Raw genomic sequence first — 55938 nt, 5'->3', positions numbered from 1 at the left:
GCCAGGACGTCGGCGAGATGTCGGGCCGTAGCGCCGTGTCGGCCGTGATGGACGGCGCCGGCCCGGTCAGCGAGCTGGCGGCGGAGATGGCCGAGCTCGAGGCGGCCATGGCCGATCCCGACCGGATGGACGAGATGGACGATATCGTTGCCCGCTACGGCGACGTCCAGGGCCGCTTCGAGGAACTGGACGGCTACGCGCTCGAAGGGCGCGCGCGGGAAGTGCTTGCCGGCTTGAGCTTCAGCGAGGAGCGGATGGACGGCGACGTCGGCTCGCTGTCGGGCGGCTGGAAGATGCGCGTGGCGCTCGCCCGCATCCTGCTGATGCGCCCCGACGGCATGCTGCTCGACGAGCCGAGCAACCATCTCGATCTCGAAAGCCTGATCTGGCTGGAGGATTTCCTGAAGGGCTATGACGGCGTGCTGCTGATGACGTCGCACGACCGCGAGTTCATGAACCGCATCGTCGGCAAGGTCGTCGAGATCGACGGCGGCTCGCTCACCACCTATTCCGGCAACTATGATTTCTACGAGCAGCAGCGCGCGCTCGGCGAGAAGCAGCGCCAGGCGCAGTTCGAGCGCCAGCAGGCGATGCTCGCCAAGGAGATCAAGTTCATCGAGCGCTTCAAGGCGCGCGCCTCGCATGCCTCGCAGGTGCAGAGCCGGGTGAAGAAGCTCGAGAAGATCGACCGGGTCGAGCCGCCGCGCCGCCGTCAGTCGGTGCAGTTCGAGTTCCGCCAGGCGCCGCGCTCCGGCGACGACGTCGTCAGCCTGAAGAATGTCCACAAGGGCTTCGGCAGCCAGTCGATCTACGAGGCGCTGAATTTCCAGGTTCAGCGCAGGGAGCGCTGGTGCATCCTCGGTGTCAACGGCGCCGGAAAATCCACGCTGCTGAAGATGGTGGCGGGCACGGCCGACCCGGACCAGGGCAGCGTGACGCTCGGTGGCAGCGTGAAGATGGGCTATTTCGCCCAGCACTCGATGGAACTGCTCGACGGCGACGAGACGGTGTTCGAGTCGCTCGAGGGCTCGTTCCCACAGGCGGGACAGGGTTCGCTCCGGGCGCTCGCCGGCTGCTTCGGCTTCTCCGGCGACGACATCGACAAGCGCTGCCGGGTGCTGTCGGGCGGCGAGAAGGCGCGTCTCGTCATGGCCAAGATGCTGTTCGACCCGCCGAACTTCCTGGTTCTCGACGAACCGACCAACCATCTCGACATGGCGACCAAGGAGATGCTGATCCAGGCGCTTCAGGATTTCGAGGGCACGATGATCTTCGTCTCGCACGACCGCCATTTCCTGGCGGCGCTTTCCAATCGCGTGCTGGAACTGACGCCGGACGGCGTCCGCCAGTATGGCGGCGGCTATACCGAATATGTCGCGAGCACCGGCAGCGAAGCGCCCGGCCTGCATCCGGCCGGGTAGGGCATTACGGCGTCGGCGCGGCCGGATCGAGCAGGCCTTCCGACTTCAGGTCGGCCCAGAGCGCTCTCGGCGCCGGTTCGTCCAGCGCCGCGAGGTTGCGGGCGATCTCGGCGGGATTGACCGCGCCGAGCAGCAGCGACGAGACCGCCGGATGCCCGAGGCAGAACTGGACGGCGGCGCGCGCCAGCGGCACTCCGTGCGACCGGCAGACGAGATCGATCCGCGCGACGCGCTTCAGGATCTCCGGCGGCGCGGCCTCGTAGTTGTAGCGCGCGCCCTCGATGGCGCCGGTGGCGAGGATGCCGGAGTTGAAGATGCCGCCCAGCATGACGCCGACGCCCTTCTTGAGCGCCAGCGGCATTAGCGTCGCCAGAGCCGGCTGCTCCAGCAGCGAATAGCGGCCGGCGAGCAGGATGGTGTCGAAATCGCCGTCGCGCAGGAAGCGCTCGCACCATTCGTGGTCGTCGAGCCCGACGCCGATCGCCTTGACCATGCCCTGGCGCCGGAGATCGCTCAGCGCGCGATAGGCGCCCTTCATGGCCTCGCAATAGCGCGCCTCGACGCCATCTTCGCCATGCGTCCAGCCGTCGATATCGTGGATCAGCAGGATGTCGATGCGGTCCGTGCCGAGCCGCAGCAGCGACTGCTCGAACGAGCGCATCGCGCCGTCATAGGAATAGTCGAAGCGGGCGCGGTGCGGCAGGCTGCCGACAAAGCCGCGCGCCGGCCTGGCGAGGGGCTCGCTGCCATGGCGGGCGGCGTCCATCACCCGGCCGATCTTGGTCGAGAGCACGACGCTGTCGCGCGGCACGGAGCGCAGGGCCGTGCCGATGCGATGCTCGGCCAGGCCGTTGCCGTAGTGCGGCGAGGTATCGATCAGCGTGATGCCGGCGGCGATCGCCGCCTCGACCGTGCCGATGGCGGTCCGCTCGTCGAGTCTCTCGAAGAAATCGCCGAGTGGCGCCGAGCCGAACCCGATGCGCGAGACCTCGAGGCCGGTGCGGCCGAGCGGGACGCGGGCAGGCGGGCCGCTCATGCCTTTCTCCGGAACTGCAGGTAGAAGGCATAGCGCTCCGGCAGCACGAAATCGGGTCTGTCGAGGCCGAGCGCATGGGCGGCGCGCCAGACGAAGGCGGAATCCGCCATCAACTCGCGCCCGAGCGCCACGAGGTCCGCCTTGCCGGAGGCGACGATCCCCTCCGCCTGTTCCGGATCGGTGATGGCGCCGACCGCCATGGTCGCGATGTCGGCCACGGCGCGGATCCGCTCTGCGAAGCCGATCTGGAAGCCGGGGCCTTCCTTGATGTGGCCGGGATTGGTGCGAACCAGGATGCCGCCGGCGGAGCAGTCGATCACGTCGACGCCGGCCGGCTTCAGCGCCTTCGCGAGTTCTACGGCGTCGTCGAGCGTCAGGCCCTCGCCGGGAACGCGGTCGATGCAGGAGGCGCGGTAGAACAGCGGCATGTCGGCCGGGATCGCGACGCGGACCGCTTCGGCCACCTCGACCGCGAGGCGCATGCGGTTTTCCGGCGAGCCGCCATAGGCGTCGGTCCGCTGGTTGGAAATCGGCGAGACGAAGCTATGGATCAGGTAGCCATGCGCGCCGTGGATCTCGACGAAGTCGAAGCCGGCCGCCACCGCCCGGCGCGCCGCGGCGGCGAAGGCGGCGACGATGCCGGCGATCTCGTCGATTTCGAGCGCGTGCGGGACCGGCCAGTCCTCGTGATAGGCGATCGCCGAGGGCGCGACGGTGGTCCAGCCGCGCGGATCCTCGGCCGGCAGCGCCCAGCCGCCGGACCAGGGCGGCGTCGAGCTGGCCTTGCGCCCGGCGTGGCCGAGCTGGATGCCGACGACGGCGTTCTGGCGATGATAGATGGCGGCGATCTTCGACAGACCGTCGATCTGCGCATCGTCCCAGATGCCGAGGCAATCCGGCGTGATGCGACCCTCCGGCAGAATGCCGGTCGATTCGACCATGGCGCCGCCGACGCCGCCCAGCGCGAAGCGGGCATGGTGGTCCAGATGCCAGTCGCCGACCCGGCCGTCCTCCGCCGCGTACTGGCACATGGGCGAGAGGACGACCCGGTTCTTGAAGGTGACGCCCCTGAGCTTCAGGGGCGTGAAAAGTCCAGCCATTCGGGATTTCCGCCGGTCGATGCTCAGATCTCGGCCAGCAGGCTGTTGTCGAACATGTCCTTGGTGACCTTGATGCCGACCTTTTCCAGCGTGGCGATGTTGTGTTCGATCGCGGCGTCGTCGAGCGCGAACACGCCGTTCGGATGCTGCATCAGCGGGTTCTGCGCCTTGCTGTGGAACTCGGAGGCGCCCGGCGTATAGCCGTTGCCCTTGAACCAGGTGTCCTCGTACTTCTTCAGGTAGGTGGCGCCGTTCTTGAAGTCTTCGTCCCAGCCCTTGCGGCTGGCGCGCAGGAAGCCGACCAGATCCTTGCGGCGGTTCTTCAACGTGTCATCGGTGACGGTGACGAAGTCCTGGCCGAAGGGCAGGCCGGAATCGTAGAAGAGGATGTAGTTGGCCTTCTTGCCGGATGTCTGCTCGACGATGTAGGGCAGCGAGGTCATGAAATCGACGACGGCGTCTACCTGTCCGGTCGCGAGCGGCGTCGGGTCGAAGGCGTAGGGAACGATCTTCACCGTGCTCGGATCGACGCCGTTGAGGCCGAGCAGCACGTTGAAGGTGCCAAGGCTGAGCGGCGGGCAGGCCACGGTCTTGCCGACGAGGTCCTTGATCGACTTGATGCCGCTTGCTTCCAGGCTGATGACGCTGTCCGGGCTTTTCTGGAACTGGCAGCCGATGATCTTGAACGGCGCGCCCTTCTCGGCGACGGCCGAGGCGGTTTCCATCAGTGAGGTGAGCGCGACATCGGCCTTGCCGGTCAGGAGCGAGGCCGGCGGGATCACGTCCGGGCCGCCCGGGATGTAATTCACATCCAGGCCCTCGGCCTTGTAGTAGCCTTCGTCGATCGCGATGAAGTAACCCATGAATTCGGGATCGTTGATCCAGATCGACTGGAAGTTCAGCGGCGTGGTTTCGGCAGCCTGGGCGCGTCCGAGCGGCCCGAGGCCGACGAGGGCGGCGCCGGCGAACAGGGTCTTGGCGAAATCACGGCGCGACTGCACGAATTTCATCTTCTGCGTCCTTCAGTTCGGCAAAGCGGGGCGGCGGGACAGGGCGCATGCGCCTGTTCCGGGCGGGAATGGATGGATGGGAAGAGGATCGGGATGTTCATGGAGCGACTGGCGACAACGATCCGTAGCAGTATTCGTCCTGCAACTGGAAATATTATGCTGTCGGCTCGATCCGAATTTTCGGTCAATCAAACCGTATAAGATGATTTTATCGACGCGATTTGCCAGATCAACATGATTTTGTTTTGTGCGATCCCAAATTTGAAGCAATTGCATTGCCGGATTTGCACAAGATTCAATCAGGCGCGCCGCGTCGATGCGGCGGGTTGCTCTCAGGCCTCCGTGGCAAGAAGAAGGAACTCGATTTCGAAGAAGGCGCCGCCGGGCGCCTCGCAGTAGATTGCGCGTCCGCCGGGGAAATCGATCGCCCGGCCGAGAATGCGCGCTCCTGCGGCCACCGCCGCCGCGACCGTGCCCTCGAAATCATCGACATGGAAGGCGACATGGCCGGCGCCGGGCCGCCAGGGCAGGGCGTCCGGCTCGGGCCGTTCCTCCTGTTCGGAACGGAAGGCGATCAGTTCAAGGATCAACGGATAGGCATCGGCGCGGAGCTGCGCGAAGTCGCAGGCGAGGCCGGGTTTGCCCGTCATGGCGGCGATGTCGTCTGTCATGCCGCGCTCGATGAAGATCGGCGCGAAGCCGAACACCGCGCCGAAGAAGGCGATCGCCGGGTCGATGTCCGAGACCGTCAGCGAGGCATGGTGCCAGCTTATGCCGGCGGGCGTGTTCATCGGCGCACCGTCCGTTCGAGCAGGCCGACCGCTTCATAGGCGGCGACGGAGATCAGGATGCTGACGAGCGCGCCGGCCCAGATCATGTCGTAGTCGAGCCGGCCGCGCGAGATGTTGAGCAGGTTGCCGAGGCCGACGCCGGAGAGCAGCCATTCGGCGAGCAGCACGCCGAGCAGCGCCTGCGGCGCGACCAGCCGCGCGGCGGCGAAGAGATGCCCGGTCGAGAACGGCACGGTGACGAAGACGAGCCGCTTCAGCCGGCTGCCGCCATAGACGCTGACGAGGTCGCCGGCGGCGCGCGGTACCATGGCGAAACCCTGGTTGAGCATCACATAGGCCGGGAAGAACACCACGATCACCGCCATGAAGACGGACGCCATGGTGCCGCGGCCGAACACCAGCACGACGAACGGTACCAGCGCCACCAGCGGCATGTTCTGCGCCACCATGGCGAAGGGCAGCATGGCCCGCGCCAGAGCCGGGGCGAGCACGGAGAGCGCCGCCAGCACGAAGGCGACGGCGAGGCCGGCGACCAGGCCGAGTGCCGCGATCGGCAGCGTCTGCGCCAAGGCATGGCCGATCGCCGCGCGCGCCGCGGCGGCGCCGTGGCCCTGGAAGAGGAACAGCACCGTCTGCACGGGGCCCGGCGCGATGATCGGGTTCAGCTTGCTGAGCCAGAGGCCGAACGACCAGAGCGCGAAGGGAAGCACGAAGGCGGCGGCGATCAGCGCCAGGCGGATCAGCCGCGTGCGCATGCTGGTGGCGGCGAAGGATGGCCGCAGGGCGGCGAGGGTGACGGCGGAGGTCGTACTGGCGAGGCGCCGGGCCGGCAGCAGGAAGATGCCGTAGCCGGTGAGCGCGATGGCGCTGGAGAACAGGCCGATGCCCCAGAGCTTGGCGGGATTGCCCTGCGGCAGCGACGAGAGCAGGAAGGAGCCGAGGCCCCAGCGCGTGCCGGAGCCGAACTCGCCGAGCACCGCGCCCAGCACGGCGATCGGCGCGGCGACGCGGAGCCCCGCGAACAGCGACGGCAACGAGCCGCGCAGGCGGACATGGCGAAACATCGTCCAGCGGCTGCCGCCATAGGTGGTGACGACGTCGGCGAGCCTCGGGTCGGTCTCGCGCAGTCCGAGCAGCGTCGCTGACATGGCCGGGAAATAGACCATCAGCGCGGCGAGGATGGTCTGCGGCCAGTTGCCGGTGAAGAACAGCACCAGCAGCGGGCCGACGACGATCGCCGGCATGGCGAAGAGGGCGATGTTGACGCCGCGAAAGGCAAGCTCCAGCCCTGGCAGCAGGCAGAACAGGCAGGCGGCGAGAATGGCGACGGTGGTGCCGATGGTGAAGCCGATGATCGAGGTCTGGATCGTCGCCAGTCCGTGGAGCCAGTAGAGCTCGCGATCGGCGAAGAACTGCAGGATGATGCGCGACGGCGCCGGCATCATGGCGACGCCCCAGGCGGTCGTCTGGCCGAGAAACTCCCAGACCGCCAGGAAGAGCAACGTCCCGAACAGGATGCGGGCGTTCGACCGGGTCGCGAGATCGGTCATTCGGCGTGGCCCTCGCCGTGCAGGCTCGCCATCAGCCGGTCGCACAGCGCGTGGAAATGCGGATGACTGAACAGCTCCGGTGTGCGCGGGCGGGCAAACGGGATCTTGATGATCTCGGCGATGCGGCCGGGCTTCGCCTGCATCACCACCACCTCGTCGGCGAGGAACACCGCCTCGTCGATGCCGTGGGTGACGAGGATCGTCGTCGTCTGGCGCGCCGCCCAGATCCTCTGCAGCTCGACATTCATCGTGCGGCGCAGGATCTGGTCGAGCGCGCCGAAGGGTTCGTCGAGCAGCAGGACGGACGGGTCGCTGACCAGCGAGCGGGCGATCGCGACGCGCTGGCGCATGCCGCCCGAAAGCTGGCCGGGCAGCGAATCCTCATGGCCCTTGAGGCCGACCAGCTCGATCAGCTCGTGGATCTTGTCGGTGTGCGCCTTGACCGAGCGGCCGAGGATCTGCAGCGGAAAGGCGATGTTCTGGAACACGCTGCGCCAGGGCAGCAGGGCGGCGTCCTGGAAGGCGATGCCGAGTTCGCCCTCCCTGCGGAATTGTTCCGGATGCTTGCCACGGATCAGCACGGCGCCATTGTCCGGCTGCTCCAGACCCGCCGCCATGCGCAGCAGGGTGGACTTGCCGCAGCCGGACGGGCCGATCAGCGCCACGAACGAGCCCTTCGCCACCTTGAGCGAGATCGGCGCCAGCGCCACCATCGGTCCGCGCGCGGTCTCAAAGGTCTTGCCGGCCTGGTCGATGATGAGGTCGACCGGCGGCTGCGGCCGCGTTTCGCGGCTGTCGACCGGTTCCAGGGCTGGATAGTCGCGGGCGGGAAGGGCGTTCATGATGGCTGGGCCGGACCTTTCGATGTTTCTGGTTCAGACCGCTTCGAGGAAGGCGCGGGCGGCCGCGCCATGCTCGTGACGAAGCCGTGCAAGATCCACGCCGACAGGCGCGCCGTCGAGGACACGCCATTTTCCGCCGACCATGACGCGGTTGGCGCGGTGGGCGCCGCAGAGCACGAGGGCGGCGATCGGGTCGCCGGCGCCGGAGAAGCGCAGTTCGTCGAGGGTGAAGAGGGCGAGGTCCGCCTGCCTTCCGGCCTCGATGCGGCCGATGTCCTTGCGGCCGAGGCAGGCGGCGGAGCCCTCCGTCGCCCAGCGGATCGCGTCCTGGTGGGTGACCGCCTCGGCGCCATAGCGCAGCCGGCCTAGCATCAGCGCGTGGCGGATGCTCTCCATCAGGTTCGAATTGTCGTTGGAGGCCGAGCCGTCGACGCCGAGGCCGACGATCGCGCCGGCCGCCTCCAGTTCCTTGGTCCGGCAGATGCCCGAGGCGAGCACCATGTTGGACGTCGGACAGTGACAGACGCCGATCCGGTGCTTGCCGAGGCGGCGAATCTCGTCGTCGTTGAAATGGATGCCATGCGCCAGCCAGACGCGCTCGTTCAGCCAGCCGACTTCCTCGAGATAGTCGAGCGGGCGGCAACCGAAATGGGCAAGGCAGAACTCGTCCTCGTCCCGCGTCTCGCCGAGATGGGTATGCAGCCGGCAATCATATTTCTCGGCCAGGGCCGCGCTGTCGATCATCAGCTGCCTGGTGACGTTGAACGGCGCGCAGGGCGCGACCGCTACGCAGCGGAACGAGCCCTCCGAGGCGTCATGATATTTCGACAGCACACGCTCGCAGTCGGCGATGACGGTGTCGTAGCCCTGCATCAGCCGTTCGTCGGCGATGCCGCCGCTCTTCGAGCCGAAATTGATGGCGCCGCGCGTCAGCGCGATGCGCATGCCGAGCCGCTCGGCTTCCTCGGCCTCGATGTCGACGGCATCCGGCATGTCGGCGCCGAAGACGAACAGATGGTCCGAGGCGGTGGTGCAGCCGGACATCAGCAATTCGGTGAGCGCGAGGCGGACGCCGAGGCGGAAGCGGTCGCGGTTCAGATGCGCCCCCCAGCGCGGATAGAGCGCCTTCAGCCAGGGAAACAGTTCCTTGTTGATCGCGTCGGGATGGGCGCGGGTCAGCGTCTGGAAGAAATGGTGATGCGTGTTGACGAGGCCGGGCAGCACGACGTGACGGCTGGCATCGACGATCTCGTCGCAGGGCGCGGTCGGCCCATCCCTGCCGACCAGCTCGACGATCCTGCCGCCGGCGATCACCAGCCCGCGCTCTGAGCCGTCGGCGAAGACGGCGATCGGGTCGCGCAGCCAGACGCGCTTTGGTGACGTGTCAGCGGCCATGGTCTGTCCCTTCATCGCGCATAGCCGAGGACGGCCTTCACTTCGAGGAACTCGCGCATGCCGTGGTCGCCGAGCTCGCGGCCATTGCCGGACTGCTTGTAGCCGCCGAACGGCGCGTTGAAGTCGAAGGGCGGGTTGTTGATGAAGATGCGGCCGGCGCGGATGCGCGCGGCGGTGCGGCGGGCGTGCTCCTCGTCACGGGAATAGACATAGCCGGCGAGGCCGTAGACGGAATCATTGGCGATCCGGATCGCTTCTTCCTCGTCGTCATAGGCGAGGATGGAGAGCACCGGCCCGAAGATCTCCTGCCGGGCGATCGTCATGTCGGGATCGACGTCGGCGAAGATGGTGGGGCGGACGAAATAGCCGCTTTCGATGCCGTCCGGCCGGCCGGGGCCGCCGGCGACGAGCGTCGCGCCCTCGGCGATGCCGGTCTCGATCATGCCCTGCACCTTGGTGAACTGGGCGATGCCGGCGACCGGGCCCATGCCGGTCTCGCCGAGCGTCGGGTCGCCGACGACGACGGTCTCGGCGATGGCGCGGGCGCGCTCGACTATCTCGGGGAGCAGGGCGCGCGGCACGAGCATGCGCGTCGGCGCGATGCAGGACTGGCCGGAATTGATGAAGCAGCGATTGACGCCATCGGTGACGGCGAGGTCGAGATCGGCGTCGGCCAGGATGATGTTGGCGGACTTGCCGCCGAGTTCCTGGTGCACGCGCTTGACCGTATCGGCGGCCGCCTTGGCGACCTGGACGCCGGCGCGGGTCGAGCCGGTGAAAGAGACCATGTCGATGTCGGGATGGGCGGCGATCGCCTCGCCGACGACCGGGCCGGTGCCGTTGACGAGGTTGAACACGCCCTTCGGCACGCCGGCGTCATGCAGCACCTCGGCGAGGATGTGAGCCGATAGCGGCGACAGCTCCGATGGCTTCAGCACCACGGTGCAGCCGGCGGCGAGCGCCGGCGCGAGCTTGGTGACGATCTGGTTCAGCGGCCAGTTCCAGGGCGTGATCAGGCCGCAGACGCCGATCGCCTCGTGCGTGAGCAGCGTGTTGCCCTTCAGCGTGTCGAATTCGAAGTCGCGCAGAACGGCGGCGGCATCCTCGAAATAGATGATGCTGGAGGCGGTCTGGATCTCCCAGGCGAGCCAGGCGGGGGCGCCCATCTCGGCGGTGACCGCCTTCGCCATGTCGGCCCGTCGCGCCTTGAAGCTCTCGACGATGCGGGTAAACAAAGCGAGCCGCTCCTCACGGCTGGTGGCCGAGAAGGCGGGGAAGGCGCGCCGCGCGGCGGCGACGGCCCTGTCGACATCGGCCGCGCTGCCGAGGCCGATCTTGCCGGCCGGCTGTTCGGTGGCCGGGTTGATCACCTCCGCGGTCGCAGGCGTCACCGGCGCCACCCAGCTGCCGTCAATGTAGAAATGCGTCGTATCGGCCAAGGGAGGCGCCTCGTGTCAGATCAGCGGGACATGCGTTTCCGCGAGGCGGATGACGGCGTCCTGGTGGGGTTGAAGGGTCTGGTGCGGCATGCCGGCGATGAGCGGCTCGAACGGGTCCTCGACCGAGCCCTTGCGGCCGGAAAGCGTTTCGAGGATCGCGAGGCCGAGGAAGGGCACGGACGGGCGGTGATAGCCGCCCTCATGCGTCATCAGCAGGCGCCCGTCGCAGAGTTCGTCGGCGGCGGTCATCATCGTCCGCGTCATCTCCGCGAAGGTGCTGCCCGCAAGCATCATCCGGCCCTGCGGGTCGTAGGCGCCGGCATCGAGGCCGGAGGCGACGACGATCATGTCGGGCGCGAAGCGCCGCAGCGCCGGCAGCACGACGCGTTCCATCGTGGCAAGATAGGCGCCGATGCCGCTGCCGGGCGGGAGCGGGATATTCAGGTTGCGGCCTTTGCCGGCGCCGCCGCCGATTGCGTCGATCGCGCCGGAGTTGGCGGGATAGCAGCCGTCCTGGTGGATCGAGATCGTCAGCACATCAGGGTCTTCCCAGAAGATGTGCTCGGCGCCGTTGCCGTGGTGGACGTCCCAGTCGAGGATGGCGACGCGCTTCAGCCCATGCGCCTGCTGCGCATGGCGGGCGGCGAGTGCGCCGTGGTTGAAGATGCAGAAGCCGAAACCGTGCTCCGCCTCGGCATGGTGCCCGGGCGGGCGCACGAGCGCATAGGCGTTGGCGACGCGCCGTTCGACCACCGCGTCGACGGCTGCGAGGATGCCCCCGGCGGCCAGCGCCGCGATCTCGAAGCCGCCCGGCCCGAACGGAGTTTCGCCGCCGACATGGCCGAGCGCGGCGTCGCCCCCATCGCCGGCGCTCATCGTCCTGAGCGTTTCGAGATAGGCCGGCGCATGCACGCGGGTGAGCTCGGCGTCGGTCGCGGGCCTCGGCTTGACAAGAAGAAGTTCTTCCGTCAGGCCAGAGACATCGAGCAGGTTCTTGATGCGCCGCTTGCCGCCAGCGCTCTCCGACGGCTCGTCCGGCTCGATCACGCCGCGGCCGGATTTCAGGAACCCGGCCAAGGCCGACGTGTCGTGCCACATCAGCAGTTCGTGCCAGACGAGGCCCGTCGGAAGCGGCATCAGATCACACCGAAATGCTTGGCGGTGGCGTCGAGCGCCTCGCGGGCGATGTCGAACACCGTGTCGAGCTGCTCGGTGGTGATGACCAGCGGCGGCATCAGGCTCATCGTGTCGCCATTGGCGCGGAAGGCGAGGCCGCGCTTCAGCGCCTCGGCGCTGCAATGGTCGCCGATATGCGCCTCGTAGTCATAGGCTTCGCGCGTCGCCTTGTTCTTGACGATCTCCAGCCCGCCCATCAGGCCGACGCTGCGGACATCGCCGATCAGCGGGTGGTCGGCGAAGGTCTCGAGCTTCGCCTTGAAATAGGGGGCGAGCACCTTGCCGGCGTTCTCGACGATGCCTTCCTCTTCGAGGATGCGGATGTTTTCCAGAGCGACGGCGCAGCAGGCGGGATGGCCGGAATAGGTGTAGCCATGCGCCCACTCGCCGCCCTGTTCGATCAGCACGTCGGCGACGCGGTCGGAGATGATGGTGGCGGAGAGCGGCAGGTAGCCCGAGGTCAGGCCCTTGCCGACCTGCATGATGTCGGGAACGATGCCGTAGAAGTCGCGGCCGAACCACTTGCCGGTGCGGCCGAAGCCCATGACGACCTCGTCGACGACGAGCAGCACGTCGTATTTCCGGCAGATGCGCTGGATCTCGGGCCAGTAGCTCATCGGCGGGCAGATGGCGCCGCCGGCGCTCTGAGCCGGCTCGGCATAGAAGGCGGCAACATTCTCGGCGCCGATCTCGAGGATGCGCTCCTCCAGCCAGCTTGCCGCCAGGATGCCGAACGCGTCGGGATCCATGCCGAAGCCGTTGCGGTACTGGTAGGGCGTCTTGATGTGGGTGACGGTCGGCAGCGGCAGGTCGCCGCCGGCGAAGTGCATCGGCGTGATGCCGGAGAGGCTGGCGGCCATATGCGTGCTGCCGTGATAGGCGAGCTCGCGGGCGATGATGACGCGCTTCTGCGGCTTGCCGACGAGGTTCCAGTAGCGGCGCAGCAGGCGCACGGCGGTCTCGTTGGCCTCCGAGCCGGACGACTGGAAGAAGACGTGGTTGAGGCTGTCCGGCAGCATCGAGGTCAGCTTCTCGGCGAGCCTCACCGCCGAGCGATGCGTCGTCTTGAAGAAGGACTGGCAGTAGGAAAGCTCGGACATCTGGTCGGCGGCCGCCTTGACCAGTTCGGGGCGGCCATAGCCGACATTGACGCAGCCGAGGCCGGAGAGGCCGTCGATGATCCGCTCGCCCTCGGTGTCCCAGACATAGACGCCTTCGCCGCGCACCGCGACGCGCGAGCCCGTCTGGCGCAGGCTGGCATGGTCGGTGAACGGGTGCAGATAATGGGCGCGGTCGAGCACCTGCCAGGCCTGCGTATCCATCTCTTGATAGGTCATGTCTTCCTCGGATTTCGGACGGCGAACGCACGCCGCGGCATGACCTGATTGAACCGCGCCGACCGGTGCGGCGCCATCGCCGCGCCTGGTCCGGTCTGGCGCAAAAACATGGCTCTGCGTGCGCCGGTCAGTTGAGCTGCCCGTTGCGGTAGTCGCGCGGGCTGACGCCGTACTGGCGGCGGAAGGCGCGGCTGAAATGCGAGAATTCCTTGAAGCCGCGGCTGAGGGCGATCGTGTTGATCGGCAAGCCGCGCTGCAGCGGGTCGGCCAGTTCGCGGCGGATGCGGTCGAGCCGCTGGCACTGGATCCAGCGGGCGACCTGCTGGCCTTCGGCCTCGAACAGCTCGTAGAGCCGGCGCAGCGAGATGTTCTGCGCGGCGGCGATGTCGCGGGGGGCGAGGTCGGGGTCGTCGAGGCGCGACAGGATATGCGCCTTGATGCGATCGACGAGCGCGAGCCCGCTCGCGGTCAGCGGCGCCTGCGCGTCGGCGCCGATGAGCGCCGTCGCCATCAGCTCGACGATGTGGCTCTCCAGCCGCCCGGCCAGCGCCGCCGGCACCTCGATCGGCTGCAGGCAGAGGCCGGCGACGAAATCGAAGATGAAGCGGCCGGCGAGGCCATCGGCGGAAAGCTCGTGCGCCACCAGCCGGTCGACCGCCGGCACGCGCTCGCGCAGCGCGTCGCGCGGCACCTTCAGCGAGATCTGCCGATAGGGGCCGTCAAAGCCCATGCGATAGGGCTTGCGGCTGTCATAAAGTACCATCGAGCGCGGTGCGGTCACGAGGTCGCGGCCGTCATGGCTGAAGGCGCATTGGCCGTCGAGCTGGATGGTCAGCTCGAACCAGCGGTCGTCACTGGCGCCGATCTCCTTTTCGGTGCGGATGACGTCGAGCTTGGTCGAGCGGATGTCGGCGACGGTCAGCTCGCCGATCCGGAGCCACGAGACCTGGCCATAGAAGCCCGAGGCATCGGCGCGGCTGAGCCGGGTCGGCGGAAACAGGCTGTTGGTGGCCTCGCACCAATAGTCGAGCCGGTCGGACGCCGCCACCGCGTCCGTGTGAAGCTCCTGCCAGGCGAATCCCGATGCCGTCATGGCTGCTTCCGCTCCATCGTCAGGTTGCGAGAATGTCGGCGCCGTCGAACAGGTCTTCCGGCCTGAAGTCGGTGGTGATCAGGGCGTCCTCGCGCAGGTAGCGGATGATCACTTCGAGCATGGCCCTGTTCCTGGCGAAGCCGGCCGGCCAGTAGTCCTTGCCCAGCTTCGCCTCGGCGTCGAGCAGCGCTTCGAGCTGCCAGGGCAGGATGGTCGAGAGCGCGGCGGCCTCGTACATCTTGGCCCGCGCCACGGCATGGGCGGCGACGAAGGCGTCGTAGAGCGCCTTGGTGACGCCGGGATTGGCCTCGGCGATCGGCCGCTTGATCGCCAGGATATGCATCGGCGGATAGATGCCGGTGCGCTGGTAGTAGTCGAGCTCGACCGGCATCGGGTTCTCGAACAGCCGGCCGACCGTCTCCGACGGCCAGGTGCTCGGCGCGCGCGCCGTGTAGAGCGCGTCGATCTCGCCGGTCGAAAGCATCGCGGCCAGGCTCTTGTCGGTGCGGTGCTCGACGGTGAACTGGTCGGGATAATATTGCGGGTGCTCGTCGCCGGAACGCGGCGCTTCCAGCCCGCCGGTGACATAGATCGGCGCCGTGCGCGGCAAGCCGTAGTGCTCCTCGAAGATGCCGCGCTGCCAGACGGCGGCGGCCATGTCGAACACCATCAGGCCGATGCGCTTGCCGGCGAGATCGGCCGGCTTGGTGATGCCGGCGGCCTTGTTCACGAACACGCTGGAAAAGCGGAAGTGGCGCGACGGGAAGATCGGGATGCCGAGATAGGGCCGGTCGGGCCTTTCCAGCGTGCGCAGATAGGTCGCGAGCGGGAATTCGCAGACGTCATAGGTGTGCTCGGCCAACTGCTTGTTGAACAGCGCCTGCACGCCCATCAGTTCGATATCGGCGTCTACGCCCGCGATCTTCGCCTCGCCGAAGGCGAGGGGGCGGGTGCGGTCGCTGTCGCTGACGCCGATCTTCAGTTTCAGGGAAGTCATCGTCTTGGGCATTCCTTGGTTCAGAGCGGGCGCAAGCGGGCTACGAGCACATCGAGCAGTTCCGGCAGCGCCAGCGGCGTCGCGTTGGCGCCGCCGCGGGCGTAGATGCCGGTCGCCTGGGTGATGTCGGTGCCGAGCCGGGCGGCGAGGCGCTCGACGGCGTCCTTGCAATCGTCGAGGGTCGGCAGGCAGGCGATCGGCTGTCCGGCCGGCAGGTGGTCGTTGGCGCCGACGAGCTCGACGCGGCCGGTGCCGACCTTCTTCGCTGCCGGCACGTTGTTGGCGGCGCGCTCGCCGCGGCCGATGACGAAGCTGCGATGCGTCAGGCCCGGCGCCACCCAGGCGACGATGTCGTCATAGTGATGGCCGATGCGGGCGATCACATGCGCCAGCGCCTCGGACATGGCGTTGTGCATCAGCGCATAGTGGCGGCGCTCCTCGTCGCCCCATTTCCAGCGTGTCGCCGAGATGGCGATGGCGGTCGAATTGGCGCGCCACGGCGACACGGCGTTGCCGCGCTTCTCGAACAGGCCGGGATCGTCATAGGCGGTCGCCGGCGACGGCAGGCCCTTGAAGGAGACGATGTGCTCGTAGGGCACCAGCGCCATCGGCTCCGAGATCACCATGCGGTGGATCACCGTGCCGGCGTCGTCGGTCAGCGGCGACAGGTTGAGCACGTCGTTCGAGAACTCCGGCTCCAGCCGGGCCTGAAGCTCCTGCGGCAGGTCCAGCCGTTCGGTCGGGCGGAAGCCGGAATCGATCAGGCGCTGGTTGATCGCCTTGTGCTCGGACGAGAACGGGTAGGGCTTGGTCTTGGTGCAGGGCATGAACAGCAGCACCCGCCGCTTCGCCTCGGGAAGCTTCGGCTCGTATTCGTCGCGGATGAAGTCCAGCCAGGCGGCGATGCGGGGATGCGCGAGCGAGTCGACATTGTCCTGGGGGCTGTAGAGGCAGAGCGACGGATCCAGCTCGAACGGGCTCTGGATCTTCTCGGCCGATTCCAGGATGCGCTGGGCGCGGTCGGTGACGGTGACCATGGCGAACTCTTCTCGATTGCGGGTTCAGGCGACTTTGGTTTGGCGGACGGCGCGCGCGGCGTCGAAGGCGGAGGTGTCGAGTTCGGCGACGTCATAGGCCTTGAGGCTCGGCAGGTACTCGTCGGCGTCGTCGAGGAAGAGCTGGCGGGTGATGCCGAGCGCTATCCGGTCGGTCGAGAATTTCAGCTGCGAGATGCCGGCGGCGCCGCCGAGGCTCGCCATGGCGCCGAAGGTGTGGCTGTAGATGTTCTTCAGCCACGGGGCGCTGCCCGGCACCTTCTCGGTGAACTGGAAGCTCCCCGTCAGATAGGGGTAGCCGGCCAGTGTCGCGTCCGCCTCTCCCGGCTCGGGCTCAAAGCGATCGGACCAGAGCGCGATCTTGTCGGCGAAGCTGGCGGTCTCCGGCCGGTTGGCGAGGTCGATGACGAAGCCGGTGCCGACGATCAGGAAATCGCACTCGAACACGCCGCGCGGCGTCTTCAGCCGGACCGAGCGGCCGTCGAAATCGACGCTCTCGAACGGGCTGCCGAGATGGAGATCGAATTCGTCGAAGCGGGCGCAGCGCTCGAACGTGTCCTGCGGCGGCGGCTGGTTCATGCCGAGGAAGTGGCGCATGAACGACCATCGGCGTGCATCGTCGAGATCGCCGAAATGGCGCATGAAGCCGGCGAATTCGATCCAGCGGTTCGGGTTGATCCGGGGCAGGGCGCGGCGGCGCGCGAAGAGATCGACCGAGGCGGCGCCATGCTCCAGCGCGGTCGCCGCGTTGTCGAAGGCCGAGGCGCCGGCGCCGAGAACGGCGACCCGCTTGCCGCGCAGCGCCTCGAAGTCGATCGCCTCGGAGGTGTGGGCGTAGCGCTCGCGCGGCAGCGCCTTCTCGATCATCGCGGGCACCGCCCAGCGTCCGGATCCTTCGATGCCGGTCGCCAGCACGACATTGCGCGCCAGGATCGTCTCGACCGTGCCGGCGATGCGGGTCTCAATCGCCAGATAGCCGTCGTCGCGCGGCTGGATGCCGACCACCTCGGCATCATGGGTGGTGTCGATCCCGGCCGTCCGTCGCAGCCATTCGAGATAGTCGTTCCAGTCGCCGCGGGGGATCTTGCCGAGCGCCGCCCAGGCTTCCCTGCCGTATTTCGTTTCGTACCAGGCGCGGACCGAGAGCGCCGCGATGCCGAGCTCGGGACCGGAGACGGTCTTCGGCGTCCTTAGCGTGTGCATGCGGGCATAGGTCACCCACGGGCCGGAGAATCCGGAGGGGCTGCGGTCGAGGACGCGGATATTGGTGACGCGGTCCCGGAGAAGCCGGAAGGCGAGCGACAGGCCGTTCTGGCCGCCGCCGACGATGACGACGTCATGGACCGGGCGGCCGTCCGCCTCGCGCGGCCTCACCCATTCGCGCGCCGGATAGTTCACGCAATCGAGCTCGAAACGGGCGCGCTGCGCCAGTTCGTCGAGATCCCGGGCTTCCTGTGTCATGCCTTGTGCTCCAACTTCCTGCGTCTGGCCCCGGCCGAAAATCCGCATGCCGCCGCAAGTCGCGGCGCTGGTGGCGTCGGATGGATGGGGTTGGACCGATCCGGTTTTCCGGTCACTCGGGCCAGTTTCAGCGAAGCAATTGCCGTACCAGTTCAAAGTCACGCCGGCTGGCGGGGGCGGTTGCCGACGATGCTGCCGGATTGGGCATTCGCCGCTTTCCGCCGCAGCCGGCCCGAGGCGCTTGCCTAGCCTTCGGCCAGAAGCCGCCCCCAGCCGGAGATTGGTGTCGAGATGCCGGCGAGCCGGCACGCCTCCCAGAAAGTCACGGCGATCGAGTCGACGATCGGTATGCCGAGCTCGGCCTCCATTTCCTCGACCAGCTCGGTGGCGTTGAAATTGGTGCAGACGACGGCGATGCAGTCCGGCTTGCTCTTTGCCGCTTCGCGCAAGAGCGCACGGATCGGCTTCGGTCCGGTGGCGCCGATCTCGATGTTCTCGCGCACGCCGAGGTGGGCCGAGCCGACCACCGGAAAGCCCTGACGGCCATATTCGACGGCGATCTGGCGGGTGATGTCCTCGGTATAGGGCACGGCGAGCGCGATGCGGCTCCAGCCCTTCTCGCGAAACGCCTTGAAGAAGGCGATGGTCGAGGTCGAGGCGACGACGCCGGTCTCTTCGGTGATCGCCTGGCAGAGCGCGATGTCGTGTTCGAGCCCGCGCCAGCTTGCCGAGGTGCCGTTCCAGAGGATGGCGTCGAGCGGCGCATCGGCCAGCAGCCGCGCGCCGGCCAGCATCGGCTCCATCTGGAACTGCGCCTCCGAACTCGCCTCCAGCGCGAGATGGGTGACGCGGATGCGGGAGAAATGATGCGCGAGCTTGCCGTCCAGCGGACGGTTCATCGCGTAGGTGAGGGGCTCGAGCGCCGTATTGGAAGAGGGGGTGATATGGCCGATGCGGGCGATGGTCATGACAATCCGGAACGTTCGAGGGCGGGAAGGCCGGCCGTCATCCGGCCCTGGTAGAAGGCGAGCGGCGCGCCGTCGCGGCAGGAGAGCGCCACGACCTCGCCGATGAGGATGCGATGATCGCCGCCGTCGAGGATCTGGCGCGTCTCGCATTCGAGATGGGCGAGCGCGTCGGTCAGCAATGGCAGGCCGCGTTGCGAGTTCGTGATCGCGTGACCGTCCGGCGCATAGGGGCCGGGCCGGGCGAACTGCCTGGCCGTCTCCATCTGGTCGGCGGCCAGGATGTTGATGGCGAAGTGGCCGGCCGTCTCGAAGACGGGGCGCGACCAGGCCTGGTCGCGCAGGCTCCAGAGCACGAGCGGCGGATCGAGCGAGACGGACGAGAACGAGTTGATCGTCATCGCGGTCTTCACCTCGCCGAGCGCGGTGGTGACGACCGCGACGCCGGTCAGGAAGGTCGAACAGGCCTGGCGGAACTGCGTTGTGTCGAAGGTCTGGGTCAGGGCTGTCATGGATTGTCGCCTTCGAGCGGAAGCAGGCGGGAGATCGGAAGCGGCTGGCTGCGCGCAGCGCGGGCGAAGGCGACCGCATGCGGCTCGATGCGGCCGGCCAGCGCGCGGGCGCCGGCGAGGTCGGTCGCGAGGCGGGCGACCGCCTCGGCGACACGGCCGCGGATCGAGGCCGGGTCGATCGTCGTCGAACGTCGGTCGGCGACGACGAAGCGGCCAGCGACCATGACGTCCGTGACGGAGGCCGAGTCCGCCGCCGTCACCACCTGGTTGAGCGGATCCGTGAGCGGCATGAAGTCGATATGGCCAAGATCGAAGAGGACGAGGTCGGCATCGGCCCCGATCGCGATCCTGCCGCCCGAGTGGTGCCCGAGCAGGCCGGCGCTGCCGGCGGTCGCCAGCCGCAGCGTTTCCGCTGCGCCGAGCCAGTCCTCGCGCCGGCTGTCGAAGGCGCGCGAGGCGTAGGAGGCGAGCCGGATCGCCTGCAGCATGCTGAGGGCGTCGGAAGAGTTGGCGCCGTCGGTGGCAAGACCGACCGGGATGCCGCGATCGAGCATCGGCCGGACATGCGCGATCCCGGCGCCGAGCCGGAAATTGCTGGCCGGGATATGGGCGACAGCGCATTCGTGCGCGGCCAGCAGGTCGAGATCGGCATTGTCGAGCCAGACCGCGTGGGCGGCGATGAAACCCGGACGCAGAACGCCAAGATTGGCGAGGCGGCGGACCGGCGATACGCCCCAGAGTTCGCGCGCCACCGTCGCCTGCAGCCGCGATTCCGCGATGTGCATGTGGATCGGCAGGTCGTGGCGATCGGCGAGATCGACGCATTGGCGCAGGAAGCGCTCCGAGCAATGGTGCGGGATCGTCGGCGCGATGGCGAGTTCGATGCCCGGAGGCATCTCGTCGCGCATCGCGAAGATCGATTCGAGGGCGGCGATGGTCTCGTCGCCGGAGCCGAGCGCGAAGCCGCCGATCGTCTGGCGCAGGTCGTCGGGAAGGGAAGCGAGCAGGCCGGGAATGGCCGTGAACAGCGTCTTGTCGGCCACCATCGGCGCGAGCACGGCCCGGATGCCGGCGTCGGCATAGGCGCGCGCCACCGCCATGAAGCCTTCCGGCGTCGGCCGGGGGAATTCGTAGACGAGATCGAAGCAGGCGGTGCAGCCCTTCGACAGCAGGTCGAGCGCGCCGACCAGCGTCGAGAGATAGATCGTCTCGGGATCGCGCGCGCCGCCGACCCAGGGACCGTTTGTAAGCGAGGCCTCCAGCGTCCAGCGGTCGGCCACGCCCTTCATCAGATTGGCGTGGCCATGGGTGTGGGCGTTGACGAGGCCGGGCAGGATCAGCCGGTCGGTCGCGTCATGGCGGATCGCGTCGCCGGCCTCGATGCTGCCCGGCGCGGCGATGGCGCGGATACGGCCGTCCTCGATCAGCAGATCGCGGGTGGCGACCGCATCGGATGCCGGATCGGCGACGAGGCCGCCGGTGACGAGGATGCGCGGGCCGGTCATGCGCCGACCTCCGGCGGATGATTGGCGATCCAGTGCCGGGCGACATCGGAGCGGCCGGCGAACCAGACGCCCTCATGACCCAGGGCGAAATCGAGGAAGCGCTGGATGCCCTCGAAGCGAGACGGCTGGCCAGAGATGCGGCCATGCAGGCTGACGGTCATCATGCGCGGGTGGCGCGCGCCTTCGGCGTAGAGCACGCGAAAGGCGCTGGCGAGATGATCGGTGAACTCGGCCGCCGTCGCGAGCTTCGCCGTCGCCAGGCGGTTGTCGTTGTGGGTGAAGCTGTGCGGCACGACGAGATGCGGCGCGCCCGATACCTCGACCCAGTAGGGCAGGTCGTCGGCGTAGGAGTCGGAATCGTAGAGGAAGCCGCCATGTTCGGCGAGCAGGGCGCGGGTGGTTTCGCTCGACGAATAGCGGCTCTGCCAGCCGAGTGGCGCGCGGCCGACCGTCCGCTTCAGGCTGGTCACGGCGCGTGCGATCGCCGCGCGTTCTTCTACTTCGTCCATGCGGTAGTGCCGGACGAAGCGCCCGCCATGGCAGCAGAGATCGAGCTCGCCGTCGCGGATCGCTGCGGCGATCTCGGGATTGCGCTCCAGCGCCTGCGCGCAGGCGTTGATCGTGAGCGGGATGCCGAGGTCGATGAAGAGGTCGTGTAACCGCCAGAAGCCGACGCGGCTGCCATACTCGAACAGCGTCTCGGCGACGAAGTCGCGCCGTCCGGCCGCGACCTCGCCGGCGATGGCGTCGGTCAGGCCGGTTTCGGTGGCGGCGTCGCCATCGGCGATTGATGGTTCGGCGCCTTCCTCGACATTGAGCACGAAGACGACGGCGAGGCGCGCGCCGTCCGGCCATTTCGGGTCGGGCGGGGTGCGGCCGTAGCCGACGAAGTCGCGCGCTCCGTTCGGGAGGGGCCTCATGGGCGTGGCCGATCGGCGAGGAGGTTGCCGAGCGCCTCGGCAAACGCGAGCAGTCGCGCCTCGCCGCGCGGTCCGGCGATAAGCGAGAGCCCAACCGGGCAACCGTCGATCACGGTCGCGGGAATCGCGATCTGCGGCAGCCGCGTCAGGCTGGCGATGCAGGTGAGGGCCAGTGTCTTCTCGCGGAACTCGACCTGCGCCGAGACGGGCGCGTCGCGGCGCGGCGGCAGGTCGTGCGCCGTCGGGATGATGATCATGCCGTCATCGCCGAGCAGATCGACCAGCCGGTCGGTCAGCGCTTCGCGGCGCGGAATGGCGGCGGCGACGGCTTCGGCCGGAACCGTCGCCGAAAGCGCGATGCGCTCCTCGACCGCCTGGCTCAGATTTCGGCCCGGCGCGGTGCCCCAGGCGCCGAGGGTCGACCAGAGGTCGTGCAGTTGCAGCGGCCGGAAGGTGTCGAGCCAGGGCGCGATGCCGCCCTCGAACAGGCGGATCTCGGTCGCCGCGCCGAGCGAGCGGGCGATCGGCAGCAGGGCGTCGCCTATGCCTTTGACGGGAATGTCGAAGGCGTCGCGGGCGATCATCAGGCGCGGCGTCGCCTGCGGTCCGATCGCGCCGAAATAGACCTCGCTGACACGTCGAAGCGTCTTCGGATCGCTCGCCAGCCAGCCGACCGTGTCGAAGCTCGGCGCCATCGCCATGACGCCGGCGACCGAGACGCGGCCGAAAGTGGTGCGCAGGCCATAGAGCCCGCAGAAGCTCGCTGGAACGCGGATCGAGCCGCCCGTGTCGGTGCCGAGCGCGAAATCGGCGAGGCCGGCCGCGACGGCGGAAGCCGAGCCGCTCGACGAGCCGCCGGGCGCGCGGTCCGGCGCGTTCGGGTTGATCGGTGTGCCGAAATGCGGGTTCATCCCGAACATGCCGCAGGCGACTTCGTCGGTATGGGTTTTGCCGACCAGTCTTGCGCCGGCGACGAGCGGGACGAGCACGGATGGCGCGGTCGCCACGGCCGGCTGGCCGTCGCGCAGTCGGTCGGGATTGCCGCAGGCGGTGACGCTGCCGGCGACATCGAAAAGGTCCTTGACCGCGAAGCTCAGGTCGGCGAGCGGCCCGGTCTCGGAAAGCCGGAACGGCGCCGGGCCATGGTCGACGAAGGCGAGCGAACGGAGTTCCGCCGCCGGGTCAGCAATGCGTGCATTCATGGCCGGTCACTCGGCCGCCGAGAGCAGGGACGGGTTTTCCGGCAGGCCGTAGCTCGCCTGGAACTCATCGACGAAGCCCTTGACGCCGTCCCAGTCGAAGAAGCGGAAGGCGTTGCCGCGCGTGACGAAGGTCGGGCCGGAATAGAACATCTCGTATTGCAGGTGGCGCGAGCCGAATTCGGAGCCGACCGCGTCCCAGGCGAGCTTCATCAGCTTGACCCGGCCGACCGCGTCGGTGACGACGGAACGCTGCGTCTTCTCGATGATGGCGCGCGTCTCGGGTGTCTCGAAATCGGCGATCGAGGAGGGCACCATGATCATACCGCCGCCCGAGAGCGTGCGGATCGCCTCGACGATCTCGGGATAGGTCGTCTGCGCGATCACCTGCGCCGTGCAGAGGATGGTCCGGTTCGGCACGTAGTAGCCGTTGAAATATTCGCCCGAGGCTTCCATCGCGATGATGAGCGCCTCGATGTTGTTGACCTTGGCGGCCAGCAGCCCCAGCGTCTCGCGCACCTGCGGATAGTTGATGATGTTGTTGAGCTCGGCGATCTTGCGGGCGAGGCCGAGCAGGAACTTCACCTTCACCATCAGCCGGATGATGCACTGGTAGTTCTGGAAGACGTGCGCGCGCGTGTCGTGCCACTGCGCCTGCGCCATCTTCAGGTCCTTGTGGACGAAGACGCGGTCCCACGGGATCTTCACATCGTCGAAATGGACGACGGCGTCGTTTTCGTCGAAGCGGGACGACAGCGGGTAGTCGAAGGTCGATGTCGCCGATTGCTCGTAGCTGCGGCGCGACATCAGCGTCAGGCCCTTCTCGCCGATCGGCAGCGCGGCGGTGAAGGCATAGGCCTCGTCGCCGGCCTGCAGCGCGTTGAAGCCCGAGACCATCATCTCGTTCGCCATCACGCCGCTGGTCGCCAGCATCTTGGCGCCGCGGATGGTGATGCCGGTGCTGTCCTCGTCGACGATCGAGGCGACGAGGTGCGGGTCCGGCTGGCCGCTCGCCGTCTTCGCCTTGTCCGACTGCGGGTTGATGATGACGTAGGAGAGGTAGAGGTCTTTGTCGCGGGCGTAGTCGTAATAGCCCTCGAGCGCGTCGGCGCGGGCCGGGTCATGGTCGCGGAAGGCGGAGAGGCCCATGCGGAAGCCGGCGAAGGTCGAGGCGACGTGGTCGGGCGAGCGGCCGATCATGCCGCAGGTCAGGCCGGCCCATTGCTCCAGCGCCTTGCGGCGTTCCACCAGCTCGCGATGGTTCTTCGGCAGCTGCCAGCCGCGGCTGACCTGTTCGCCGGTCTTCGGCGAGCGGAAGGTCATCGCCTCGATGTTTTCCGGCGCCGCCTGGAAATCGTAGAAGCTGCCGGCGGTCGCGACCGCGTTTGCAAAGGCGGGATCCGTCGTCACATCGGCGACGCGCCGTCCGTCGATATAGATCGAGCGACCGTCGCGCAGGCTGTCGATGTGTGTCTTGCCGTTCTTGACCATGGCTGTTCCTGCTGAGCGAGCTGGAGGCCACGATGCCGGGCTTTTGCCCTCCGCGATCGTAAGCGGATAGAAGGGGAGAAGACGCTCTGCCGAGGCAGGAAGCTTGGCCGCCCAATATCGGGTTCGGCGCTGCTTCCCGAAAGCTATGCGCTGGCCGCCTCACGCGTCAAGCTCGGCAGCGAGCAGGGGTGATAGGCATTTGCTGCTTTATCGGGCAGGGCGCGCTTCTGGGCATTGTGTCGTCCGATCTGCGGGCATCGTGACCGGCCCGGATCGACGCGTGGTGCGCACGCGAAGATCCGAACCTCATCCATGCCAAGCAAATCGCAGGCCGTGACGGGCCGGGCTAGCCCTTCGCCAGCGCCACGACCGGATCGAGCTGCGAGGCGTTGCGGGCCGGCAGATAGCCGAAGACGACGCCGATCAGGCTGGAGCACAGGAACGCCATGACGATCGAGGTGGTCGAATAGATCAGGCTGAAATTCGAGCTGAAGATGCTGAACAGGACGCCGAAGCCGAGCGCCGTGCCGATGCCGATCAGCCCGCCGATCAGGCAGACCAGGATCGCCTCGATCAGGAACTGCTGCAGAATGTCGCCCTGCCGCGCGCCGACCGCCATGCGCACGCCGATTTCCGAGACGCGCTCCGACACCGACACCAGCATGATGTTCATGACGCCGATGCCGCCGACGATCAGCGAGATCACGGCGATCGAGGCGACCAGCAACGTCAGCGTCGCCGTTGTCGCGGTGATGGTCTGGCGGATGTCGTCGGTATTGAGGACGAAGAAGTCCTTGGTGCCATGGCGCTGGGTCAGGAAGGTGGTGACCGCGGCCTCGGCGAGGTCCGTCGCGACATCGTCGGCGACGCGGACCGTGATGCTGCGCAGCGACGTGCTGCCGAGGAAGCGGGCCTGCACGGTGGTGTAGGGCAGGAACAGCGACAGGTTCTGGCTCGATCCGAAGCCGCCCTGCTGCGGCTTGGCGATGCCGACGATGCGCGCCGGCACCTGGCCGATCAGGATCACCTGGCCGACGGGACTGCCGTCGAAGTCGGAAAACAGCGCCTTGCGGGTGTTCTCGTCGATGACGACGTCCTGCGCCATCGAGCGGACGCTTGCGGCGTCAAAGAACTGGCCGGCCGCGAGCGTCGTGCCCTTGGCGGCGAAATACTGTTCGCTGACGCCGTTGACGAGAGCGCTCGCCTCCTTCGAGCCGAAGCGCACCGAGCTCGAGGTGGAGACGGTCGGGGTGACGGCGGCGACATAGGGCTGTTTCGCCAGCTCGTTGGCGTCGGCGACCACCAGCGTGGTGATCTTGCCCGAGCGCATGTCGCCAAAATCCTTGCCGGCGAAGATCTCCAGCGTGTTGGTGCCGAGCCCGGAGATGTTGGCGAGCACCTTCTGCCGTGATCCCTCGCCGAGCGCGACGACGCTGACCACCGAGGCGATGCCGATGATGATGCCGAGCATGGTCAGGAAGGTGCGCAGCTTGTGGGCGCGCATGGAGAGCAGCGCCATGCGCAGCGCCTCGCGGCCGCGATCGAGGATCGAGCCCCAGCGGCTGCCTTTCCTCTGCGCCTTCGGCGCGGCGTGGCCGATGGCCGGGGAGAGCGGCTCCTTCGGCTTGCGCGTATCGGAGATGATGACGCCGTCGCTGATCTCGATGATGCGCTCGGCGCGCGCGGCGACCGCCATGTCGTGGGTGACGATGATGACTGTCTTGCCCTCGGCATGCAGCTCTTCGAGGATCTTCAGCACTTCCTCGCCGCTGTGCTTGTCGAGCGCGCCGGTCGGCTCGTCGGCGAGGATGACGTTGGCGCCGTTCATCAGGGCGCGGGCGATCGAGACGCGCTGCTGCTGGCCGCCGGAAAGCTGGCCGGGGCGGTGATCGGTGCGGTCGGCCATGCCGAGGCGGCCGAGCAGGGCGGCGGCGCGGACCTGCCGGTCCTGCGGTGACTGACCGGCATAGACGGCCGGGATCTCGACATTGCCGAGCGCGGTCAGTTCGGCGAGCAGGTGATAGCGCTGGAAGATGAAGCCGAAATGCTCGCGTCGCAGCGCCGCCAGTTCGTCCGGCTCCAGCAGCGAGGTCTCGCGGCCGGAGATGCGATAGCTGCCGGAAGTCGGCCGGTCGAGGCAGCCGAGAATGTTCATCAGCGTCGACTTGCCGGAGCCCGACGCGCCGACGATCGCCACCATCTCGCCGGCGGCGATCGAGAGATCGACGTCCTTGAGCACCGCGATCGTGCCGTCACCGGAGGGAAACTCCCGGCGCAGGTCGGATAGCGTGATCAGCGGTTCGGCGGTGTTCGGGGCGTGCATTCGCTCAGAACCCCATCGGCGGCGGGCCGCCCATCCGGCGCGAACCGGAGGCGGAGGCGGTCGCGGAGCCCTCGCCGGTGACGACCTTGTCGCCGGCCTTGAGGCCCGACTTGACCTCGGCGATGACCTTGTCGTTGAGGCCGATCTCTACCTTGCGCGGCGTGATCTTGTCGCCCTCGACGACACGAACGGTGTAGCTGCCATCGGCGTTGCGCGGACCGAGGGCCACGGCCGGGACCGTCAGCACATCGTTGGCCTTGCCGAGCACGATGTGGACTTCGGCCGTCATGTAGGTGCGGAGCCGGCCGTCCTCGTTCGGGACGTTGAAGATGCCGTTGTAGTAGATCGCCGACGAGGTCGACGAGGAGGAGGTTGTCGTCGACGAGGTCGAGAAGCTGCTGTCGCTGCGGATCGATTCCGGCGCCGGCTCGATCGAGGCGAGCGTCGCCTCGTAGCGCCGCTCCGGATCGCTCAGGATGGTGAAATAGATCGGCTGCCCGGCGCTGACGCGGACGATGTCGGCCTCGGAGATCTCGGCGCGGACGGTCATCACGTCGAGCTGGCCCATGATGACGATGGTCGGCGCCGACTGTGCGGCGTTGACCGTCTGGCCCTCCTGGGTGACGACGGCGAGCACGGTGCCGTCGATCGGCGCCGTGATCTGGGTGTAGCCGAGATTGGCCTCGGCGGTCGAAACCGCGACTTCCGCCTCGATGATGCTGGCGTCGAGCGCCTCGATCTGGGCGCGGGTCGTCTTGACGTTGGCGTCCGCCGTCTCGAAATCGGCCTGCGAGACGGCCTTCTGCGCCAGCATGGATTTCTGCCGCGCCAGCGTCTGCTCGGCGAGTAGCAGCGAGGCTTCCTTCTCGACGCGCTGGGCCCGGATATTGGCGAGCGCGGCCTTGGAGGTGCGGAGCGCGTTTTCCTGCGTGACCGAGTCGATCTCGGCGATCAGGTCGCCCTTATTCACCTGCTGGCCGAGCTCGACCTTGAGCGCGGTGACGCGGCCGGAGACCTGCGCGCCGACGGCGACGAGCTTGGACGGTTTCAGCGTGCCGGTCGCCAGTACGGTTTCCTCGACGTTTCCGGTCGAGACGGTGGCGGTCATCATCGCCGGCGCCTTGGCGCCGGTGAAGCTGGACCGGAAGGCGTAGCCCGCGCCCGCCAGCACGATCAGCGCGAGGATCAGGAAGGGAAGGCGGGAGCGCCTGCCTTTGGGGTTCGTGCTCATGCGGGTCGGGTTCCGGGAGATGGCTGAACCGCCCCGTTCCGGGTGCGCGGAGAAGCGGCGCACGGCGTCGGCGGGGCGAGGGCGGGGTGAAGGGGGCGCTGGCGACTATTGCCGGGCAAGGTGGGGGCCCATGCGCTTGTCGACGATGACCGGCTTCGAACTGTCGATCGCGCCGCTCCAGCCGCCGCCCAGCGCCTTGTTGAGCGCGACATAGTCGGTGGCGATGGCGACGCGGCTCTCGATCAGCGCGTCCGATGCCGAATAGAGCGAGCGTTCGGCGGTCAGCACGTCGAGGAAGCTGGAGGAGCCCGCCTGGAACAGCGTCCGCGCGACCGTATTGGCCTCGCCATAGGAGCGGGCGGCCGAGGCCAGCTTGCCGGAGCGGATGCGTTCCTGCGACAGCGCGACGATGGCGTTTTCGACATCTTCCAGCGCGGTCAGCACCGCCGCCTGATAGGCGATGAAGCTCTGGTCGCGCTGGGCCTGCGTCACCTCGACGGCGGCCTTCAGCTGGCCGCCGTTGAAGATCGGCACGGTCAGGCTGGGGCCGAAGACCCAGCTGATCGACGAACTCTTGCCGAGGTCGCCGAGCTTGGCGCCGTTGGTGGCGATGTTGCCGGTCAGGCTGGCGCTCGGATAGCGCGCCGCTTCGGCCTGGCCGATCTTCGCCGTGGCGCTTGCATATTGCGCCTCGGCGAGGCGGACATCCGGGCGGGCGGTGAGGATGTCGGCCGGGATGCCGGCCGGGATCGGCAGGCGCGGCGCCGGCACCGGCCTTGGCTTCTTCATCCGCTCGACCAGCGCGCCGGGGGCGCGGCCGGTCAGGACGGAGAGGCGATGCACGGTCTCGGCATAGGCGGCTTCGAGCGACGGGATGCCGGCCTCGGTGCTGCTGGCCTGGCCCTCGGCGGTGGCGACGTCGGCCGCGGTGGCGCCGCCGGCCTCGAACTTGTTGCGGGTGATCGCCGCCGTCTCGCGCTGCGATGCCGCCGTGCGCCTGGCGAGCGCGATGCGGGCCTGGTAGCCGCGGGCGGTGACATAGTTGCTGGCGACGTCGCCGATCATGGTCAGCAGAGCCGCGCGCAATTCTTCCTCGGCCGCATCCATGCCATAGCGGGCCGCTTCGACGGCGCGCTTGTTGCCGCCGAAGAGGTCGAGTTCCCAGCTGGCGTCGACCCCGGCCTGGAACTGACTTGAGATGTCGCCATTGCTCTTGCTGCGCGTGGCGGCGCCGCTGCCATTGGCCGACGGCAGAAGCGTTCCGACCGTCTGGCGGTAGCTGGCGCGCGCTTCGCGGATGCTGGCCTTGGCGGTGGCGACGTCGAGATTGCCGGCGACGGCCTCGTTCACCAGCTCATCGAGCATCGGGTCGCCGAGGCGTTGCCACCATTGCGACAGCTCCGGCGGCTTCGACGGCTTGACCGCGGAGCCGGCGCTCCATTTCATCGGCAGCGAAACTGTCGGCTTCTCGACATCCGGCCCGACGACGACGCAGCCGCCGAGCGCCGTCGTCAGGGCAAGCAGCAGCCCCAGACGGGACAGTCTGGCGGACGTGCGCTGGGATGCTCCGGATGGAGCCTGTCCGGAGCGCGGTTCCGCAAATTGCCGGGCGACCGGAAGCCTTTGAAGAAGCAAGTGTGAATCCAAATTAATTATAATGAAGGCTAGCTATATTCGTCGGCTCAATGGCCCGTCAACGCCGCCCGGCAGGGCGCATGGCCGCATGCAGATTGCGCTGCGGCGTCTTGCACGCGGCCTTCGGGGAGGCCGGATCTGCATCTCTGGCGTGGCAGCCGCTATGATCGGCGCAGGGAATCGCGGGCGGCTGGATCCAGCCAGCCTGCCTCACAGGAGAAAGACGGCGTGACGGTCACGATCTACGGCATCAAGAACTGCGACACGATGAAGAAAGCCCGGCAGTGGCTTGATGCCAATGGCATTTCCTATGAGTTCCATGATTACAAGGCCGAGGGCATCGATCGCGTGCATCTCGATCGCTGGGTTGGCGAGCTGGGCTGGGAGACGGTGCTGAACCGGGCGGGAACGACGTTCCGCAAGCTCGAAGACGCCGACAAGCAGGATCTCGACGCCAGCAAGGCGATCGGCCTGATGCAGGCGCAGCCCTCGATGATCAAGCGGCCGATCCTCGATCTCGGCGACGGTCGCCTGCTGGCCGGCTTCAAGCCGGAGATCTATGCGGCGGTGTTCGAATAGGCCTCATGTCGATATAAGGATATCTTTATATCCCGCTTGACGGAGGGCGGCACGACGCTTAGGAGTCGGGCGTCGTGGTTCCCTGGGCCGTCTGCGCGGCGCCAGGGCTAAGAGGGAATCCGGTGCGTCTGTCCGAAGGGGCGGGCAACGCCGGAGCTGCCCCCGCAACTGTGAGCGGCGAGCCCGGGTCCATTCCGTGTCACTGAAGCGAGCGCTTCGGGAAGGCCGGACCGGGGCGGCGACCCGCGAGCCAGGAGACCTGCCGCGACCTCATAACGTCCCTGGGCGGGGTGTCCCGGTGGTGCGCTTGCGCCCGCCGTTCTTCGCGCCGGGATTCTACGCATGCGTCCGCTCGGCCTTTGCCCCCAAACATTTGGGGTAAGCCGATGTCTCCTTCTCCTTCCACGCTGCCTGTCAGCACGCTCGGTACGCCGCGGATCGGTCCGCGCCGCGAGCTCAAGTCTGCCCTCGAAAGCTACTGGTCCGGCAAGAGCCGCTCCGATGACCTGCTCGCCAGCGCCGCCGCGCTTCGCGCCTCCAACTGGGCGCGCCAGCATGCGCTCGGCGTCACCAACATCCCGTCGAACGATTTCTCGCTCTATGACCATGTGCTCGACACCAGCCTCATGGTCGGGGCGATCCCGGAGATCTATGGCTGGACCGGCGGCCCGGTGCCGCTCGACACCTATTTCGCCATGGCGCGCGGCAGCCAGGGCGATGGCGCGCATGCGGATTGCGGGCATCATCATCACGGCGCGGGGCAGGGCGTGCCGGCGCTCGAAATGACGAAGTGGTTCGACACCAACTACCACTACATGGTGCCGGAATTCACGGCCGGGCAGCGCTTCAGCCTCGCCGCGACCAAGCCGCTTGACGAATATCTGGAGGCGAAGGCGCTCGGCTACGAGACGCGGCCGGTGCTGCTCGGTCCCGTCAGCTATCTGAAACTCGGCAAGAGCAAGGATGCCTCGCTCGATCCGCTGTCGCTGCTGCCCGGCCTGCTGCCGGCCTATGTCGAGATGCTGCGCCGGCTGGCGGCGAACGGCGCCGAATGGGTGCAGATTGACGAGCCCTGCCTCGTCCTCGACCTCGACGACAAGAGCCGGCAGGCGCTCCGCGTCGCCTACGGCATGTTCGCCTATGCGCTGCCCAAGCTGAAGCTGATGCTCACCCCCTATTTCGGCGCGCTCGGGGACAATCTCGACACCGCGCTGGAGCTGCCCGTCGCGGGCCTGCATCTCGATCTCGTTCGCGCGCCGGAGCAGCTCGATGCCGTGCTGGCGAAGGCGCCGCGCGGGCTCGTGCTGTCGCTTGGTGTCATCGACGGCCGCAACATCTGGCGCGCCAATCTCGCCACCCTGCTCGACCGGCTGGAGCCGGTGGTGGCGCGCCGGGGTTCGGATCATATCCAGATCGCTTCGTCCTGTTCGCTGCTGCATGTGCCGATCGACCTGGAACAGGAAACCGAACTCGACGCCGAGCTGAAGAGCTGGCTGGCCTTCTCCGTCCAGAAGATGGGCGAACTGGCGAGCCTCGGCCGGGCGCTGGCGGGCGGGCGCGAGAGCGTCGCCGCCGAGATCGCCGCCTCGGTGCTTGCCGTCGGCACGCGTTCGACGTCGCCCCGGGTTCATGACGCCGCCGTGGCGGCCCGCTCCGCCGCCGTCACCGCCGAGCAGGCGCGGCGGGCGAGCCCGTTTGTCGAGCGGCACGCGCTGCAGCAGGGCGTGCTCGACCTGCCGGCCTTCCCGACGACGACGATCGGCTCCTTCCCGCAGACGTCAGAGGTGCGCAAGGCGCGCGCCGCGCATGCCAAGGGCGCCCTGGACGACACCGCCTATGAGGCGTTCCTGCGCCATGAGACCGAGGCGGCGATCCGCTGGCAGGAGGAAATCGGGCTCGACGTGCTCGTCCATGGCGAGTTCGAGCGCAACGACATGGTGCAGTATTTCGGCGAACAGCTCGCCGGCTTCGCCTTCACCAAGTCCGGCTGGGTGCAGAGCTATGGCTCGCGCTATGTGCGGCCGCCGATCCTGTTCGGCGACGTGTCGCGGCCGAAGCCGATGACGATCGAATGGTGGCGCTATGCCCAGTCGGTGACGAGCAAGCCGATGAAGGGCATGCTGACCGGACCGGTGACGATCCTGAACTGGTCGTTCGTGCGCGACGACGTTCCGCGCAGTGTCGCCTGCCGGCAGATCGCGCTCGCCATCCGCGACGAGGTGCAGGATCTCGAGAAGGCCGGCGCGTGCATGATCCAGATCGACGAGGCGGCGCTGCGCGAGGGCCTGCCGCTCCGGCGCGGCGAATGGGGTCCCTATCTCGCCTGGGCCGTCGAGAGCTTCCGGCTCTGCGCCTCGGGCGTCGCCGACCGGACCCAGATCCACACCCACATGTGCTATTCCGAGTTCAACGACATCATCGACGCCATCGCGGCGATGGATGCCGACGTGATCTCGATCGAGACGTCGCGCTCGAAGATGGAGCTGCTCGAAGCCTTCGTCGGCGACAATTATCCGAACGACATCGGGCCGGGCGTCTACGACATCCACTCGCCGCGCGTGCCGGCGGTGGCAGAGATGACCGACCTGCTCGACAAGGCGGTCGAGCGCCTGCGGGCGAGCCAGATCTGGGTCAATCCGGATTGCGGGCTGAAGACGCGCAAATGGGAGGAAGTCCGCCCGGCGCTCGTCAACATGGTGGCAGCCGCCCGGCAATTGCGGGCGCGCTTCGCCGAAGCCGCGGAGTAACTCCGGTTGTCAGCCATGCCGGGGAGCCCTCTCCGGCATGGCGAAAGGCGATGTCGACAAAGGCGAGTCCGGCCAACGGCTTGCGCGGTTATCCTCGCAGGGCGCGCAGCGCGTTCAGGATCACGGCGACGTCGATCGCCTCCTGCAGAAGTGCGCCCTGCAGTGGCTGCAGGTAGCCGAGCGCGGCGGCGATCATGGCGAGGATCGAAAGGCCGAGCCCGACGACCACGCTCTGCATCGCGATCTTTGCCGAGCGATGCGAGATGCCGATCGCATCGGCGAGGCGGTCGAGCCGGTCGACCAGCAGCACGACATCGGCCGATTCCGACGAGGCGGCCGCGCCGCGCGCGCCCATGGCGACGCCCACGTCGGCGACCGCGAGCGCCGGTGCGTCATTGACGCCGTCGCCTACCATCATGACGGGGCCGATCTTGCGCGCCTCCAGCACGACATCGACCTTTTCCTGCGGCGTCAGGTCGGCCTTGAGCGCGTCGATGCGCAGGGCCTCGACCAGCGGCCTCGCCACGGCGGCGCGATCGCCCGTCGCCAGCACGATGCGGTCGATGCCGGCCTTGCGCAGGCGCTGGATGACGGTCGCCGCGTCGCCGCGCATCGGATCGGCTAGCACCAGCACGCCGGCCAGCGTGCCGTCCACGACCACGTCGACGGTAGCGGCGCCGCTTGCGAAGGCCGGCTTGCCGATCCTGCCATTGTCGCCGACATGGTCGCGCGCATAGATCGAGCCGCCGACGGCGACCTTGTGGCCGTCGACGATGCCCGCGAGCCCGGCGCCCGCCGTCTCCAGCACGTTCTGCGGCGTTGAGAGGCGGAGCGAGCGCGCACGCGCGGCCTCGATCAGCGCCTCGGCCATGACATGGGTCGAGGCCTGATCGAGCGAGGCGGCGAGGCGCAGGATTTCGTCGGCCTCGAAGCCGGGCGCGGCCCAGATGTCGGAGAGTCCGGCGCGGCCATGGGTCAGCGTGCCGGTCTTGTCGAGCACGGCGACGCGGGCGCGGCCCAGCGCTTCCAGCGCGCCGCCGCCCTTGACCAGAACGCCGACGCCGGCCGCCCGCGAGATGCCGGCGATGATCGCGACGGGTACGGCGAGGATGAGCGGGCAGGGTGTCGCCACTACCAGCACGGCAAGCGCGCCAATCGGGTCGCCGGTCCAGATCCACGCGCCGCCGGAGAGCAGCAGCGTCAGCGCGAGGAACCAGAGCGCGTAGCGATCGGCGAGGCGGACCGAGGGCGCCTTCGATTGCTGCGCCGACTCGACGAGCCGCACGATGCCCGCATAGGCGCTGTCGGCGGCGGGGCGCAGCACGGTGAGATCGAAAGGCGGGCCGATCGCCGTCGTGCCGCTCAGCGCCTCGCCGCCGCTTTCGACCGTGACGGGCAGGGATTCGCCGGTCAGCGCCGAGGTGTCGATCGTGGCGCTCCGGCTGGCGACGACGCCATCGACGGGGAGCACCTCGCCTTGCCGGATCAGCAGCCGGTCGCCGGGCGCCAGGCTCTCGATCGCCACCTCCTGCAGCCCGTCCGGGCCATGCTTCATCGCCGTGCGGGCGACCCGGCCGAGTAGCGCGGTCATCTCGCGGCGGGCACGACGCTCGGCAAAGTTTTCGAGAAACTGGCCGCCTGCATACATCAGGGCTACGACATTGCCGGCGAGCGGCTCGCCGAAGGCGAGCGCCGCCGACATGGAAAGCGCGGCGATGATGTCGAGCCCGGCATCGCCGCGCCGGAGGGAGGTGACGATCTGGATCAGCAGGCTGAGCAGGACCGGCAGCGTTGCCAGGCCCCAGACGAAGGACGCCGCGCCGCGGCCGCCGACGAGATAAAGCAGCGCGCCGGCCGAGAGACCGCCGAGCGCCGCGGCGAGAAGCGCCATGTTGCTCGACCAGATGGGTCGCCGCGTCTGCTCCATCTTGCCCGAAATCCCCAGCCCCGTTCGCTTCGGCGCAGCTTCCCCGGGAAAGCCGCTCGGCTCCCGATTGCACCTGTCTGGCGACAGCAGCGCATTTTCTCGCGGCTGTCGATGGGCGAGGGGCGGTGCTAGCGGTCTTCTCCGGCTGCATCCCCGGATTCCAGGATCGCCCTCAGCACCACCGCCTGATTGTGGGTCTCGTCCTTGGCGCCATACAGCAGTGTCGTCGTGCGGCCGGCGCATTGGGCGCGGAGGGCGGCGACGGCGTCCGGCTGTGCGGCCAGCTCGGCGCGATAGCGGATGACGAACTCGTCCCAGTTCGCTGCCTCGTGGTGGAACCAGGTGCGCAGTTCCGTCGAGGGCGCCAGTTCCTTGGCCCAGAGATCGACGCCGGCGCGCGCCTTGCTGATCCCGCGCGGCCAGAGCCGGTCGACCAGCACGCGAAAGCCGTCGGCGGCAGAGGGGGGCTCATAGATGCGTTTCAGCAGGATCATGCCGGATCATCGCCGGAATGCGGCATTCGGTCCAGAGCGCGGGAGCGTCGTCAGCCGGTGGCCGGCGCGACGGCCTTCGCCGGTTGCCGCTGCACGCGCTGGCCGTACCAGATGCTGCCGAGCACGGCGACCATGCCGATCAGCTGCGCCGGGCTCAATGTCTGGCCGAGCGCGGCCCAGCCGAGGATGACGGCGGTGAGCGGGCTCAGGAAGCCGAGCGGCGACACGGTCGGCGGCCCCAGCCGCTCGATACCGCGGAACCACAGCGTGTAGGTCAGCGCCGCGCCGATCAGGCCGAGATAGGCGAGGCCCAGCACATTGGCGCCGGTCAGCTCTGCCGGCATCGGCTCCAGCCACAGCGCGAGCGGCAGCAGCAGGATGCCGCCGGCGGTCAGCTGCCAGGCCGTGAAGGTCAGGGGCGAGACGGGCGGCTGCCAGCGCCGCGTCAGCACGTTGCCGCAGGCCATCGACACGGCGCCGACGAGCCCGGCGAGGATGCCGATCGGATCGAGCGCCGCCTGCGGCGTCAGGATCAGCAGCGCCACGCCGGCCATGCCGACGATAGCGGCGAGCACCGCCAGCGGTCGCACGGCCGTGCCGAGCAGCAGGCGGGCGAGCAGGATGACGATCAGCGGCTGCACGGCGCCCACCGTCGCGGCGACGCCGCCGGGAAGCCGATAGGCCGAGACGAATAGCATCGCCCAGAAGATCGAGAAATTGAGCGCGCCGAGCACGAAGACGCGTGGCCACCAGATGCCGTGCGGCAGCCTGCGCACCGCCACGAGCAGCAGCAGGCCGGCAGGGAGGGCGCGCAGCACCGAGACCGTGAGCGGAATCCCCGGCGGCAGCAGTTCCGTCGTTACCAGATAGGTCGTGCCCCAGATCGTCGGCGCGATTGCCGTCAGGAGCAGGTCGAGATTGCGGGACATGACGGCACTTTCGCGGGATATCTCGACTTCAAGATAAATCAGTTTGTCTTGACGTCAAGATATCGCAGAGGCGATGGTCGTCCGATGGATGCCGTCGACGAAATCCTGAAGCAATGGAACCACCATCGGCCCGACCTCGATGTCGAGGCGATGGGACCGATCGGCCGGCTGGGCCGGATCGTGCATTACCTCACCCGCGAGATGGACAAAAATCTCGCCCAGTTCGGGCTGACGGCGGCGAGTTTCGACGTGCTGGCGCCGCTGCGCCGTTCCGGGCCGCCCTACCGGCTTTCGCCCGGGGATCTCCTGGCGACGATGATGGTCACCTCGGGCACGCTGACCAACCGGATCGATCAGCTCGAGAAGGCCGGACTGGTGGTGCGCCTGCCGAACCCGGACGATCGGCGCAGCCTGCTGATCTCCCTGACCGAGACAGGCTTCGCCACGATCGACGCGGCGGTGACCGCGCATGTCGAGACGCAGAAGCGGCTGATCTCGATCCTGTCGCCCGAGGAGCAGGCGGCGCTCGATCCGCTGCTGCGGAGCTTCCTGGCCGGGATCGCGGCGCGCGAGCTAGGCTGAGGCTGCGTGCCTCGCCTCGTGATCGAGCAGCCAGCGCTTGCGCTCCGTGCCGCCGCTATAACCGGTCAGCGCCCCGTCGGCGCCGACCAGCCGGTGGCAGGGGATGACGACGCAGAACGGATTGGCGCCATTGGCATGGCCGACGGCGCGGGGTGCCTGCGGCCTGCCCAGCCGCTCCGCCAGCCGGCCATAGGCGAGCGGCGCGCCCGGCGGCACCTCGCGCAGCGCTTGCCAGACCTGCTGCTGGAACGGCGTGCCGTCCGTCTTCACCGCGATCCGTTCGAGCGCCGCGATCTCCCCGGCGAAATAGGCCCGCATCGCATCCGTGATCGCCGCCGGCGCGGCGCCCGGCTCCAGAGAAAAGCCGTCCCTGCCGAGCCGGCGCGCCAGCAGGCGATCGAGTCGGTCCTCGCATCCGACATAATCCGTCGCGCGCAAGAATCCGTCACGGTCGGCGGCGAGCAGAATGTCGCCGATTGGCGTCCGGAACGTCTCGACAGTCAGCCGGATCGGCATGGCTCAGCTCGCATCGTGGAAGATGAGCCCAAGCGTGTGTCGGCGGCCGGAGCGGACGCGGCTGACGCCATGGCGGAGGTTGACGCGGTAGCTGCCCTTCGTTCCCTGGACCGGGCGGTTGTGCACGGCGAAGGCGACGGCGTCGCCCTGGCGGAGCGGCACCACCTCGGCCCGGCTCTGCATGCGTGGCCGCTGCTCGGTCAGCACGAACTCGCCGCCGGAGAAATCCGCGCCCGGCTCGGAAAGCAGGATCGCCACCTGCAGCGGGAAGGCGAGGTCGCCATAGAGGTCCTGGTGCAGGCAGTTGAAGTCGCCCGGCCCGTAGCGCAGCAGAAGCGGCGTCGGTCGAACCTGCCCGGCGGCGTGGCAGAGCGCGAGATAGTCGGCATGTTCCGCCGGATAGCGGGCGTCCTCGCCCATCCGCGCGTTCCAGTCGTTCGCGACCGACGCCAGCCTTGGATAGAGCGCGGTGCGCAGGCTCGCCACCAGATCCGGCAGCGGATAGCGGAAATAGCGATATTCGCCCCGGCCGAAGCCGTGCCGCGCCATGTGGATATGGCTGCGGAAATGCGCCTCCTCGTCATAGAGCGCGGCGATCGTCCGACACTCTTCCGCCGAAAGCAGGCCCTCCAGCACGGCGTTGCCATAGCCGTCGAGGTCGGCGGCAAGGCATTGCCAGTCGTAGCCGCCGACGCGGGTCTCGGCCGCGTCGGCGATGCCGGTCAGGCGGGGCGCGGCGGTGTTCATGCCTGCGCCTCCTTCTCGAGCAGCGCGCGCTTGCGCTCGACGCCCCAGCGATAGCCGGAAAGCGCGCCGTCGTTGCGGACGACCCGGTGGCAGGGGATCGCCACGGCGATGGCGTTGGCGGCGCAGGCGCCCGCCACGGCGCGCATGGCGGTCGGCGCGCCGATCCGCTCGGCGATGTCGCGATAGCTCGCCGTCTCGCCGGCCGGGATCGCGCGCAGCGCCTGCCAGACGCGCTGCTGGAACGCCGTGCCGCGCACGTCGAGCGGCAGATCGAGGCCGAGCTGCGGCGCCTCGACGAAGCCGACCACCCGCGCCACCAGGGCCTCGAATTCGGCGTCGCCGCCGATCAGGTTGGCGTTCGGAAACCGGTCCTGCAGCTCGCGCGCCAGCGTTTCCGGGTCGTCGCCGAGCGTGATGGCGCAGATGCCCCTGTCGCTCGCGGCGACCAAGATGGCGCCGAGCGAGCACTGCGCCAGCGCGAAGCGGATCTCGGTATCCACCCCGCCGGCGCGATAGGCCGTTGGCGTCATGCCGAGCACGGCGTTCGAGGTCGCATAGAAACGGCCGCTCGAATGGAAGCCGGCATCATAGATCGCCTCGGTGACGCTGCCGGCGCGGGCGAGCTGTTCCTTTGCGCGCGAATCCCGATGCGCGGTCGCATAGGCCTTGGGCGTCAGCCCGGTCACGGCCTTGAAGACACGGTGGAAGTGATAGGGGCTCATGCCGACCGAGCCGGCGAGTGCCTTCAGCGACGGCATCGCCTCGGCCGTCTCGATCGCCCGGCAGGCCTTCTCCACCGTCGCCGCATGCTGCTCGGCGAGCGAGGCGGCGTTCGGTGTGCAGCGCCGGCAGGCGCGGAACCCGGCCGCCTCCGCCTCGGCCGGACCGGCGAAGAAGGCGACGTTTTCCGGCTTCGCCGGCCGCGCCGCGCAGGAGGGTCGGCAATAGACGCCGGTCGTCCGGACCGCATAGACGAAATCGCCGTCCGCCGCGCGGTCGCGCGCAACCACCTTCTGCCAGCGCGGGTCGCGCTCGACGGCGCGCGCCGCGGCGGCGGCGCGGCCGGCCTTGGTGGCGGCCTTGGTGTCGATCTCGGCCCCGGCAACCTCCCGGGCCGGGGCATTTTGGTGCAGCGCGTTCTCTTGCAGCTCTTGGGCCATGACATTCATCCTTCGCATGGATCGTGCCCTCTAGGTAGGCCCCGGCCGGCAGGCCCGCACTCCGGCGCTTGCTTTCGAATTTCCGCGACACGAGCGCCAGCGCGACGTGGCGGGGAGGGCGCGGATCCCCGGCATTCGCCCGCCTGAAATCCCCGGTTGCAGGGTCGGTCCTCGTCAATTGACCGCTGCGGCGTGGAGCTGTTCAATACAGGCTGGGAGCCTGGGGGACGGACATGAACCACACGATTCGAAATTGCGCGGCCGCGGCGCTGCTGGCGCCGGCGCTGCTGCTGGCGCAAGGCGGGGCCAGTTACGCCAAGAACGGCCAGAACGCGGCGGCGCTCATCGGCGGCATTGCCGGCCTCGCGGTCGGCGCGGCGATTGCCGACAGCGCCAATCGCAACAACGACATCTATGGCGCGCCGCCGCCGCCGAGCTATCGTCCGCCGGCGCCGTTCTCGCCCGCCGGCGGCGTCATCTGCTATCCGGATCAGCGCGCCTGCTACAACAATGGTGGCGCCTATAGTGGCAACTGGACCTGGCGCGTCTATGACCGCTGAGGGGGGAATCATGCTCGCACATACATCCTGGCTCGCACCGAGCTTCCGCCACGCCCGCGCGCTCCGCGGCGCGCTCGCGGCAACCGCCTTCGCCGCCCTCCTCGCTTTGCCGATGACCGGCGCTTCGGCCGAGACGGCGAACATCGCCCCGACGCCGCCGGCCGGCGCCGCCGCGCCCGCGCCCGACGCCGACAATGACCGCGCCGACGCGGCCTGGGCCGATTTTCTGGAGACCGAGGGCGCCATCCTCGCCGATGCGCAGTTCGCGGCGCTGAACAACCTCGCCTTCCAGGCGGCGGCGGTCCGCGTCTGCGACGGCCACGCCCTCGCCAAGGAAGCCTTCGGCAAGGCGATCGGCGACGTGATCGCCAGCGGCGACAAGGAGCTTTCGGATGACGACGCCGAAGCGCGGAAGACGGCGATCCTCGTCGCCTTCGGCGCCCGCTACGGCCTGTTCATCGCCGAGGCGCATGGCGACAAGACCGATTTCTGCGCCTCCGCCGCCAAGCTGAAAGCGGAGCCGGAAGGGACGCCGGTGTTTCTGGAGTAGGTTTTTTGGGATGGGCGGCCTTCGATCTGAGGACGCCCTCGCCATCATCTATTGCCTGTGGCTGCTGCGTTCAACGGAAGTTCACGGGCGTAGTTTAGCCATCGCAGGTGGTGTGCCGCTTGATGGAGCGCTTTTCTAGTCTGAAGCACTAGATTTGGGGTTGCGGTAATGCGTCGAGTATCCAGGACTGCTCTATGGCGCTTAGCCGTCTGTCTGCTCCTAGTGCGAGGCTCCTGAGCCGCCCGCTAAGGTCTGCGACTGTGTCGTTCTTTCGAAGAAACCGTTCAGAAATCTGAATAGGAACGCCTCTTTCCTCCAGAATTTTTAGTGGTTCTGCTCTAAACCACCTAGGCATCTCAGCGATGAAAAGCTCATAGTTGCTTGATCCGCCCTCTCTTCTGATTAGGAGGTCGATCACCGCAAAATACTCGGGCAAGCTATATTCCGCCGCGCGAAGAAACTTAAACACGCCATCGATTTTGTCCGGATCGCCGGTAAAGGTACCAGCGTGCCACATAAAGAATTCTCTAATTGTGGAGGCTGACCGAAGTTTCGATAGATACATAGCAAGTTGCTTGTATGAATGTACTCCGAATTCGTTCATTCGCTTCGCGTGGGACAAGATCTCGCAGACTGCACAAATCTCTTCATAGTTCGGCCGAGCTGACCATTGAATTTGGGCCCTACCGCGTAGTCTGCCGATAACCAGTTCCCGGAGTTCGGCAAGTGTTTCAATGCCGATTGATGAGAAACGGCGCAACTCTTGAGGGCTCAGGCCGACTTTCTCAACTAGGTCAGCAATGCGATCATCGATTGCTTGAGTGGTATCATCCTCGTCGATATGAACGACAAATTCGTCGGGTGCGTCATCTAGATCACCGAAAAGTGGAGCTGTAACTTCAATATCTGACGCGCCAGGTGGTGTATGGAATAGATAAACATTTCCGACATGGTGTTGCCCAAGTCGACCAGCCCGACCTCTAATATTTGAAAATGTAAAAAAGTCGTAGTCGGCTCGATTTATCTTCTTATCGTATATTAGCACCGATTTGGCAGCCGTATTTACGCCCTCAATCAATGTGGAGGTGCATATTAGGATCGGAATCTTCTTGTCGTTAAATAGCCTTATTAAGCGGGAGGCGAGTGCACGTGGGACGCGACCGTGGTGCACCCCTACGCCAGCCGCTACGGCTTCTGTTACGCTCCAGCCTGTGCCATAGTTACTCTCCATCCAAAGCGCCAGGTCCTTCCCGTCTCCTATTGCTTTGTTAACTTCGGCCAGTTCCTTGGACAGCTTGTTGGCGCGATCTGGGGATGAAACAAATACGAGCGCTGGCCAGTTGGATTCTCTGTAAACTTCTTCAGATAGCCGAGAGGCTTTGTCCTTCACCCCATTGAGATCGAATGTATCAACAGCAACAGTGGAAAATCTTGTTTTAAGAAATTGGAACGTCCATCTATTGTCTTGAGAAATATTGACGTTGTCGATATTCGGTCCAATAAAAAAGAACTGTTTCGATTTTTGTAGTAGCTTATATACTGCCGCATTCAGCGTGACACTTCTATCGTCTTTACGGGAGGGGTCCAGTTTATAGAACTCATCGACGACGACCAAATCAAGAAAGCCGAGATCATCACGATTTATAAGACGCTCCTGAGTTCCGAGGAATATTACTTTCCGTTGAATCTGTTTTTCGGAATGGTGCATCAAGACGTCGAATGCACTCCCAAACCTTCCTACTAAACGCCGCCTAAATTCGTCGAGAAGGGCTATCGTGGGCAGTACAATCGCTATGCGGTTGAAACGCCCGGTCAGCAGCAATGCATCGACCAAAAGGCTCTTTCCAAAGCTGGTTGGTGCGCTCAAGATTAGGTTGTTGCCGTTGAGTAGTGTGTTTAGAGCAGATAACTGTTCGCGATGGAGGGCGATGCCCAGTGCTGGTACGGTAGCGGCCTCGGCTATCAGTTCATCTCTTATATCCGCTTGAGCCCGATCAATGTAATTCCATAAACCTACCGACCGCGCGAGAGCGTTGTACGCTTCTTGAAATGACGATAGTTCGGGTCTCCTTTCTAGGAGTTCAGCTAAGCGCGGTACGATGCCGAGTAGCGCGGGACTATCGTTGGCCTCGACTTGTATGGCCTGAGAGGCGATTTGCAGTACTTGAAATATTTGGCCTTTAAGCCGATCACCTGACAGATCGTTGATCGCTCGCCAATCAATTTCTGGAATCGTCATTGCAGGCCCTTCAAACGGCGATCGAATGCCTCAACTAAGGAATTCTTGTTGGCGAGCGGCGTGTAGATGAGTCGAATACGAACTCTCTGGTTTAGTCCGCTATTGTTTATACGTGACCAAAGGTATTCGAGTTCAGACCGAATTTTCTGTAAATATGCATTGTCTGTAGTCTGTGCCTCAAGAGCGGCCAAACTGTCGCAGGAGATTCCTATTACAAAGACTGCATTGCCGATCAGTTCGTCTAGGCTGGAATTCTTATTGAAAAGCGCTACTATTTCTTCATAACGAGGCGTGGATTTAGGTATCTGAGGGCCTAGGAGTACCTTCTGGTTTGTGAGGAAGCCCGCATCTAGGTGCTGGCTTACAGATGCAATTGCGTCGGAGACGGCTTTGGAGGCCGTCTCATAGAGCTTTGACTCCCCGAGCCAAATTTCAGGCTTTTGGTTGTCGATAAGTCTCACATGAACCATGTCGAAGGCTTTTACGACGTCGTTCGAGGATGATTTATAGAAAACGCGAGGGCTTAGAGGTATTGTTCCGAAGTAATCTCGGCAAATTGCGTGAAGTGCAATTTCGCCTGCTTCACCACGATTTTTGTACTTCTCACTAGTGTAGACGCGGATAGCTGCCTGATGTAATTTCATCAGTAGATTTTCGTGATGTATCCGAAGCTCTTCTTCCGGGAGCGCATACTCTGGAAGCCATTCTGCTAAATGGAATGCGAAAGGCGAGCAGCGCCATTCATTCATCTCAAACCCAGCACAATAGGCTTCTGTGCCTTCGCCAAGCGATACTTGCAACTTCGCAAGGAAGCGATCCGGCTTTTGATCGTAAACAGACATGATTCCCCCGCACTAACGATACACGCTTGCGGGGGAATCTCTAGCTAGAGTTGAAGTGGGCGATCTGGGCTAGTTAGAGTGTGTCCGCTAATGAGCGATGCCTAGTAGCGCAGTTGCTGCGGAGAGTGTCAGCGCCTTTGTCTCGCGGTGTGGATCGATCGGGTCTCCCCAGCTCATCCCCCCTGAAACACCTTCGCCACCACGGCCCGCGCGTCGGCCTGGATCTGCTTCAGGTGGTCGGCGCTTAAAAAGCTTTCGGCGTAGATCTTGTAGACTTCTTCCGTGCCGGAGGGGCGGGCGGCGAACCAGCCGTTTTCGGCCACCACCTTGATGCCGCCGATCGAGGCGTCGTTGCCCGGCGCGCGGGTCAGGCGCGCCGTCACCTTCTCGCCGGCCAGTTCGTCGGCGTCGATCTTCGACGGGTCGAGCTTGCCGAGGATCGCCTTCTGCTCCGACGTCGCCGGCGCGTCGATGCGGGCGTAGTAGGATTTGCCCAGATCGGCGGTGACCGACTGGTAGAACTGGTTGGGGTCGCTTCCGGTGACGGCGGTGATCTCGGCCGCCAGCAGGCCCATAATCAGGCCGTCCTTGTCGGTGGTCCAGACCTCGCCGTCGCGGCGCAGGAACGAGGCGCCGGCGCTTTCCTCACCGCCAAAGGCGAGCGAGCCGTCGATCAGCCCGGCGCTGAACCATTTGAAGCCGACCGGCACCTCGACCAGCCTGCGGCCCATCTTCGCGACGACGCGATCGATCATGCCGCTGGAGACGGCCGTCTTGCCGAAGGCGCTCGAAGCCTTCCAGTCCGGCCGGTGGGTGCAGAGATAGGCGATCGAGGCGGCGAGGAACTGGTTCGGGTTCATCAGCCCGCCCGAGGGCGTGACGATGCCGTGGCGGTCGGCGTCGGTGTCGTTGGCGAAGGCGATGTCGAATTTGTCCGCCAGCGCGATCAGCGGCGCCATGGCGTAGGGCGACGAGCAGTCCATGCGGATCTTGCCGTCCCAGTCCGCCGTCATGAAGGAGAAGGTCGGGTCGACGATGTCGTTCACCACCGTGGCGTCGAGCTTGTAGCGCTCGATCATCGGCTGCCAGTAGCGGACGGCGGCGCCGCCAAGCGGGTCGATGCCGATCTTCACGCCGGCCGAGCGGATCGCCTCCATGTCGATGACCTTGTCCAGATCGGCGACATAGGGGGTGATGTAGTCATAGGGGCGGATGCAGGCTTCCTTGCGCGCACGGGCGAAGGGCAGGCGCTTCACGCCGGCGAGCTTGGCCGCCAGGAACTCGTTCGCCGCCTTGCCGATCCAGGAGGTGACGTCGACATCGGCCGGGCCGCCATTGGTCGGGTTGTACTTGAAGCCGCCATCGTCGGGCGGATTGTGCGACGGGCTGATCACGATGCCGTCGGCGAGGCCTTCGGTGCGGCCTCTGTTATAGGTGAGGATGGCGTGCGAGATGACCGGCGTCGGCGTGTAGCCGAGATGCTCGTCGACCATGGTCTCGACGCCGTTGGCGGCGAGCACCTCGATCGCCGAGGCAAGCGCGGCTTCTGACAAGGCATGGCTGTCCATGCCGATGAAGAGCGGGCCGGTGATGCCGGCGTGCTGGCGATACAGGCAGACGGCCTGGGTGATCGCCAGGATGTGCCATTCGTTGAAGGCGGAGGCGAAGGCCGAGCCGCGATGTCCGGACGTGCCGAAGGCGACCTTCTGGGTCGGGATCGCCGGGTCGGGCTGCAGCGTGAAATAGGCGGTCATCAGCCGCGGGATGTTGGTCAGGGCCGAGCGCGGAACCGGCTTGCCGGCGAGAGGATGGAGCGTTGCTTCCGACATGTGTTTTCTCTGCGATTCCACGGGGCTGATGTTGGGCGATCATGAGGGGCGGCGCGGGCGCGGGCAATATGCGTTTTGGGTGGCCTGCGACGCGGGCGGGGAAAGCCGCGCCGCTTGGTTTACGATTGGCTTTTCGGCTTTCGCCGCCTGGCGGCGAGCGACTGGTTGAGCGCCACGGCGGCGCGGATCAGCGCCTTGAAGGCGGTCTCGTCCAGCGGCGCGCCTTCGGGAATGTCGAGCGCGCGGCGGGTGTTGCCCTCGAGGCTCGCATTGAACAGGCCTGCGGGATCGTCGAGCGCGGCGCCATGCGCGAAGGTCAGCTTGACCGCCTTTTTATAGGTCTCGCCGGTGCAGAGGATGCCGTCATGCGACCAGACCGGCACGCCGCGCCATTTCACTTCCTCGACCACGTCCGGGTCGGCCTCGTGGATCCACTTGCGGACGCGGGCCAGCGTCTCGCCGCGCCAGTCGGCCAGTTCGCGGATCTTGGCGTCGATGGCCTCGGAGGCGCTGGCCTCGGTTGCTTCATAGGCTGCTGTCATGGTGGTCGCTTACATCTTCTCGCCGGGCAGGCGGCTCGCCTGCTTCACCCAATCCTCGAACCGGGCCTCGTCGAACGGCTTGTCTTCATGGATATCGAGATAGCGCACATGCTCCTGCTTCGAGGCGCCGGGCGGCGGCGGATCGAGCGCCGCGCCGCGAAAGAAGGCGACTTTGACGTATTTCGTCATGCAGTGAAGGCCGAGGAACCAGCCGTCCTCGTCGGCGCCATAGAGCGGCGAGTTCCATTTGACCGCCTTGCGCACATCCGGCACGGCGCGGGTGATGATGGCGTCCAGCCGCTTGCTGACGTCATGCTTCCACGCCGGCATTGCGGCGATATAGGCCTGCACCGGCTCGTCGCCATAGCCCTTGGCGATCTGCGGATTGCCGCCGGCGAGGAGTTTTGGCGGCGACGGATCCGCTTTTGTCGCGGATTTCGCCTTGGCGGGCTGTTTCGCCGGCTTTCCGGCCATGGTTTTCCTCCCGATCTGGCTGTTCCACCCAGCACTTGCCGGGAAGCATAGCGGCGGGGCGTGACATGACCAAGGCGGGGCGGGGGCTACTCCGGCTTGCGGAAGGTGAGGCCGTGTTCGACGGCGCCCTTGCCAAACTTGCCGCGGACCTTATCGATCGCTTCCTCGGCCTTCGCGCGCTTGGCGGCGGCGGGGTCGACGAGGTCGTCGGGGTCGGCCAGCTGCGGATCGGAGAAATCGGAGACCTGGACGCCGATCAGCCGATAAGTCGTGCCGTCGGTCTCATGCGCCAGCATCTGCTCGGCGGTTCTGAAGATGCGGTCGGCGAGGCGGGTCGGGTCGGCGAGCTGGCGCGAGCGGGTGCGCAGCTTGAAATCGGCCGATTTCAGCTTGAGCGTGACGTTGGAGGCGGCGAGCTCGGCCCGTTTCAGCCGGGCGGAGACCTTTTCCGCCAGCCGGCGCAGGATCGGCCGGAGGCTCGCGAGGTCGGCGCGGTCATGGTCGAAGGTGGTCTCGGCGCCGATCGACTTCGCCTCGTGGCGCGGCTCGACGGTGCGGCGGTCGTCGGCGCGGGCGAGGCGGGCGAGCCGCAGCCCCATGACGCCATAGCGCCTGGCGAGGTCGCTCTCCTCCATCCGCTGCAACTGGCCGATCGTCTTGATGCCCTGCTCGGCGAGCTTCGCCTCCAGCGCCTTGCCGACTCCCCAGATCATGCTGACCGGCTTGTCGGCGAGGAAGGTCTGCGCCTCGGCGCGGCCAATGACGGAAAAGCCGCGCGGCTTGTCGAGGTCGGAGGCGAGCTTGGCCAGGAACTTGTTGAAGGAGAGGCCGACCGAGATAGTGATGCCGACCTCCTGTTCGACGCGGCGGGCGAAGCGGGCGATCGTCAGCGCCGGGACGGCACCATGCAGCCGCTCGGTGCCGGAGAGATCGAGGAAGGCCTCGTCGATCGAGATCGGCTCGACCAGCGGCGTCAGTTCCTGCATCAGGGTGCGGATCTGTTGCCCGACAGCGACGTATTTCTCCATGTTCGGCCGAATCACGACGGCCTCCGGACACAGCTCGAGCGCCTTGAACATCGGCATGGCGGAGCGGACGCCGTGGATGCGGGCGATGTAGCAGCAGGTCGAAACGACGCCGCGTTTTCCCCCGCCGATGATGACGGGGAGGTCGGCGAGACCAGGATCGTCGCGTTTCTCGATCGAGGCGTAGAAGGCGTCGCAATCGACATGGGCGATGGCGAGCGAGCCCAGTTCGGGGTGCGAGGCGATGCGCGGGCTGCCGCAGGCGCGGCAACGCGCGCCGGAAGCGGGTGTCAGGCAGTCGCGGCAGAAGCCGGCGAGGGAGGCGGCGGAGATCGACATGACGGCCCGGCGGCGGCGCGATGCCGCGAACGGGCAAACTAGCCTCCCGTCCGCATCGCCGCAAATCGTTCCGCCGATCGGCAATCCGCTTCGGTTTCGGCCTGTTCAGTTGCGATGCGGCAAGGGCGGGTGATATAGCGAGCGGATCATTTTCGCCGTAGCCGGGTCGCTCGACCGGTTCTGCCAACGGCTCTTGCCAAAGGGTTCTCGCCATGTCCGTCGACATCGCCACCGTCAAGCGGGTCGCTCATCTCGCCCGGATCGCTGTCACCGAGGAAGAGGCCGCGTCCTTCCAGGGCGAGATCAACGCCATTCTCGGTTTCGCCGAGCAGCTGAACGAGGTCGATGTCGAGGGCGTCGAGCCGCTGACCTCGGTCGTCGCGCAGACGATGAAGAAGCGCGCCGACGTCGTCACCGACGGCTTCTATGCCGAGCGCGTGGTCGCCAATGCGCCGGTCTCTGACGATGATTTCTTCGTCGTGCCGAAGGTCGTCGAGTGACGGCCTGAGCCGGGCTCCGAGTTTTCCGAAGAGGGCGGGCGCGCCCTCATCCCGGTGACGCCGTTCACCGTCTCCGCTTCCCCAATTTCGAGATGCCGATGTCCTCGACCGATCTGACCAGCCTGACCATTGCCGAAATCCGCGATGGCCTGTCGAACAAGGCCTTTTCCGCCACCGAGCTGACCAAGGCCTATCTCGCCTCGATGGAGGCGGCCCGTTCGCTCAATGCCTATATCGTCGAGACCCCGGAGCAGGCGCTCTCGATGGCCGCCGCTTCCGACGAGCGGCTGGCGAAGGGCGAGGCGAAGGCGCTCGAAGGCGTGCCGATCGGCGTCAAGGACCTGTTTGCGACCGAGGGCGTGCATACCCAGGCGGCGTCGCACATCCTCGACAAGTTCAAGCCCACCTATGAATCGACCGTCACGGCCAATCTCTGGAACGACGGCGCGGTCATGCTCGGCAAGCTCAACATGGACGAGTTCGCCATGGGCTCTTCGAACGAGACCTCCTATTACGGCCCGGTCGTCAATCCGTGGCGCCGCGAGGGCTCCAACGTTCCGCTGGTGCCGGGCGGTTCGTCGGGCGGCTCGGCCGCCGCCGTCGCCGCGCGCCTCTGCGCCGGCGCGACCGCGACCGACACCGGCGGTTCGATCCGCCAGCCGGCCGCCTTCACGGGCACGGTCGGCATCAAGCCGACCTATGGCCGCTGCTCGCGTTGGGGCACCGTCGCCTTCGCTTCGTCGCTCGACCAGGCCGGCCCGATCGCCCGCACCGTGCGCGACGCCGCCATCCTGCTGAAGTCGATGGCCTCGGTCGACGCCAAGGACACCACCTCGGTCGACGTTCCGGTCGGCGACTATGAGGGCGCGGTCGGCCAGTCGGTGAAGGGCCTCCGCATCGGCATTCCGCGCGAATACCGGCTCGATGGCATGTCGGCCGAGATCGACGCGCTCTGGCAGCAGGGCATCGCCTGGCTGAAGGAGGCCGGCGCCGAGATCGTCGACATCTCGCTGCCGCACACGAAATACGCGCTCCCGGCCTATTACATCGTGGCGCCGGCCGAGGCCTCGTCCAACCTCGCCCGCTATGACGGCGTGCGCTACGGCCTGCGCGTGCCGGGCGAGGACATCGCCTCGATGTACGAGAACACCCGCTCCGCCGGCTTCGGCCGCGAGGTGAAGCGCCGCATCCTGATCGGCACCTATGTGCTGTCCGCCGGCTATTACGACGCCTACTACGTTCGCGCGCAGCGGATCCGCACCCTGATCAAGCGCGATTTTGATCTGGCCTTCGCCGCCGGCGTCGACGCCGTGCTGACGCCCGCGACCCCTTCGGCCGCCTTCGGCCTCGAGGAAATGGCGCTTGCCTCGCCGGTCGAGATGTACCTGAACGACGTCTTCACCGTGACGGTGAACATGGCCGGCCTGCCGGGCCTCGCCGTTCCGGCCGGCCTCGACAAGTCGAAGCTGCCGCTCGGCCTGCAGCTGATCGGCCGGCCGTTCGAGGAGGAGACGCTGTTCCGCCTCGGGCAGGTGATCGAGGATGCGGCCGGCACGTTCACGCCGTCGAAGTGGTGGTGAGGCCGTGACCATCCGCAAGCCGGCCGACTGCACGACCAAGGCGCATATCCGCTCCGAGATCGACCGGCTGGATGCCGATCTGGTCGCGCTGCTGGCCGAACGCTTCGGCTATGTGCAACGGATGGCGGAGATCAAGTCTTCGCCGGACGAGGCGCTGGTGCCCGAGCGGGTCGATGAAGTGCTCGACCGGGTGGCCGTCGCGGCCAGCAAAGCCGGTCTCGATGAGCAACTGGCGCGCGATCTCTGGCGCAGGCTGATCGAATGGAACATCGAATTCGAGCGGCGCACCATCGCCGCCCGCCTCGGGCAGTGAGGCAAGAAGGCCGGCGGACCACCAGGTCCGCCGGCCTTTTTCTTCAGCGGTTGTCCAGCTGGGCGCGAACTGCGTCCAGGCCCGCCCGCGTGATGCGATAGGGCGCGCCGTTTTGCGACGCGATCAGGCGTCGCCGCTTCAGGCGCAGGAACAGATCGAGCGAGCAATCCGTCAGGATCCAGCCGTCGCGGGTTGCACAGTCGGCCGCGATGATGCGGCCGGAATCGTCCTTGTGATGGCGGATGACGCCGCCCTGAGCGAGCGCATGCAGGATGCGCTGCTCGACCTTCGAGACATTCATGGTGGGATTTCGTTCAGAAGTAGTCGGGTGATCGAAGCCGCGATTCCGCGGGCCGCGCGCCGATGGCGCGAGGGCTCCAGACCCTGCCTAACGGGGGCAGGGGATCACCGGGACTGCGAGGTAGTCGACATCCAAACTCCTGAGACGCCGGTTTTCTAGCGGTATCCGTTGGCGCGGGCAAGCCGGTTTGGCATGCTAGGTTGCAAACGGATGCCGAAGGAACCCCATCGTTGCCTTACGGCGACGCCATCGGGAGGAAGAGATGGATCAGACGCCAATCGGATCGCTGGCGGATTTTCGTGCGACGCTCGGGAATGCCGCGCCGCCATCAGCGCTCTCCGGCCCGCTTCAGGCGCTCTGGCATCTGGAAAAGGGAGAGTGGGACGCCGCGCACGCTCTGGTGCAGGACGACGAGAGTCGCGCCGGCGCCTGGGTCCACGCGCATGTTCATCGCATCGAGGGCGATCTATGGAATGCGCGCTACTGGTATGGCCGGGCCGGCCGGGCGGCGGGCGAGGGCGACGTTGCTCTGGAGCGCGAGGCGATCGTCGTCGCCCTTCTGCGCGATTGAAGACAATGAAAAACCCGGCGGATCGCTCCGCCGGGTTCCGGTTCCGGGCCTCTTGGCCTGGAGCCAAATTGATTACCAGGAACGCTTCAGCCAGAGAACCGACTGCCAGGCGTCGCCGTCCTTGACCTTGGAGGTGTCGGAGGAGACGGAGCTGTAGAAGACGTCGACCAGGAAGTCGAGGCCCTTGACCGGCGTGAAGTTCGTGGTCGAACCGACGCGCCAGGCGTCGAACTCGCGGTCGTTCCAGGCGGCGTAGTCGGCGGTGCCTTCGAACTTGGCGTAGCCGCCCGAAAGCGACGTCCAGACGCGATCGGACCAGACGTGCTTGTAGGAGACGAAGCCGCTCCAGCTGTCGCCGGGGACGAAGTCGAGCGCCGACATGCCGGTCAGCGAGCCGGACAGGTTCGACACCGAGGTGCCGCCGGTGATGCCGGTGAACGAGTTGGCGTTCTGGGCGTAGCTGGCCGAGATCTGGAACTTGTCGCCCTTCGAGAAGCTGTCGAGCGCCAGCTCGACGATGCCGCCGACGGCGAAGCCGCTCTTGTCTTCGAAGACATACGGGTTGGACGGGGTGCCGGCGCCCGAGATGTCGATGGCATGCTTGACGTAAGCCGCGGCAACCTTCGTCTTGAAGATGCCCGAGGCGTAGGTCACGGCGCCGATGATGTCGGGGATGTTGTCCTGGCCGCCGCTGGCGATCAGGTTGTTGTTGACGTCGTAGAGGCCGTCGACATAGCCGGCGCCGCCGCGGTCACGCGGGTCTTCCAGCGACAGCGAGAGGCCGAAACCGTTCACCGAATAGGTCAGTTCGATGTGGTCGGTCTTGGTGTCCGACGCGAACATGCCGGTGTCGTCGAAGCCCTGGCCGAAATCGAACAGCGAGTCGAAGCGACCGGCCTTGATCGGGCCGAACTGAAGCCAGGCGGTGTCGACATAGGCCGAGTTGGTCGAAGCGTTGACCAGGTCGGCGAGCGTGCCGGTGCCCGGCTCGTTGCCGGTCTTGGCGCGCATGTCGATCCAGCCGGTGAGGTTGCCGTACTCGGTGATGGTCGAGCCGGTCAGCTGGATCGAGGCTTCCGTGTAGAAGTTGTTCCAGTTGCTGTCGCGGTAGAGCTTGTTGAAGGGGCTGTAGTCGTTGTCGCCGAACGAGGTGACGAACTTCACGTAGCCGCCGACCTTGATGCAGGTGTCGGTGCCGGGCGAGTAGAAGAAGCCCTTGCCGAAGGCGTCGCAGACCTTCACGTAGTCGACCGGCTCGGCAACGGTGAGATCCGCAGCATTGGCGGCGCCGGCAACCATCATCGCGGCCGCGGAGCCGAGAATAAGAGACTTAAACGTCATTTCTGACCTTCCAAAAAGTGTGGGAGGGTAAAATGCGCAGCCGCTCCGGCCCCAGGCTGACCCGCAGATCAGCCCGTCGCGACAGCAATGCGCCCCAGACCCCCGTTTCGTGTTGGCCGCCGCGCATCCCTGTTCGGGACACTGCGTGCGGTGCCCGCTGCGACCCCTCGCGGCAGGCACCGGCAACCTAGTCGGTCGGTCGGAAGCTGCAATGTAAAATGATCAGAATTTGAAGTATTACAGGTTTATGAATTTCACTAGTGGCTTAATTGCGCTAGGTGTTATTGTAATTTGCCGGCTTGTCACAATTATGTATTATAAGTATATCCGGATAAATTTAAAAATCAGGCCGTGACTCAATCGATGTTCGAGAGTTGATGTCATAGTCAAGGTAATGTTGAGGAACTTCTGTCGCTATCACCGGATATTTTCATTCTGGCGGATGACGAAATACGAATCGGCGGATCGCTCGTCCTCTCGCAGGTGACGTAGAGGCGCTCGCGCCCATCTCAGGAAACCGTCGCTATCCCATGGGGTTGTGTAGTCGAGACAATCGTATTGCATCGCAATAGAGGCCCCGATTTCGGCTCGATCGGCGTCGTAGATTCTGGCGTCCGAGTCGCCGGTCAGTAATCGATCGGGGTCCTTCGTTAGAATTATTGCATTTGCGATGAAACTTTCTCAAAACTGCTGCCGTTATCACAGCGTAGGGTGGGTTCGTATAGCAGACGGCAATGGAGGGCTTCATGATCCGAATTCGAGTTGCAGCCACGTCAGCAGCCTTGCTGATGGGAACCATGCTGATGCCGGCCTATGCCGGTGGCGGCCTTGGCGGCGTTGTTAGCGGCGTCACGGGCGCCGTTGGTGGCACCGTCAGCGGTGTCACCGGGGCGGTCGGCAATACCGTCGGCGGCGGCCTCGGCAACACCGTGACCAATACAGGCAGCGCGCTGGGCAATACGGTGTCGAATACCGGGACGGCAGTCGGCAGCATCACGAATGGCGTCACCGGCGCGGTCGGCAGCGTCGTGAGTAGCGCCACGGGCACGGATTCGAGCGGCACCACCACCTCGACCCTGCGCACCGAGCCGCGGTCAACTCTGGTGTCGGGTATCGACGCGCGCATCGACCTGTTGTCGAAGCGCGAGCTGATCCGCCTCTGCCTCGGCCTCGGTGGTCAGGCTTCCTGCGGCGGCAGCCGCGATCAGGTGACTAAGCTGATCGATGCGCGGCTCAAGCTGCTGTCCAAGGACCAACTGGCCAATATCTGCGTCAATGTTGGCGCAAGCTGCGGCGGTCCGAACGCGAAGGGCGGCACCCGGGTTACGGCCAATGTTCTTGGCAAGAACGGTCTCGCCGATGCGCGGGTCAAATCCGACCTGATCGGCGGCATCAATGCCAAGGCAGCCGTGCTTTCGAAGAAGGACCTGGTCAAGGTCTGCCTGAACGCGGGCGGCGGTTCGGCCTGCGGCAATGGCGATCGCAACCAGATCCTCGGCCTGCTCGATACGCGGTTGGCCGTGCTGCAGCCGAGCCGGCTGCTCAATCTCTGCCTGAGCGTGGGCGGCTCCTGTGGCAGCGGTACGCGCAATCCGGGAGGTCCGGGAGGCCCTGGCGGTCCGGGAGGTCCCGGAGGCCCCGGCGGACCGGGCACCGGCAATCCGGGCGGACCGACTTCCGTCTCGGACAGCGGCCTGAGCGGTGCGGACCAGCAGGCGCTGCGCAACAAGTGCCCGACCATCCTGCGCAATCCGTTCTCGTTCGATGCGGATCTGGTCAAGCTCTGCAAGATGGCCCGCCGGATCTAGTCCGGTCGGCACGAGAAACAGAGAAGGCCGCCGCATCCCCGATGCGGCGGCCTTCTTCGTGTGTTTGATCCGTCGGGGCTCAGGTCTGCGCCTTGCCCGATGCCATGCGGGCGATCATCAGCGCGCCGAGGATGATGGCGCCATAGATCGCTTGGATCCAGAACGACGGCACCTGCGCCAGCGTCAGCAGGTTCTGCACGACGCCGAGGAGCAGCACGCCGGTGAGCGCGCCGAACATCGTGCCGCGACCGCCGTCGAGCGAGATGCCGCCGATCACCGCCGCCGCGAAGACGGTGAAGATCATGCCGTTGCCCTGGTTGGCGCTGATGGCGCCGACATAGCCGGTGATCACCAGGCCGCCGATGGCAGCCAGAATGCCCGCCAGGATGTAGACGCCGATGGTGATGCGCTCGACGCGGATGCCGGCGGCGCGCGCCGCCTCCGGATTGCCGCCGATGGCATAGAGGGCGCGGCCCAGCCGATGATAGCGCAGCACCACCGCCGCGATGATGAAGGCGAGCGCCGCCAGCCAGACCGCCAGCGGCAGGCCGAGGAAGGTGATCACCATCAGCGCGTAGAAGGCGTCGGGCAGGTCGAACAGGGTGCGGCCGCTCGTGGCGCCGACCAGCATTCCGCGCAGGATGATCAGCATGGCGAGCGTCACGATGAAGGCGTTCAGCGTGAAGCGGACGACGAGGATGCCGTTGATCAGGCCGATCAGCGCGCCGACGCCGAGCACGATCAGGATGCCGACGAAGGTGGGCAGCTCGACGCCGAACCCGTTATTGGCGACCGGCAGCACGAGCAGGGCGCCGATCGCCGGCGCGAAGCCGGCGGTCGATTCGAGCGACAGGTCGAACTTGCCGGTGATGATGATCAGCGATTCCGCCAGCACCACCAGCGCCAGCGCGGCGGAAGAGGTGAGGATGGTGTTGATGTTGCCCTGGGTCAGGAAGGCCGGACTGATGAAGGCGCCGATGATGATCAGGATGACCAGCGCCGGCAGCAGGGCCAGGTCGTGCAGGCGGATCAGCGACCGGCGCGGGGCGGGCTTGCCGCTGCTGCCGAGCGCCGCCGCGGTGGCGGTTGGTTGCGTGTTCATGCGAGCTCGATCCCTTCGATGGAGGCGACGAGCGCGTTGTCGCTCCAGCCTGCCTTGTGTTCCGCGACGACCGATCCGTGCTGCATCACCAGCACGCGGTCACAGGTTCTCAGATCCTCGATCTCGCCGCTGACGACGAGGATCGCCTTGCCCTCCTGCCGCATCCGCTCGACGACGGTCAGGAGCGCCTCCTTCGACTTCACGTCGACGCCGGCGGTCGGATCCATCAGCACGAGCACGGAAGGGTCGTTGGCGAGCGCGCGGCCCATCACGACCTTCTGCTGGTTGCCGCCGGAAAGGCCGGAAACGAGCTGGTCCGGGCCCTGGGTGACGATGCCGAGCGAGGTGATCGTCCGGTTGGTCAATTCGGCCCGTCGCCTCGGTGCGATGAAGCCGAACGGCCCCATGTGGCGGTTCACCGTCATGATCGCGTTGTCGGCGACCGATTGCGACAGCACCAGCCCCTGGTCGTGCCGGCTCTTCGGCACGCAGCCGACGCCGAGTTCGAGCGCCGCCGTCACGTCGCCGGACGGCAGCGGCTTCTGGTCGATCCGGATGGTGCCGCCGGTATAGGGCGAAAGCCCGGCCACCGCCTCGGCGAGGCCGATGCGGCCGCCGCCGGTCGGGCCGGAGAGGCCGACGACCTCGCCGCGACGGACCTTGAAGCTGACGTCCTGGAAGTCCTCGCCCGAGACGCGGTCGATTTCGAGCGCCACGGCGGCCCCCTCTGGCACGGTGCGGCCGGCGGCGTCGGAGACACCGAGATGGACGTGCTCGCCGGTCATCGCCTCGATCAGCCGGTCCTTCGGCAGGTCGGCGACCGGCGCGGTGATGATGTGGCGCGCGTCGCGCAGCAC

50 protein-coding genes and 1 riboswitch (2 of these 51 cut by a window edge) are annotated in these 55938 nt (G+C 66.7%); of the genes, 11 read left to right on the top strand and 39 right to left on the bottom strand.

What is annotated here, in order from left to right; genetic code table 11:
• On the top strand, nt 1-1421 hold the 3' portion of the coding sequence (locus WFK98_RS10695) for an ABC-F family ATP-binding cassette domain-containing protein (protein ID WP_336800197.1). Its footprint begins 208 nt before the window's first position; the window shows 1421 of its 1629 coding nt (coding positions 209-1629); the start codon falls outside the window, past its left edge; it ends in the stop codon at nt 1419-1421.
• Between the two features lie 4 nt (nt 1422-1425).
• On the opposite strand, the gene WFK98_RS10690 is transcribed toward WFK98_RS10695, so the two are convergent.
• From WFK98_RS10690 to WFK98_RS10580, 23 genes are all read right to left on the bottom strand, one after another.
• Nucleotides 1426-2457 (bottom strand): aldo/keto reductase, encoded by a 1032-nt coding sequence (locus WFK98_RS10690; protein ID WP_336800196.1) that lies wholly within the window; start codon nt 2455-2457, stop codon nt 1426-1428.
• On the bottom strand, nt 2454-3557 hold the full coding sequence (locus tag WFK98_RS10685) for an NADH:flavin oxidoreductase/NADH oxidase (RefSeq protein WP_336800195.1): 1104 nt from the start codon (nt 3555-3557) through the stop codon (nt 2454-2456). Before WFK98_RS10685 ends, WFK98_RS10690 begins: the two co-directional genes overlap by 4 nt.
• A 23-nt stretch (nt 3558-3580) precedes the next feature.
• The gene (locus tag WFK98_RS10680; RefSeq protein WP_336800194.1) at nt 3581-4567 is read right to left on the bottom strand and encodes an ABC transporter substrate-binding protein; all 987 of its coding nucleotides are present in this window, start codon (nt 4565-4567) and stop codon (nt 3581-3583) included.
• 332 nt (nt 4568-4899) lie between these two features.
• On the bottom strand, nt 4900-5358 hold the full coding sequence (locus WFK98_RS10675; protein WP_336800193.1) for a VOC family protein: 459 nt from the start codon (nt 5356-5358) through the stop codon (nt 4900-4902).
• Nucleotides 5355-6908, bottom strand: a complete 1554-nt coding sequence (locus WFK98_RS10670) for an ABC transporter permease (RefSeq protein ID WP_336800192.1) — start codon at nt 6906-6908, stop codon at nt 5355-5357. The genes WFK98_RS10675 and WFK98_RS10670 overlap by 4 nt, the downstream gene beginning before the upstream one ends.
• Nucleotides 6905-7750, bottom strand: a complete 846-nt coding sequence (locus WFK98_RS10665) for an ABC transporter ATP-binding protein (protein WP_336800191.1) — start codon at nt 7748-7750, stop codon at nt 6905-6907. Before WFK98_RS10665 ends, WFK98_RS10670 begins: the two co-directional genes overlap by 4 nt.
• A gap of 33 nt (nt 7751-7783) precedes the next feature.
• Entirely contained in the window at nt 7784-9145 is a 1362-nt protein-coding gene (locus WFK98_RS10660) for an 8-oxoguanine deaminase (RefSeq protein WP_336800190.1), read from the bottom strand.
• A gap of 11 nt (nt 9146-9156) precedes the next feature.
• A complete protein-coding gene (locus tag WFK98_RS10655) occupies nt 9157-10584 on the bottom strand; it encodes an aldehyde dehydrogenase family protein (protein WP_336800189.1) in 1428 nt (475 codons plus the stop codon).
• Nucleotides 10585-10599: 15 nt separating this feature from the next.
• On the bottom strand, nt 10600-11721 hold the full coding sequence (locus WFK98_RS10650) for a class II histone deacetylase (RefSeq protein WP_336800188.1): 1122 nt from the start codon (nt 11719-11721) through the stop codon (nt 10600-10602).
• Complete coding sequence (locus WFK98_RS10645) at nt 11721-13097, bottom strand: aminotransferase (protein ID WP_336800187.1); 1377 nt, start codon at nt 13095-13097, stop codon at nt 11721-11723. The genes WFK98_RS10650 and WFK98_RS10645 overlap by 1 nt, the downstream gene beginning before the upstream one ends.
• Before the next feature lie 127 nt (nt 13098-13224).
• Complete coding sequence (locus WFK98_RS10640; RefSeq protein ID WP_266337983.1) at nt 13225-14190, bottom strand: helix-turn-helix domain-containing protein; 966 nt, start codon at nt 14188-14190, stop codon at nt 13225-13227.
• A 19-nt stretch (nt 14191-14209) separates the two neighbouring features.
• A complete protein-coding gene (locus WFK98_RS10635; RefSeq protein WP_336800186.1) occupies nt 14210-15187 on the bottom strand; it encodes a hypothetical protein in 978 nt (325 codons plus the stop codon).
• Nucleotides 15188-15207: 20 nt separating this feature from the next.
• Complete coding sequence (locus WFK98_RS10630) at nt 15208-16224, bottom strand: hypothetical protein (protein WP_336800185.1); 1017 nt, start codon at nt 16222-16224, stop codon at nt 15208-15210.
• A gap of 24 nt (nt 16225-16248) precedes the next feature.
• Entirely contained in the window at nt 16249-17703 is a 1455-nt protein-coding gene (locus WFK98_RS10625; protein WP_336800184.1) for an NAD(P)/FAD-dependent oxidoreductase, read from the bottom strand.
• A 245-nt stretch (nt 17704-17948) separates the two neighbouring features.
• Entirely contained in the window at nt 17949-18671 is a 723-nt protein-coding gene (locus WFK98_RS10620) for a maleate cis-trans isomerase family protein (protein ID WP_336800183.1), read from the bottom strand.
• Nucleotides 18668-19180, bottom strand: a complete 513-nt coding sequence (locus WFK98_RS10615; protein WP_336800182.1) for a flavin reductase family protein — start codon at nt 19178-19180, stop codon at nt 18668-18670. Before WFK98_RS10615 ends, WFK98_RS10620 begins: the two co-directional genes overlap by 4 nt.
• On the bottom strand, nt 19177-20685 hold the full coding sequence (locus WFK98_RS10610) for an amidohydrolase family protein (RefSeq protein ID WP_336800181.1): 1509 nt from the start codon (nt 20683-20685) through the stop codon (nt 19177-19179). The genes WFK98_RS10615 and WFK98_RS10610 overlap by 4 nt, the downstream gene beginning before the upstream one ends.
• Entirely contained in the window at nt 20682-21605 is a 924-nt protein-coding gene (locus WFK98_RS10605; protein WP_336800180.1) for a polysaccharide deacetylase family protein, read from the bottom strand. Before WFK98_RS10605 ends, WFK98_RS10610 begins: the two co-directional genes overlap by 4 nt.
• The gene (locus WFK98_RS10600; protein ID WP_336800179.1) at nt 21602-22807 is read right to left on the bottom strand and encodes an amidase; all 1206 of its coding nucleotides are present in this window, start codon (nt 22805-22807) and stop codon (nt 21602-21604) included. The genes WFK98_RS10605 and WFK98_RS10600 overlap by 4 nt, the downstream gene beginning before the upstream one ends.
• A 6-nt stretch (nt 22808-22813) precedes the next feature.
• Nucleotides 22814-24295 carry a 4-hydroxyphenylacetate 3-hydroxylase family protein gene (locus WFK98_RS10595; protein WP_336800178.1) on the bottom strand — a complete coding sequence of 494 codons (1482 nt, stop codon included), beginning with the start codon at nt 24293-24295 and terminating at the stop codon, nt 22814-22816.
• 346 nt (nt 24296-24641) lie between these two features.
• Nucleotides 24642-26618, bottom strand: a complete 1977-nt coding sequence (locus WFK98_RS10590) for a MacB family efflux pump subunit (RefSeq protein WP_266337973.1) — start codon at nt 26616-26618, stop codon at nt 24642-24644.
• A 4-nt stretch (nt 26619-26622) separates the two neighbouring features.
• Complete coding sequence (locus tag WFK98_RS10585) at nt 26623-27849, bottom strand: efflux RND transporter periplasmic adaptor subunit (protein WP_336800177.1); 1227 nt, start codon at nt 27847-27849, stop codon at nt 26623-26625.
• 105 nt (nt 27850-27954) lie between these two features.
• Nucleotides 27955-29382 carry an efflux transporter outer membrane subunit gene (locus tag WFK98_RS10580; protein WP_442907406.1) on the bottom strand — a complete coding sequence of 476 codons (1428 nt, stop codon included), beginning with the start codon at nt 29380-29382 and terminating at the stop codon, nt 27955-27957.
• Between the two features lie 330 nt (nt 29383-29712).
• Between WFK98_RS10580 and WFK98_RS10575 the strand changes: the two genes are divergently transcribed.
• A complete protein-coding gene (locus tag WFK98_RS10575; protein ID WP_336800176.1) occupies nt 29713-30063 on the top strand; it encodes an ArsC family reductase in 351 nt (116 codons plus the stop codon).
• A gap of 58 nt (nt 30064-30121) precedes the next feature.
• Nucleotides 30122-30344: riboswitch (cobalamin riboswitch) on the top strand.
• A 105-nt stretch (nt 30345-30449) separates the two neighbouring features.
• Nucleotides 30450-32810, top strand: a complete 2361-nt coding sequence (gene metE / locus WFK98_RS10570; protein WP_336800175.1) for a 5-methyltetrahydropteroyltriglutamate--homocysteine S-methyltransferase — start codon at nt 30450-30452, stop codon at nt 32808-32810.
• Between the two features lie 88 nt (nt 32811-32898).
• Here the strand turns inward: metE and WFK98_RS10565 are convergent, their stop codons facing one another.
• The 3 genes from WFK98_RS10565 to WFK98_RS10555 all read right to left on the bottom strand — a co-directional run bounded on the left by WFK98_RS10565 (nt 32899) and on the right by WFK98_RS10555 (nt 36160).
• A complete protein-coding gene (locus WFK98_RS10565; protein ID WP_336800174.1) occupies nt 32899-34737 on the bottom strand; it encodes a heavy metal translocating P-type ATPase in 1839 nt (612 codons plus the stop codon).
• 128 nt (nt 34738-34865) lie between these two features.
• Nucleotides 34866-35231 (bottom strand): DUF488 domain-containing protein, encoded by a 366-nt coding sequence (locus WFK98_RS10560; RefSeq protein ID WP_336800173.1) that lies wholly within the window; start codon nt 35229-35231, stop codon nt 34866-34868.
• Nucleotides 35232-35281: 50 nt separating this feature from the next.
• Complete coding sequence (locus tag WFK98_RS10555) at nt 35282-36160, bottom strand: EamA family transporter (protein WP_266337967.1); 879 nt, start codon at nt 36158-36160, stop codon at nt 35282-35284.
• A gap of 84 nt (nt 36161-36244) precedes the next feature.
• Between WFK98_RS10555 and WFK98_RS10550 the strand changes: the two genes are divergently transcribed.
• Nucleotides 36245-36742, top strand: coding sequence for a MarR family winged helix-turn-helix transcriptional regulator (locus WFK98_RS10550; RefSeq protein ID WP_336800172.1), 498 nt, complete (start codon nt 36245-36247; stop codon nt 36740-36742).
• Here WFK98_RS10550 and WFK98_RS10545 read toward each other — a convergent pair.
• From WFK98_RS10545 to ada, 3 genes are read right to left on the bottom strand one after another with little or no spacing between them, the layout of a single operon-like run.
• Nucleotides 36734-37258, bottom strand: coding sequence for a methylated-DNA--[protein]-cysteine S-methyltransferase (locus WFK98_RS10545; protein WP_336800171.1), 525 nt, complete (start codon nt 37256-37258; stop codon nt 36734-36736). The genes WFK98_RS10550 and WFK98_RS10545 overlap by 9 nt on opposite strands.
• Nucleotides 37259-37261: 3 nt before the next feature.
• Entirely contained in the window at nt 37262-38005 is a 744-nt protein-coding gene (locus WFK98_RS10540; RefSeq protein ID WP_336800170.1) for a 2OG-Fe(II) oxygenase, read from the bottom strand.
• On the bottom strand, nt 38002-39165 hold the full coding sequence (ada, locus tag WFK98_RS10535) for a bifunctional DNA-binding transcriptional regulator/O6-methylguanine-DNA methyltransferase Ada (protein WP_336800169.1): 1164 nt from the start codon (nt 39163-39165) through the stop codon (nt 38002-38004). The genes WFK98_RS10540 and ada overlap by 4 nt, the downstream gene beginning before the upstream one ends.
• A 233-nt stretch (nt 39166-39398) precedes the next feature.
• Here ada and WFK98_RS10530 point away from each other — a divergent pair, with 233 nt between their 5' ends.
• Together WFK98_RS10530 and WFK98_RS10525 are read left to right on the top strand one after the other, a co-directional pair.
• Nucleotides 39399-39725, top strand: a complete 327-nt coding sequence (locus WFK98_RS10530) for a hypothetical protein (RefSeq protein ID WP_336800168.1) — start codon at nt 39399-39401, stop codon at nt 39723-39725.
• A gap of 10 nt (nt 39726-39735) precedes the next feature.
• Complete coding sequence (locus tag WFK98_RS10525; RefSeq protein ID WP_336800167.1) at nt 39736-40275, top strand: hypothetical protein; 540 nt, start codon at nt 39736-39738, stop codon at nt 40273-40275.
• 148 nt (nt 40276-40423) lie between these two features.
• Here WFK98_RS10525 and WFK98_RS10520 read toward each other — a convergent pair whose 3' ends face one another.
• The 6 genes from WFK98_RS10520 to WFK98_RS10495 all read right to left on the bottom strand — a co-directional run bounded on the left by WFK98_RS10520 (nt 40424) and on the right by WFK98_RS10495 (nt 47565).
• Nucleotides 40424-42514 (bottom strand): DEAD/DEAH box helicase, encoded by a 2091-nt coding sequence (locus WFK98_RS10520; RefSeq protein WP_336800166.1) that lies wholly within the window; start codon nt 42512-42514, stop codon nt 40424-40426.
• Entirely contained in the window at nt 42511-43356 is an 846-nt protein-coding gene (locus WFK98_RS10515; protein ID WP_336800165.1) for a HamA C-terminal domain-containing protein, read from the bottom strand. The genes WFK98_RS10520 and WFK98_RS10515 overlap by 4 nt, the downstream gene beginning before the upstream one ends.
• A gap of 173 nt (nt 43357-43529) precedes the next feature.
• Entirely contained in the window at nt 43530-45185 is a 1656-nt protein-coding gene (gene pgm, locus WFK98_RS10510; protein WP_336800164.1) for a phosphoglucomutase (alpha-D-glucose-1,6-bisphosphate-dependent), read from the bottom strand.
• A 119-nt stretch (nt 45186-45304) separates the two neighbouring features.
• Nucleotides 45305-45727, bottom strand: coding sequence for a DUF1801 domain-containing protein (locus WFK98_RS10505; RefSeq protein ID WP_336800163.1), 423 nt, complete (start codon nt 45725-45727; stop codon nt 45305-45307).
• 9 nt (nt 45728-45736) lie between these two features.
• On the bottom strand, nt 45737-46201 hold the full coding sequence (locus WFK98_RS10500; protein WP_336800162.1) for a DUF1801 domain-containing protein: 465 nt from the start codon (nt 46199-46201) through the stop codon (nt 45737-45739).
• An 86-nt stretch (nt 46202-46287) separates the two neighbouring features.
• Nucleotides 46288-47565 (bottom strand): DNA polymerase IV, encoded by a 1278-nt coding sequence (locus WFK98_RS10495; protein WP_336800161.1) that lies wholly within the window; start codon nt 47563-47565, stop codon nt 46288-46290.
• A gap of 212 nt (nt 47566-47777) precedes the next feature.
• Between WFK98_RS10495 and gatC the strand changes: the two genes are divergently transcribed.
• The 3 genes from gatC (at nt 47778) to WFK98_RS10480 (ending at nt 49958) form a co-directional block, all read left to right on the top strand.
• Nucleotides 47778-48065, top strand: a complete 288-nt coding sequence (gene gatC / locus WFK98_RS10490; RefSeq protein WP_266337953.1) for an Asp-tRNA(Asn)/Glu-tRNA(Gln) amidotransferase subunit GatC — start codon at nt 47778-47780, stop codon at nt 48063-48065.
• Nucleotides 48066-48163: 98 nt separating this feature from the next.
• Nucleotides 48164-49645, top strand: coding sequence for an Asp-tRNA(Asn)/Glu-tRNA(Gln) amidotransferase subunit GatA (gatA, locus tag WFK98_RS10485; RefSeq protein ID WP_336800160.1), 1482 nt, complete (start codon nt 48164-48166; stop codon nt 49643-49645).
• Nucleotides 49646-49649: 4 nt separating this feature from the next.
• Complete coding sequence (locus WFK98_RS10480; protein WP_336800159.1) at nt 49650-49958, top strand: chorismate mutase; 309 nt, start codon at nt 49650-49652, stop codon at nt 49956-49958.
• 43 nt (nt 49959-50001) lie between these two features.
• On the opposite strand, the gene WFK98_RS10475 is transcribed toward WFK98_RS10480, so the two are convergent.
• Complete coding sequence (locus tag WFK98_RS10475; protein ID WP_266337950.1) at nt 50002-50259, bottom strand: YjhX family toxin; 258 nt, start codon at nt 50257-50259, stop codon at nt 50002-50004.
• A 262-nt stretch (nt 50260-50521) separates the two neighbouring features.
• Between WFK98_RS10475 and WFK98_RS10470 the strand changes: the two genes are divergently transcribed.
• Entirely contained in the window at nt 50522-50830 is a 309-nt protein-coding gene (locus WFK98_RS10470) for a hypothetical protein (protein ID WP_266337949.1), read from the top strand.
• Between the two features lie 72 nt (nt 50831-50902).
• Here the strand turns inward: WFK98_RS10470 and WFK98_RS10465 are convergent, their stop codons facing one another.
• A complete protein-coding gene (locus tag WFK98_RS10465) occupies nt 50903-52171 on the bottom strand; it encodes a porin (protein ID WP_266337948.1) in 1269 nt (422 codons plus the stop codon).
• A 746-nt stretch (nt 52172-52917) separates the two neighbouring features.
• Between WFK98_RS10465 and WFK98_RS10460 the strand changes: the two genes are divergently transcribed.
• Nucleotides 52918-53979, top strand: coding sequence for a hypothetical protein (locus WFK98_RS10460; RefSeq protein WP_336800158.1), 1062 nt, complete (start codon nt 52918-52920; stop codon nt 53977-53979).
• A 79-nt stretch (nt 53980-54058) separates the two neighbouring features.
• Here the strand turns inward: WFK98_RS10460 and WFK98_RS10455 are convergent, their stop codons facing one another.
• Together WFK98_RS10455 and WFK98_RS10450 are read right to left on the bottom strand one after the other, a co-directional pair.
• Entirely contained in the window at nt 54059-55081 is a 1023-nt protein-coding gene (locus WFK98_RS10455; protein WP_336800157.1) for an ABC transporter permease, read from the bottom strand.
• A protein-coding gene (locus tag WFK98_RS10450) for a sugar ABC transporter ATP-binding protein (RefSeq protein ID WP_266337945.1) crosses the window boundary here: on the bottom strand, nt 55078-55938 show its 3' portion. Its footprint extends 651 nt past the window's final position; 861 of the gene's 1512 nt are visible here — the last part of the coding sequence; its start codon lies off the right edge, out of view — the gene reads right to left on this strand; its stop codon occupies nt 55078-55080. Before WFK98_RS10450 ends, WFK98_RS10455 begins: the two co-directional genes overlap by 4 nt.

The organism is Kaistia sp. MMO-174, assembly GCF_037147815.1.
Lineage (GTDB): Bacteria > Pseudomonadota > Alphaproteobacteria > Rhizobiales > Kaistiaceae > Kaistia > Kaistia nematophila.
Note: the sequence above shows the minus strand (reverse complement) of the source record. Positions and strands in the feature narration are given on the sequence as shown.

What these genes read in the sequence shown, in the direction of transcription:
- WFK98_RS10690 (WP_336800196.1), bottom strand. Translation starts at nt 2,457, where the DNA reads ATGAGCGGCCCGCCTGCCCGCGTCCCGCTCGGCCGCACCGGCCTCGAG.
- WFK98_RS10685 (WP_336800195.1), bottom strand. Translation starts at nt 3,557, where the DNA reads ATGGCTGGACTTTTCACGCCCCTGAAGCTCAGGGGCGTCACCTTCAAG.
- WFK98_RS10680 (WP_336800194.1), bottom strand. Translation starts at nt 4,567, where the DNA reads ATGAAATTCGTGCAGTCGCGCCGTGATTTCGCCAAGACCCTGTTCGCC.
- WFK98_RS10675 (WP_336800193.1), bottom strand. Translation starts at nt 5,358, where the DNA reads ATGAACACGCCCGCCGGCATAAGCTGGCACCATGCCTCGCTGACGGTC.
- WFK98_RS10670 (WP_336800192.1), bottom strand. Translation starts at nt 6,908, where the DNA reads ATGACCGATCTCGCGACCCGGTCGAACGCCCGCATCCTGTTCGGGACG.
- WFK98_RS10665 (WP_336800191.1), bottom strand. Translation starts at nt 7,750, where the DNA reads ATGAACGCCCTTCCCGCCCGCGACTATCCAGCCCTGGAACCGGTCGAC.
- WFK98_RS10660 (WP_336800190.1), bottom strand. Translation starts at nt 9,145, where the DNA reads ATGGCCGCTGACACGTCACCAAAGCGCGTCTGGCTGCGCGACCCGATC.
- WFK98_RS10650 (WP_336800188.1), bottom strand. Translation starts at nt 11,721, where the DNA reads ATGCCGCTTCCGACGGGCCTCGTCTGGCACGAACTGCTGATGTGGCAC.
- WFK98_RS10645 (WP_336800187.1), bottom strand. Translation starts at nt 13,097, where the DNA reads ATGACCTATCAAGAGATGGATACGCAGGCCTGGCAGGTGCTCGACCGC.
- WFK98_RS10640 (WP_266337983.1), bottom strand. Translation starts at nt 14,190, where the DNA reads ATGACGGCATCGGGATTCGCCTGGCAGGAGCTTCACACGGACGCGGTG.
- WFK98_RS10635 (WP_336800186.1), bottom strand. Translation starts at nt 15,187, where the DNA reads ATGACTTCCCTGAAACTGAAGATCGGCGTCAGCGACAGCGACCGCACC.
- WFK98_RS10630 (WP_336800185.1), bottom strand. Translation starts at nt 16,224, where the DNA reads ATGGTCACCGTCACCGACCGCGCCCAGCGCATCCTGGAATCGGCCGAG.
- WFK98_RS10625 (WP_336800184.1), bottom strand. Translation starts at nt 17,703, where the DNA reads ATGACACAGGAAGCCCGGGATCTCGACGAACTGGCGCAGCGCGCCCGT.
- WFK98_RS10620 (WP_336800183.1), bottom strand. Translation starts at nt 18,671, where the DNA reads ATGACCATCGCCCGCATCGGCCATATCACCCCCTCTTCCAATACGGCG.
- WFK98_RS10615 (WP_336800182.1), bottom strand. Translation starts at nt 19,180, where the DNA reads ATGACAGCCCTGACCCAGACCTTCGACACAACGCAGTTCCGCCAGGCC.
- WFK98_RS10610 (WP_336800181.1), bottom strand. Translation starts at nt 20,685, where the DNA reads ATGACCGGCCCGCGCATCCTCGTCACCGGCGGCCTCGTCGCCGATCCG.
- WFK98_RS10605 (WP_336800180.1), bottom strand. Translation starts at nt 21,605, where the DNA reads ATGAGGCCCCTCCCGAACGGAGCGCGCGACTTCGTCGGCTACGGCCGC.
- WFK98_RS10600 (WP_336800179.1), bottom strand. Translation starts at nt 22,807, where the DNA reads ATGAATGCACGCATTGCTGACCCGGCGGCGGAACTCCGTTCGCTCGCC.
- WFK98_RS10595 (WP_336800178.1), bottom strand. Translation starts at nt 24,295, where the DNA reads ATGGTCAAGAACGGCAAGACACACATCGACAGCCTGCGCGACGGTCGC.
- WFK98_RS10590 (WP_266337973.1), bottom strand. Translation starts at nt 26,618, where the DNA reads ATGCACGCCCCGAACACCGCCGAACCGCTGATCACGCTATCCGACCTG.
- WFK98_RS10585 (WP_336800177.1), bottom strand. Translation starts at nt 27,849, where the DNA reads ATGAGCACGAACCCCAAAGGCAGGCGCTCCCGCCTTCCCTTCCTGATC.
- metE (WP_336800175.1), top strand. Translation starts at nt 30,450, where the DNA reads ATGTCTCCTTCTCCTTCCACGCTGCCTGTCAGCACGCTCGGTACGCCG.
- WFK98_RS10565 (WP_336800174.1), bottom strand. Translation starts at nt 34,737, where the DNA reads ATGGAGCAGACGCGGCGACCCATCTGGTCGAGCAACATGGCGCTTCTC.
- WFK98_RS10560 (WP_336800173.1), bottom strand. Translation starts at nt 35,231, where the DNA reads ATGATCCTGCTGAAACGCATCTATGAGCCCCCCTCTGCCGCCGACGGC.
- WFK98_RS10555 (WP_266337967.1), bottom strand. Translation starts at nt 36,160, where the DNA reads ATGTCCCGCAATCTCGACCTGCTCCTGACGGCAATCGCGCCGACGATC.
- WFK98_RS10550 (WP_336800172.1), top strand. Translation starts at nt 36,245, where the DNA reads ATGGATGCCGTCGACGAAATCCTGAAGCAATGGAACCACCATCGGCCC.
- WFK98_RS10545 (WP_336800171.1), bottom strand. Translation starts at nt 37,258, where the DNA reads ATGCCGATCCGGCTGACTGTCGAGACGTTCCGGACGCCAATCGGCGAC.
- WFK98_RS10540 (WP_336800170.1), bottom strand. Translation starts at nt 38,005, where the DNA reads ATGAACACCGCCGCGCCCCGCCTGACCGGCATCGCCGACGCGGCCGAG.
- ada (WP_336800169.1), bottom strand. Translation starts at nt 39,165, where the DNA reads ATGGCCCAAGAGCTGCAAGAGAACGCGCTGCACCAAAATGCCCCGGCC.
- WFK98_RS10530 (WP_336800168.1), top strand. Translation starts at nt 39,399, where the DNA reads ATGAACCACACGATTCGAAATTGCGCGGCCGCGGCGCTGCTGGCGCCG.
- WFK98_RS10525 (WP_336800167.1), top strand. Translation starts at nt 39,736, where the DNA reads ATGCTCGCACATACATCCTGGCTCGCACCGAGCTTCCGCCACGCCCGC.
- WFK98_RS10520 (WP_336800166.1), bottom strand. Translation starts at nt 42,514, where the DNA reads ATGACGATTCCAGAAATTGATTGGCGAGCGATCAACGATCTGTCAGGT.
- WFK98_RS10515 (WP_336800165.1), bottom strand. Translation starts at nt 43,356, where the DNA reads ATGTCTGTTTACGATCAAAAGCCGGATCGCTTCCTTGCGAAGTTGCAA.
- pgm (WP_336800164.1), bottom strand. Translation starts at nt 45,185, where the DNA reads ATGTCGGAAGCAACGCTCCATCCTCTCGCCGGCAAGCCGGTTCCGCGC.
- WFK98_RS10505 (WP_336800163.1), bottom strand. Translation starts at nt 45,727, where the DNA reads ATGACAGCAGCCTATGAAGCAACCGAGGCCAGCGCCTCCGAGGCCATC.
- WFK98_RS10500 (WP_336800162.1), bottom strand. Translation starts at nt 46,201, where the DNA reads ATGGCCGGAAAGCCGGCGAAACAGCCCGCCAAGGCGAAATCCGCGACA.
- WFK98_RS10495 (WP_336800161.1), bottom strand. Translation starts at nt 47,565, where the DNA reads ATGTCGATCTCCGCCGCCTCCCTCGCCGGCTTCTGCCGCGACTGCCTG.
- gatC (WP_266337953.1), top strand. Translation starts at nt 47,778, where the DNA reads ATGTCCGTCGACATCGCCACCGTCAAGCGGGTCGCTCATCTCGCCCGG.
- gatA (WP_336800160.1), top strand. Translation starts at nt 48,164, where the DNA reads ATGTCCTCGACCGATCTGACCAGCCTGACCATTGCCGAAATCCGCGAT.
- WFK98_RS10475 (WP_266337950.1), bottom strand. Translation starts at nt 50,259, where the DNA reads ATGAATGTCTCGAAGGTCGAGCAGCGCATCCTGCATGCGCTCGCTCAG.
- WFK98_RS10470 (WP_266337949.1), top strand. Translation starts at nt 50,522, where the DNA reads ATGGATCAGACGCCAATCGGATCGCTGGCGGATTTTCGTGCGACGCTC.
- WFK98_RS10465 (WP_266337948.1), bottom strand. Translation starts at nt 52,171, where the DNA reads ATGACGTTTAAGTCTCTTATTCTCGGCTCCGCGGCCGCGATGATGGTT.
- WFK98_RS10460 (WP_336800158.1), top strand. Translation starts at nt 52,918, where the DNA reads ATGATCCGAATTCGAGTTGCAGCCACGTCAGCAGCCTTGCTGATGGGA.
- WFK98_RS10455 (WP_336800157.1), bottom strand. Translation starts at nt 55,081, where the DNA reads ATGAACACGCAACCAACCGCCACCGCGGCGGCGCTCGGCAGCAGCGGC.